This window comes from Granulicella sp. S156, assembly GCF_009766105.1.
Taxonomy (GTDB): domain Bacteria; phylum Acidobacteriota; class Terriglobia; order Terriglobales; family Acidobacteriaceae; genus Granulicella.
In genome coordinates this window covers 99545-157215 of sequence record NZ_LMUH01000022.1, presented here as the reverse complement: position 1 = coordinate 157215, position 57671 = coordinate 99545, and the positions used below count along the sequence as shown (strand labels likewise).

Here is a 57671-nt window from a genome sequence, read left to right as displayed (position 1 = left end):
GTGGGCTGAAAAGGTGTAGCTTATTGCCGGAGTGGCTACGCTGTACCACCCTATAGAAGAGTCATGAACGCCGGAGACGGTAAACCCAAAGTTGACGCCGTGCAGGAGTTCGGTCAGGCCTGGAACCCTCGGCACCTGATCGAGTGAGGGCGCTGCCGGCAAAACTGCAGGATCTGGCTTTTGTGCCTCCTGAGCCTGGGAGCCGAGGCTTGCCCCCAAAAACAACAGATGGAGGACTGCAAGACGACAAGGGGCGCAACGCAAGCTCTCATTCTCCGATGTTCCTTTGATTTTAGCGCGGCGAAGGTTCATACCTTTTCCTGCGCGGCGGTGCTGTGACCAATAATATTGGTCACAGACACCTATTCTCCCGTTACTAAATTAGAGGCTCATGTACCTTGATCTTAAGATTTCAGGCTTACTGCCGAGGACAGGCAACCTGCGGCACTACCTGCACTAAAGTTGTGTCGACAGCTTTTGCAACTCTCGGAGCATCTTATTGATTGGATGTCCTGCAGGGCTAGAATCCTCCGGCATCGAACCGGAGCCTCTGATAGCGCCTATGACCGTTACCGTAACCCGCAGCGATCCACGGTATCCCGCTCTCCGTCGTGGTCACAATTTGCGGTGGCCTTCGCATGATGCTGATGCAGCCCAGCGTATTCTTCTCTGCGAAGATGCTGAGGATGCAGCAGTTGCCCTGCAACAAGTAGTCACAGCCGGATTGCGTCCCACTGTTCGCAGCGGTGGCCACTGCTATGAAGATTTTGTCGTGAATAATCCCGGGGGTGCGATTCTGGATGTTAGTGCGCTCTCTCGGGTAGATCGCGATGCCTCGAATGGTACCTTTCACCTCGGCTCGGGTGTGCAGTTGTGGAATGGCTATGAAGCGCTATACAAGCGTTATGGCGTGACGCTGCCTGGAGGAGTATGCGGTACCGTAGGTGCGGGAGGTCACATTAGCGGGGGAGGCTATGGACCTCTTTCACGGCTTCACGGCCTTAGCTGTGACTGGGTGACTGCTGTGAACATTCTTACGGTAGACCGCCACGGAAGGGTCGTACCGATCCGCGCCGACGCTGAAAATCACTCGGATCTATTTCGTGCGTGCCGTGGTGCAGGTGGCGCGAGTTTTGGGCTGATTACCGGCTTCGAATTTGCCACCCTGCCGATGGCTCCTCGGGAAGTTGCTCAGGCAAGCATTTCTTTTTCGTGGAATGACATGACCCTTGAGAAGTTGACGCGCATCCTAATGACCTTTGGTAAATATTGGGAGTCCCGTGGGCAGGAACGAGATACATGGGGTATGTATTCGGTACTCGAACTCTCGCATCGGTCGGCGGGGAAATTCAGCGTGTCTGTGCAATTCTGTAATCCGGACGGAACGTGCCGCGACCTCAGTGTGATGTGGGAGTACCTGGATCTATTCAGCCAGTGGAGCAGTGAGACCGGAGGGAGTACTGCCCGTCCGTCCATTAAGCAGAGCGATTGGTTGAATGCCTGCGCCATGTCTGCAGGCAATGCAGTCAATCGGAGAGGGAAGTACAAGTCGACTCGCATGCGACGAGGTTTCACCCCGACCGAGGCCGCGATCATTTATAAATACCTGACAAAAGATGTAGGGGGTACGAGCCTGCACGAGGCGAGCTTCGATGCGCACTCCTACGGAGGTGCTGTGAATCGGAAAGAGATGGCGGAACAGACGGCGGTGCCGCAACGTGATTCCATTATCAAGTTGCAGCCGTTGACGTATTGGGAAAAACCAGAAGAAGATGCTGCTCAGACCAAATGGCTCGCCCAGTTTTACGAAGAGCTTTATTCTGGTCAGAACACAGACCCACAACACGCGGGAACACCGTACTGGAGCAAACATTACGAGGGGTGCTACATCAATTATCCTGATGTGGACATGCTGCAGTACAACTATTGGCCACAGCTCTACTACGGCGAGAGTAACTACGCATTTCTACAAACGGTGAAGCGTCGCTATGATCCCAACAATATTTTTCACCACGCGATGTCTGTTCGCTCATAAGGAAGAGCAATGTATCGTCGAGAATTTCTAAAGATGGTGGCTCTCGCCCCGGTGGGATTTCGCGTGGCACCTATGCCAGCTTCGATACCTAGCGAAAGGCATGCGTACCTTGGGACGTCGGATGCCATACATGTCTTCGCTATCGAACAGGAGAAGTGGATTCCCTTGCAGGAGGTTGCGTGCGAAGCTCCGAGTTGTCTTGCGCGTCACCCCTTCGCCCCGATACTGTATGCCACCAACGAGCTCCAGGAATTTCAGGGGCTTCCATGCGGATCTGTCACCGTATTCGCGATCGGGAAAGATGGTCGTCTCTCTTTGGTTCAAAGGATACGGCTATCGCTTTCTGCGACTCTTCCGCGATCGATTGCAGTTTCTCCTGACGGAGCCTATGCCATAGTTCCCGCCCATGGCGGTGGATCCTACAATCTGTTTGACATCGACCGTAAGGGCTTGCTGGGCTGCATTCGAGGAGTCGTGAAGGAGACTGGAAGCAGCGTCGATCTGGCGCAGCAGGAAAGTTCCCATCCGCAGCATGCGTGCTTTGACAACAGTGGTCATATCGTGGCGGCGGATCTTGGAACCGACCGTATACATGTCCTCTCAACATCTGATGGAACTCTGAATCTGCACAAGCGAAATCAGATGCCCTCCGGTGCGGGCCCTTCTACGATTGCCGTCCATCCGACTGGATCGTTTGTTGCCGTCTCGAATCGTCTGAACGAGTCGATCTGCGTGTATCCATATGATTCGCTGCGAGGCGCGGTGGGTGAACTGCGTGAAAGTTTGCAGGGTCGGGCAATGGCCTTTCAACAGCGCCGCTCGATGCTAATGGTTGAGAGAGAAAAGCGTCTGGGCCTTTATCTCTGGCACGGCAACACGGGCCAACTTCGACTACTTAGTTCCGTGAACATTCCAGGAGCAGTGACATCGATGGTCCCTGGACACAATTCCATCCTGCTAGGTTTTGGCAATGAATTGGCTTGCATGAGTTTGGACGACCTGAGCCTAAGGCATATACCCGTAGACCTCCCCTTTCGCTGTGTCCTCAGAACGTGAGTGTGGTTTTCCCGCCGAATCCAGCCATGGCCGGTTTACGGGTCTTCTTGTCGAGTGTGCCAGTGGAATTCAGTACTCAATTTCAACATTGAGCACTCTATTTCCACGCTGCAATATTTGCTTGAGCTACTTGTATTCCGCGAGATTGCGAGTACTCTTCAATTCAACGGAGGAGAGATCTTCCAGTAGGAGAGAGAAGAGACGGTCGCCACCACGAGAACCAGGAACGGAACTCGCGAAGCACTCAGGCAACTGAAAGCTCCGAGGCGGAACCGAATAATCTCTTGCAACGATTGAGACAGTGTAAGCACATGGTGACTGCGAGCTGAGAGGCTCACTCTCCCAGGTGGTTCCGCAGTAACGGTAAGTTGCGATCCGGAAGCCGAACCGGGTCTTCGATAAATCGGAAGTAGAGGGCGGGATCTCGAAAGAGATGTCGCCCTTTTGCTTTCTGCGAAATCCCCATTCCAACCAGGACGATACAACTCAAGTCTTGTACGCTGCCCTGCTGCAAATTGGTGACGAGTCGCGGAGTTACTCAATGAGTGAGTTGGCCGGAAGGTGTTCAGAATTACAGGGGATCACCAGCTATGAAGGACTATGGGCATCCATAGGGAGTGCCTTTTGAGGCGAGGCTTCACGGTACCATGGGGTTTCCGGCGGACTGTACGAGATTGCTGGAAATAGGAGGGCTGGTGTCTAAAAGCAATGCGTCCCTTGCAAGCGTTTGTTGGGTCACCTCAGCCACAGTTGCCGCCTTCCTGTGTTTTCTGCAACTAGGTGCAATGGCCAGCCTGGTGGCAGGCCGCGCGGGATTTGCTCTCATCGCTCCGATAGCGCTGATGGCAGCTTTGCTAAGCGCATATTGGCTGGCACGGAGAGAAGGGTTACCGGGCAGGATGGGCTGGTGGCCTGTCGGCCTTGTCCTGGTTTTGCTCGCTTTGGCCCTTCTGCTTTCGGCATTTTTTTATGACTTCTCCTGGGACGGAGAGTGGTATCACCAGTCAGGGATCATCAACATTGCCCGCGATTGGAACCCTCTCTCAGAGCCGATGCGAACCTTTGCCGCCGGACGGGAGCTGTGGTTACGGCACTACGCCAAGGGGCCCTGGTTTGCCGCGGCCACGATTTACGCTACAACGGGTCGAATCGAGTGGGGCAAATGTATTAACTGGCTAATGTTTGCTGCAGCATTCTTCGGGACGCTGGCAGCATGCCTGGACGGTGGCTTGCGTCGTGGCCGCGCATTTGCAATTGCAACCGTAGTGGCAATCAACCCCGTCGTCCTCTGCGAGCTCCCTACCTTTTTGGTGGATGGGCTAATGGCGTCTTCCCTGGTTTTGACAGTCGCCGCAACCATGACCGTCCTTCGTCGACCACGTCCGGTGGTGATTGCTGCCGGAGTGGCGGCATCCATTGTCTGTATCAACACGAAATTAACTGGACTGGTTTATTTATGCTTTCTGCTCGCAGCAGCAGGACTTTGGTGTCTTTTCAAAGCACGCCGATCGCTGGTACGACTCGCCTGCCTAACGGTCGGAACGCTTGTTCTCGGCACCTGCCTCTGGGGTTACAACCCCTATGTGACCAATACGCTGTACCGGCACCAGCCTTTCTATCCCATACTTGGATCGGCGAATTATCCGAGCCTGGTGCAGCAAGGTGAAGATGGAAATGAAAAATACGAAACGCCGAAGAATATGGTTGGGCGTATGCTTCCCGTACGGTTCGCATACTCTGTCTTCGGCCGGCCGGGGAATCAGCCCTATCGTGAAGGCAAGAACGCCTCTTTGATGTGGCCCTTTACGGCACACCTTCACGATCTCTACAGCTATACCTATCAAGACCCCCGCATCGCCGCTCTCGGTCCTTTCTTCAGCGGCTGCTTTCTGCTCTCCGTCGGCTTAGGCATTTGGCTGCTGTTCAAACTCGATTCATCCTCTCGCTGGATGATGATCCTGGTTTTGGCTACGATCGTTGCTTCGCTGCTCCTCAGTAAGGATTCCTGGTGGCCGAGGTATGGGCCGCAGTTATGGCTACTGCCGATCATTCCCATGTTGTTCACCTTCAGGGAGAGCTCTTCGCGCCTTCAGGTCAGGCTGACCTGGGCACTCTTTGTTTTGCTGTTCTTCAACGCAGCCATCGTCGCTACAGTCAGATTCAATTGGGAGGCACGAGCGAGCCTGACCTTGCGCCATCAACTGCGTGATTTGCGGAACTCCGGCCAAGAGTACGAGTTCAGCACCCTCTATTTCGACGACTCGGCAAAAGAGCGCCTCACGGAGGCTCATGTGCGTTTTCGCGATCTTGGCATGACAAAGCTTCCGAATGGCCACGAATTAGAGAGCGTAGTGGCGGGATATCCCGCTGCGATTCGCTATCGCGCTGTAGGTGAGAAGTAGTTCACGAAAGGGGCTGGAGCGTCGGCAATCCGGAAGAAGTCCCGCGTTGCATCGCAGTCTCAACGGGTACCGGGACGTTGATGCCGATTTGCCATCATTGGGAGATAAGTGACGTGCAGCGCGTTTCCGAGGACCTGGGCGCCCTCGGAAACGTTTGAACTTATTTTCCAGATCACCCGCGAGGAGAGTATCGGGGCGCTGGCTGCGACTGTTGTGTTGCTGCGAGCAAAGTCGTAGACGCCTCCTCGAAGTTCCGGATCAGGGACTCATCGTGCACGGAAGGTGCAGTGATGAACTCCCCATCATCCAAGCCTCTCAGGGCAGCATCCACACAAGCTTCCGTATCCATCAGCACACCCTCACCAAGGCTGGACATCGGGACTCCCATGACGTCCCAGATCTCCGAGACAGTCCCTGAAGGAGCGACGTACTGAAGGCGGATGGCGGTCTCCGCCAATTGCTGTTTCAGCCCTTGCGTGAAGTTGAGCACGTAAGCCTTGGTTCCTCCGTAAATAGGCACCCATGGGTAGCCGGTGAAACCGACCACGGAACCGACATTCACGATCGTGCCTGCATTCCGCTCCAGAAAGCGAGGCAGAACCGCACTTGTGAGCACTGTGAGCGCCGTTACATTGAGGGCGACAAGCTTGGCAATGGTTTCAGCGGAGGTCTGAGCCACAGGTTCCACACTTGAGGTGCCTGCGTTATTGACCAGAAGCGTAATGGCGGAGTCGGCGCTGATCTTCCGCGTCGCCTCGGCCAGACCGTCCGGATGCGCAAGGTCGGCCACCAGAACCTCGACACGGATTGGGAAGCGGTCCTGCAACTCGGTGGCAAGCGCGGCGAGGCGGTCTCCGCGGCGCGCAATGAGAAGAAGATCATAGCCACGTGCCGCAAGGCGGTCCGCGTACACCTTACCGATGCCGGAAGATGCGCCGGTGACAACTGCTGTCCCAAGGGGACTCGGGGTAACCTGACTCAATGAAAAGCTCCTTTAGAAGATAGGGTCACGGAGGATATCTAGGCTCCATCGGGAGCCACAATTTCCTACCGTACGGTAAAGGATGTGCAGGGAGGCACAGGGATGCAATAATTTTACTGTTCGTTAGGAAATGAAGCGAAGTGTCTTCCCGGGAGTCCAATAGCTGGATGAAAAGCGAGACATACGTGCAGCCAGAGAAACGACGCGGCCCCGGACGTCCCCGCGGTTTCGACCGAGAAGCCGCGCTGCATGAAGCGATGCTTCTGTTCTGGAAGCAGGGCTTCGACGGAACCTCGTACACCGATCTGACGAAAGCCACGGGTATGAGCAAGCCAACGCTCTATGCGAACTTCGGAGACAAAGTCGAGCTGTTTCGACGGGCCATGGTGGCCTATGCGGAGCAGGCGACAAAGGTGTATGAGGAAGCGTTGAACCAGCCCACGTCGCGTGAGTCTGTCGAGGCTTGCTTACGGCTCGCACGTGGGTTGAATGCGCAGGCCGATGAGCCGAAGGTCTGCTTTCTTGTGCAGGGCGCGCTGACGGGGAGTGCCGACACGCAGGAGCTTCGCGACGAACTGGCCGGATTGCAACGGCAGGCCACGAAGAAGTTGCAGAAACGTTTGGAACAGGGGAAGCGAAAGGGCGAGCTACCACCGAACGCGAACACCGCCGTCATGGCGGAGTACTTCACCTCCGTCGTGACGGGCCTTTCCGTACAGGCTGCGAATGGCGCAGCAGCGAGAGAGTTGAATCAGGTCATTGAGATGGCGATGGCATCCTGGCCTAAATAGGCTTTAGCCATTCAGTATTGGCGCGGCAGAAACGGGCTTGCCCGTCCACATGGTTTGTTAGGGGTAAATGATTTGAAACTCCGCTTCAGCACGGCAGAGGACCTGGGGTGCGTGAGCTTCGCGAAGCGAAGGGCTATTCGCGTGCTTGCTCGTAATTGGAGTGGTGAGGTCAGAGAGCAATACTCCTCGACGTGTTTCACGATGGACTCGTAAAATTTCTTCATCTGCCTGCAGAAAGTAATGCACTAAAGGGCGATAACGATGTGCATCAATCCACGACAAGTTCGAGTTGACTGGTGGATGAAGTTTCCCGCGAGCCAAGTAAAGCAGAAGATGGGTTGCACCCGCGGGCGTACTGGCGCGGCGAACAACCCATGACCCGCTTGAAAGCTTTGCTAAAGGCGCTCTCAGATTCGTAACCCAACGAAAGAGCAATCTCAGCGACAGCGTCGGTAGTATGTTGCAGCCTGTCGCCGGCGAGCAACATACGCCAGCGCGTCAGGTATTCCATTGGGGATGAGCCGACTGTCTTTTTGAACCGGAGGGTGAAGATCGTTCGGGACATGCCGGCGCGTTCCGCCAGTGTTTGCAACGTCCAGCGATGGGCTGGATTCTCATGCATTGCGTTCATCGCCAAGCTAAGCTGCTTGTCCGTTAAGGCGAACATCCATCCGACACCGCCTCCGCCCCCTTCCAGATGTAGTCGTAGCGCCTGAACGAGCATCATGTAGGCGAGCTGTTGCGTGACCAGAACTCCACCTGGTCGTTGCTCGCGCAACTCCTGCCTCATGCGCTCAAGAGACCAACGCAGTGCTGCCTTATCCGATTCCGTCTGGAGATGCACGATGGGTGGCAACGCGCCCAACAGAATGCGGGCGTGACCGCCTGTGAGCGTGAAGTGGCCGCCGACGATGAGGCAACTGCCGCCACCATTGAGGGAGACGATGCCGCCGTTTCGCCCGCTCGCGTAAAACGCGGAGGCGTTGATCGGGGCAAGTGTCAGGTCGCTTGCAAGGCGTAAAGGCCGGCCGGTCGGCAACAGGAAACAATCCCCTGTCTGAAGATGCACAGCGTCAGGAACACCTTCCACCGAGAGCCAACATGCACCCGAAACGACCGCGTAGCATTTGATGCCCTCCTTTTGAGGGAACTGGATTGCCCATTCTCCCCCCACGTCGAAACCACCGGACACGTAAGTGCGTGGCTTCAGTAACGACAGAACATCCGACAGCGGGTCCATAAAATCTCCGTACGATCGAGCTAGTAATGCGAACGCCCTAACATAGATCGTATGCCAAAGACCGCATATTGTGAGGAAAGTGGTTCGCAGAACAGCCCAAGGGGACTGCGAAATCTACGGGAGGAAATATGCGGATTTTCGTCACTGGCGCTACTGGCTTTGTCGGTTCAGCGGTTGTAGAAGAGTTGATTGGAGCAGGCCATCAGGTGCTTGGTCTTGCTCGAAACGACGCGGCAGTCGATGCGCTGAAGCGAATGGGAGCCGAAGTCCACCGAGGAGACTTGTCAGACCCGAAAGGCCTTTCCCTAGCCGCCTTAGAGTGCGACGGCGTGATCCACACAGCCTACAATCACGACTGGTCGCAGGTTGCGGCTGCCGCTGAAATGGACAGGCGTGCTGTAGAGGTGTTCGGCGAAGCCCTCTCGGGAACAGGCATGCCCTTGGTCATCACCTCCGCAATTGGTTTGCTTTCACCGGGACGCCCAACCAACGAAGACGACGCGGGAGACCCCCATTCTCTTGGAGCGGTCCGTATGCCATCGGAGGAAAAGGCTCTTGCGTTGGCGACGGAGAACGTCCGATCAAGCATCATCCGGCTTCCTCCTGTTGTTCATGATCGAACGAAGCAGGGTCTCGTCACCAGAATGATCGCCCTGGCGCGCCAGACGGGGGGGGCGGCATACGTGCAGGACGGACTCAACCGCTGGCCGGCAGTGCATCGTCGGGATGCTGCGCAGCTCTTCAGGCTGGCGCTTGAAAAAGGAGCACCGGGAAGTCGGTACCACGCGATCGCCGAGGATGGTATCGCATTGCGGGCGATCGCTGAGGCAATCGGGCGGCTGGTAAACGTTCCTGCTGTCTCGAAGACTCCAGAGGAAGCGGCATCCCACTTCGGTTTTCTTGCTTACTTCGTGAGCGCCGATTTCCAGGCATCCAGCACGAAAACAAAAGAAGCATTGGGATGGAACCCGACGGGGCAAGGTTTGATCGCCGATTTGGAACTCGCCCGATAGGTGAGTTTTTCATGCGTGGATATGCGTGGAAAGTCACGCCCCAAACTACAAGGACATTCCCGATGAGTTATAGAAAAAGCTTCTTCATTCACCGAATTCTGTTGTCTATCCTCTCCTTGGTTTTCATCCTCGGGTCGGTGGAATCAACACTTGCCGAGCGCGTTGACAGCGGCGTGCCGGGGATGCTCTTCGAGCACAATGTGCCCGTCACGATGACGGATGGCGTTGCGTTGCGCGTCAACATCTATCGCCCAGAGAAACCCGGGCACTATCCGGTGCTGATGTCTATGGGGCCTTACGGCAAGGACAGCCGGATGGATTCGGTTCCAGCGTACAAGGCTTCATGGGCAAGGCTGATCGCAAAGTACCCGGATCTCTGCAAGAAGTCATCCTGTCGTTACCTGCGCTTTGAGGTGGCCGACCCCGAGCGCTGGGTTCCGCAAGGTTATGTCGTGATCGATGCCGACTCTCGTGGCGCTGGCAGTTCTCCAGGTATGCTCGACCCCTTTTCGCCTCGGGAGATCGACGATTACGCAACGCTGATTACCTGGGCAGCTCATCAGACCTGGAGTTCCGGTAAGGTCGGCTTGATAGGAACCTCTTACCAGGCCATCAATCAGTGGATGGTCGCAGCGCGGCAGCCCGAAGGGCTCGCCGCTATCCTGCCATGGGATGGGGCCTTCGATTACTACCGTGAAATCGCCTTCTACGGTGGAATACTCAATCCCGCATGGAAATTCTGGTGGGACCACCAGGTAGTCCCCGATCAGAATGGAAACGGTGAATCGCCTCTCAAAGATATGGTCAATGGTCAACGGACAACCGGTGAAGCCTTGTCCGCGGAACTGTTGAAACAGAATCGCATCGCGCCGCTCGATGCCTGGGTGAGCCACCCTTATGATGAAGCCTTCTATCACGAGCGAACACCCGATGGCAGCCACATCACCGTCCCGCTGTTATGTGTTGCCAACTGGGAGGACTGGAGCACTGTTGGCTATAGGGCCGCAGCCAGCAAGTCAAAGTGGCTGCGGATCGAAACTGGCGATCATCTGACGCCCTTCTACTCAGAAGAGTCTTTCGAGCTCCAAAAACATTTCTTCGATCATTTCCTGAAAGGCGCAAAGGATGGGTGGGACAAAGAGCCTCTGGTTTCAGTGCAGGTCAGGCGTCCGGATGGCACTTTTTGGAAAACAGATGCCGCATGGCCGTTGCCGGAGACGCAATGGACACGCTACTACCTCGATGCTGACGATGGCGAAATGGGCTCGGGAAAAAACGGGTCAGCCGCAACCGAGAAGTCGTATGCGGCAATGGGCGACGGCCTGACCTTCAAGACAAAACCATTCAACGAAGACGTCGAGTTCACTGGGCCGGTGGCGCTCAAACTGTGGGTTCGATCTTCCACAGCCGACATGGACATCTTCGCAGCCTTGCACTTGATCGATCCTGAAGGGCAAGAGATAACCTTCACCGGCAATACCGATCCGCATGTCCCCATAGACCAGGGATTCCTGAGGGTCTCTCGCCGCGCTGTCGATCCGGCGAAGTCTACGAGCTACGACTCTTACCACCCTCAGACAGAGACAGAGCCGATGGCGCCTGGCCAGATTTACGAAGTGGATGTCAATTTCGCCTGGCCTACCAGCGTTGTCGTACCGAAAGGCTACCAGTTGGCCTTAAGTATCCAGGGCAAGGATTGGCAATATCCGTCCAACGCCAAGATCGTGCCAGGCAAAGACTATGAACTTCCGTTTTCAACCAACCCAGGTCTCTTTTACGCGGCGCATCCGAATCGTGACCCGGTTCTCTATGGAGGCACAAACACTGTTGCAACCGGCGGGGGGCAGGCTTCTTACCTGTTGCTGCCGTTGAGTCCGCGCAGGCATTGATGCATAGTCCGGCTGCGTGGTGACTCCGCAAATTCAAATTGAAGAAGAGGACAACACACATGTTCGCAGTTATGGGAATCTCCGGTAATGTAGGCGGCGCGGTCGCAAACACTCTCCTCCAGCATGGAAAGAAGGTTCGTGGCATCGTCCGTGACAATTCGAAGACGCAGTCTTGGAAAGATAAGGGCGTTGAGGTTGTGACTGCCAACTACGATGACCACCTTGCCGCCGCCTTTACGGGAGTCGAAGGTGTTTTTTGCATGATTCCGCCCGATGTGGTTCCCGCCCCCGGATTTCCAGACAGCGTCGCCCGGATTGCTGCGATCAAGAAAGCCGTTCTCGCCGCCAAGCCTCCCCGAGCCGTTTTCCTTTCCTCTATTGGAGGCGAGAAGACCTCAGGCCTGGGTGCTGTTACGACCGCTCATCTTCTCGAGGAGGAGCTTGGCAGCACTGGGGTTTCGAGCGCGTTCCTTCGCGCCGGATCATTTATGGAAAACATCTTGCACAGCATTCCGACCGCCCGCACTACTGGCAAGTACTTCGCGTTCTACCAACCCCTGGAAGATCCTATTCCGCTGGTTGCCACAGAAGACATTGGCCGAATCGGCGCTGAGACCCTGCTTCAGACCTGGCAGGGGAACCGATTTATTGAGATCTCAGGGCCGACTTACTATTCTCCGAATGATGTGGCGGCTGCTCTGGAAAAGGCTCTCGATCGACCGGTCACCGGCGTTGCGGTTCCGCGAGAGACGTGGGTCGATGCCTTGGCTCAGCGCGGTATGCCAGCGGACCGTTCTGGCGCCTACATCGAGATGACCGACAGCTTTAACTCCAGGTGGATCGACTTTGGAGTGCCCGGCACCGAACACGTCAAAGGGACGATTGATCTGATCACGGCCGTGAGGTCGCTGACCAAGAGAGCCAGCTAAGCGCGACCAAGCTTCGCAGTACCGAGCCGAAGCGAGAGCAAGAGCATACTTCGGTTGCCTGACCACGCCATCTCGACAAACTAACTTGCGCTTTACTGATCAAAACGGCCACAGAACTGTAAACACCAAACGCAGCAACGCAATCCAGCTTCTCGGCTTCAAAATATCCAAGCCAGCGGAAAGCCGCGCGACCCTTACCAACTCTTGTGGCGGAAAGTCAGCAGGAAGCTTCGCCATCATCTTCGCTGCCTGATCACGACTCGCTGGTGCTTTATCTCGATTGGCTCGCTTTAACAGGGATGGCAGCTGTCGGATGGTGGGATCAGGGCAGTAAGCTGGCGTCCCGGGCTGATAGTGCCAGGATTCGGAGAGCGGGCCTGCATCCATGGCATCGAAGCCCATCTGATCCAGTAGAGAGATCACGAGTTGCTTAGCCCTGACATCATCTCCTGATACCGGAAGAGCAATGCGGTTCTTCGATCCTTTCGGGAGACCTTTGTGAAGAAGACTATCCGCTACGATGTTGTTGAATGCCTTGATGACAGGGCGCCCCAATATGTGCGAGGTCCACTCGCTCTCGACCATACCTTTATCCATCTCGGTAATGTGACCGTCGCGAAGAGGATAGTAATTTCCGGTGTCGATGATCGGCGATGCCACAGGCAGATTGGCGAGCAGGTCATTTGGGAGCGACGGAACGTTCTTCATCGGAATGGCGATGACGAGCAGATCGACTCCTTTCGCGACCCCCGAGATGTTGACGGGAGTAGCGCCAGTTTCCTGAGCGACTTTGGAAAGCGTCTCCGGGCCGCGCGAGTTTGCAATCAATACGGTGTGCTGTAGTTTGTGGAAGTATCCGGCGAGTGCTGATCCGATATTGCCCGCTCCTATGATCCCGATCTTCATGTTTTCTCCTGTGTGGCTTTGATCATGGGACGAATGTCCCGCACGTATGCGACAACGTACGTTTTCCTAGATGAGGAAACGATCGTTGTAGATTCAGCGAATGTTGTATATCCTTGATCAAGGGCGGAGAAGCATCAATGAGGACGGGGGCAAAGCGCACATCCAAAGCGGCCATGGTCGCCGAGAAGGATCGCGCGATCGTGCTTGCTGCCCATGACCATTTCCTGCGCGACGGATTTGCCGGGGCATCCATGGATGCGATTGCAAAATCTGCAGGAGTCTCCGTCAAGACAATCTACAGTCACTTCGCTAACAAGGACGAACTTTTCAGCAACGTGATGATCGCGGCTTGTACCGACCATCTTCTTTCAAATGAACTCCCCCCCGATCCGGTGATTGCGGAGCGATTCGCCTGGTTCCGTGAGGCAACGCAACGCGGTCTCATGGAAGCCGGCCGAGAATATCTTCGGCATTTGCTCTCAGAGGAACAGCTGGCGCTCTATCGCGTCGTGACGCGGGACGCCGACCGATTCCCGGACTTGGGCCGGCAGTATCATAAAAATGTCGCGCGGGGCAGGACAGGCATTTTGGTCGCCTATCTCAGGAGCATTGCTCGAAGAAGATCCTGGACAAAAAGAGATGCAACACAAGATGCTGCTCTCTATGAGGCGTTGCTACGCGCTGGCATTTACGAGGAGGTTCTACACGGCCTCGTAAATGCAAACTCAGAGACAATCAAGACGCATGCACGTTTGGCTTCCAAAACTATGTGGAAGTTGCTCACAGCCAACGGCGAATAAGTAACCGAGTACAAAGCTGGGAGCTACCTAAACTGTTTCGATGCCCGTAAGGGCGAAGAGGCATCCGTAGCCGCCGACAGGATCACGCTTGAGATGTACACGCAGGCGACGCTGCGACAGGAGGAACGTCCGAGACGTGCGGATTAGAAACGAAAAACGCACTTTGCGGCAGTAATCCGCATGCTGATTTCAGTAAGTTGGCTGGGCTATTGCGCGTTGTTCATCTCGTTCACGACTCGGTTCACCAAAATGTTTTGGCTTCCACAGTCGGTTTGCCCTGCATCCCGTTGACTACCTGCGCGCTAAGGACGACTTCAAAGTTCTTCTTACCCCAGTCGGCGCCGGCGCTGTCCGCCAACTGTTTCAGCGCTGCCTCATCGGTCAGGAACTCACCGGCGGCCCTAGTCCCGCTGCCCGTAATTCCCGCCGCGACCAGAACTATCTGGCCGGTGCCTTCGTCTGTGAAGCGGGCGGCTATCGCATAATCTTTGAGAACATCACTTGCCCGTGCCTGTGCGTTGACTTGCCACGCGTGTGATTCGGGGTGCTGAGTGTCTGCGATCCAATAAACCGGATTCGAGTCCACGGGCCTTTGAAAGTGAAACCTGAGTGAGGACGTTCTGTTCAGCGTCCAGTCATTGTTAAGCGCTCCAATCAGAACAACCGGCCCTTCACGAAGCTGAGAGGAAACGGTCGTCCGAGAATTCTGAACCCTGAAAGCCTGTCCGTGAGCGTCGGCCAGAGACGAGAATCTGCTGAGTACCTGAACATCAGAAAAAGGAACAAAGTCGTTCCTGTTCGCGAACGGCTGAAGAAACGCGTCATCATCGGCCCCGCTCTGGAGCTCAATCAGTTGGGTACCCGCAAGAGTAGCCATCTTGGTTCCACCCACGCAGAGCAAGATAGGCTTGCTGCTGGTGAGCAACGGAGACCAGACTTCTTCGAGTGCTGATCGTTGTTTGTTGAACTGCCTCCCATATCGAGCGCCCAAGGCCACTATGACGACGATCAGACCAGAAACTATCAAACCTGCCGGCCAATAGATTTTTTCTGTCCGCTTGGACTGGCTCACAGGCTCTGCGATAGAGGGAACATCCGCAGGGAGCATCTGGATAGATGGAACATCCGAAGGAGGCGTTTGGATCGAGGGAACGTTCGCGAGAGGCGTTTGAAGGATGTGCGCATCCGATGGAGGTTCCGAGAATACGGGAACATAGGATCCCGGATTCAATTCGATCCTTAGTTCGTTCGCATGCGCTGATGACTGATAGTACTGGACGAGCCGCTTCCTGACCTCTACGGCGCAAAGACGCACGACAGGATCGAGATTGGTGTCGTAATCCGGCGGACGATGAAATACCTCTATCCCGATCGTTCGCTCTTTCAAGCTATCTTCGTTTTCCCGAAGAGTCTGCTCCACGATGTACTGGAGCATGCCCGGATAGCGTTTACTAGCAGTGAATCTGCTGTCGCTAACAAGCCTTTCGAGTTGCGAACGCACGAGCTGCCTTTCGCTCTCGGTCTTCGGGTGCCAGGCACCTATCACTGACCCAGCCGACGGCATAGTCTCATTTTCTCCCAGCCGAAGATTCGGAGATCTGAACGTAGCACACGCTTGATACGGCTCGCTACTTTATTCAAAGAACTGCCCTCCTATCAATAGTTTGCGACATGTAACAAACCCATTCAGAGGTATCGAACGCTGGAGCTACCGTAGCGGTATTGACAACTCCATTGTTCAACCTGCTGAATGCAAAGTTGATCCGGAAATAGTTTCTCACATGAAATAAAGCATGAGGTTGGGACCACAGTAGCTCCAACATCATCAACGAGAAGCTCGACGCTCATTCTCAATGAGCGTCATGCCAAGGATCAGGAACTGCGAGTGGTCTCAGGCAGCAAGAATCTGCGAGGCGCTCTCAGTTATTGGAGGCAACATGTTGCAGTTGAAAGCATCACGCTCTATATGGACAGTTCTGTTCTTCGCCCTCTTCCTCGTTCTGCCGCGACTTTCCTACGGGCAAGGGCAAACCGCGATTGTAGGCACGGTCACTGACTCTACGGGAGCTATTGTTCCTGGGGCAAGCGTCGTGATCACCAATAGCGCCACCGGCATCGGCCGAACACTGGAAACGAATGGTAGTGGCGATTTCAACGCACCCGGTCTGAGTATCGGGACATACACCATAAAGTGCAAAAAGCAGGGCTTTAAGGAATTTACGACGACCGGGATTCCTTTGAACGTCAACGACACCGTCCGCATAGATATCAAGATGGAATCTGGTTCGGTTGAGCAGAGCATTACTGTTACCGCTAACGCGCTACAGGTTCAGTCCGATTCGAACGCAATAAGCTACCTGATTTCGGGCGACCAGGTTTCGCAGCTTGATATTAACGGGCGCAATGTGGTCGGGTTGACTGCTCTCGGGCCCGGTGTCACCTCGAATGCGTCAGACTTTGTCATCCCTACGCAGACCTCGAGCCTTTCCCCTAGTTTCAATGGAATGGGGCCAGCCAACAACCGCTGGATGATCGATGGCGGTGAAGCTTACGATCGCGGCGACGCCGGCGACCTGAACGTAGCACCCTCACCCGACGCGATTGCCGAGTTTAGGGTGCTGTCCAGCAACTACACCGCAGACTATGGCTTCGGCTCCGGCGGCACCATCTCCATGGTGCTCAAGTCTGGTGCTCGTCCGTTCCATGGCGCACTGTGGGAGTATCTGCGAAACGACGCGCTCGACGCGAACAACTATTTTTCTAACCTATCGGGCACACCGAAGCCCGAACTACGTTTCAACACCTTTGGTGGAAACCTGAGCGGGCCACTCTTTATCCCTGGCCATTACAACGCCGATCGATCTAAGACATTCTTCTTCGTCAACGAAGAGGACCGCCGAATTGTATTAGGCGGAGTGTCCAACAGCACCGTTCCCACGGCTGCGGAACGGAACGGCGATTTTAGCGCGCTAACAAGGCCAATTTATGTTCCCAACGTCGGAGATCCGGCCAAGTTGGCTCAGTTTACCGCGCTCGGACTTGTTCCAGGACAGCCATTTCCGGGTAACAAGATCCCCGGCTCTCTTCTCGACCCGAATGTTCAATTATTTTTAGGGACAGGGGCTCTGCCACTCCCCAATTCGGGAAATCAATATATCACCAGCGCGAACCAAACAGTCTTTCTACGCGAGGATGTCGTGCGCATCGATGAAAAAGTGAACGATAAGATTGCGCTCATGGGGCACTTCATCCACGATGCCGATTCGCAGTTCTTTCCAGGCATTTTCGGCGGTGTTCCCACGGTCGGATTTCCGTTGAGATCGCCTGTCTATAACTCAGTTATTCAGATGACGTACATCTTCAGTCCTAACCTGATCAATGTGGTGGGATCCGACTTCGACGCCGACGCGCTTTATTACGGCATTAGCGGTACTTACAAGATCCCGTCCGGATGGACGGTCAATAAATTCTTTCCTGGCAACGATCCGACCAACAGGCTGCCTACGTTGTCCATCGGCCAGCCATTTAACAACTCCTACCAGCCGGGATTTCTTCCCTATAACAATGACGGTCTCGGCTACACCGAGCGCGACGACCTCTCGTGGACGAAGGGAGCGCATAACTTCAAATTCGGAGCCTCATTTCTGCACTACACAAAGAACCAGGTCGTTGGCGGCGACACCGAAGGGAACTACTACTTCGGAGGGAGCTATACAGCCGGATATGCAGCAAACGGCTCGACGAGTGTACCGGGGAACGGCTTCGCCGATATGGTCCTGGGCACGGCGGATAGCTATTCCGAAGCGGAGTTGCAAGACAGGAGACATTATCGGGAAAACTTTGCAGGGGTCTATGCGATGGACGACTGGCGTTTCAAGCGGCGTCTGACCTTGAACCTTGGCCTCCGCTACGAGGCGTTGCCCCGTCCCTATGAAAAATATGATCGTGTCTCCAACTTCATTCCCTCCAGCTACAACTTTTCGAACGCGCCCGTCTTCAATAGCGACGGCAGCATCAGTGCGAGCAGCCCAGGAGTTTCGACAGTACCCGGAGTTGCCTTGTCGAATGTTCCGTTCTATTTGAATGGCATTGAACTCGCTGGCCGCAACGGATTCCCAAGCGCGTTGGGGAAGAACTATTGGGGCACATTCGAGCCCCGGATTGGCTTTGCCTATGATCTGTTTGGAAACGGCAAGACAATCCTCCGCAGCGGGGCCGGCATATTCTTCGATCAGGTCGCGCAAGGGAGTATTTACAATGCCGCGCAGTCGAATCCACCGTTCTCCAACAGTCCGAGCGTAAACAACGTCTATTTCTCGAACCCGGAGACCAACACAATCAACGGGCAGACGACCAGCGCGTTCCCCATCTTACCCGCTGGGCTTACAAGCCTTGCCTACAACTATCCCACTCCGGAGACGGCACAATACAGTTTTGGCATAGAGCAGCAACTCATGGGCAACTCGGTGTTTACGATTGGATATGTGGGCAATGCGAGTTGGCACCAATATATGGAGCGCAGCATTGACACCGTGCCCCTAAACGATCCTCACCGGTTAGCGATAGCGGCGGGAACCTACAACGCAAATTTCGATCGTATCTATCCGGGATACAGCGGCATTACACAGCAGGAAACGAGTGCCAATGCCAATTACAATTCGTTGCAGACGACCCTGCGTACGGAAAACATGCACGGCCTGAGCCTGCAACTGGCCTATACCTGGTCCAAGGCCATGAATGTGCAAACCGTAGAGCAACAACTGACTTCAGGGTCCATTTCCAATCCCTTTGACCCAAGATTCGACTACGGGCCCAGCGATCTGGATCAAACGAATGTGTTCAACGCGACCTACATCTATAAGGTGCCTTTCGGAAATAACTTGTCCAACGGGTTTGCCCGTCAAGCGCTGGGGGGCTGGCAGATTTCTGGAGTGACCGCCATGAAGAGCGGAATGCCATTCACCCCGACATTAGGCTTCGACAATGTCGGTTTGGGCGGAGGCACAACCGAGCGCCCCAATCTAGTGGCGCCGGTCAAATACCTCCACTCCCGACTGGCGTGGATCAGCACGAATTCTTTTGCAACTCCTGCCGCACTTTCTTTCGGAGATTCGAGACGTAATAGTATTCGCTTGCCGGGGCGCGATGAATGGAGCCTTGCGCTCTTTAAAACGTTTGCCCTCAATCGCAAGGGAACGGAACTGCAGTTCCGCGCAGATTCCTACAATACGTTCAATCACACACAATTCCAAAACGTAGATGGCGGGTTTAACGACGCCACCTTTGGCCAAGTTACTTCCACCTGGGATCCTCGCGTCTTGCAGCTCAGCCTCCGTCTGTCCTTCTAACGCACCCCTTGAAACCCCCATGAAAGTGATATGACGAGCAACCTTTCACGTCGCACCATCATCAAGCAGGCCGCGCTCAGTAGTGGCGGCCTGCTCCTTTCCTCCGCTTTCAAAGACAGGGGATCAACTGTCCTCGCTTCAGATACGTCGTCGGAACGAACAGACCGCGACCGCCTTCTTCAGTACTTCGCGGCGAATGCGCGTAAGCTTCTGCGCAACCCTATGGGGGTGCTGCACCAGCCAAGCATCTCTCCAAGCCTCCCTGGCGCCGAGTATGTGACGTCGCTCTGGGACTGGGATACGCTCTGGACAGCGCGTGGGCTCTTTCGTGTAGCAGAGCTTACGAACGACGCCATGCTGAAGCACGACGTCGCGGAGCACGCGCGCGGCTGCATTGCCAACTTCTTTGATCACCAGTCCGCGGAGGGACGCATACCTATGCTGATCTCCGTGGACGATCCAGATCCCCTCGGGTGTCTCCGAGGCAAGACGCCGCACATTGAAAATCAGGCCAAGCCCGTGATGGCGCAGTTAGGTCTTCTCATTACGGAGCAGACCGGCGACGCGAAGTGGTTCGAACCCTACCTATCAAAGCTCATTGCGTTCTATCGGTCCTGGAGCGTGAATAATCTCAGTAAAACGGGACTGTATGTCTGGGGAGACGACGTTGCGATCGGAAATGACAACGATCCTACGACATTTGGCAGACCATTTTTCTCCTCCGCGAACCTTCTGCTGAACTGCCTCTATTATCAGGACCTAAAGGCTGCTGCGGAGATCGCTCGGCAGTTGGGACGCAGCGAAGAGCAGCGTCAGTTCCAGCACGATGTGACGCAGCTTGGCGCTGCCATCCAGAAAGAGTGCTGGGATGCACGCGACAAGTTTTTCTACACCGCTGATGTCCAATGTGTAGACCGGCGTGCCGAGTTGATTCCAAAGGTGAAGCGCGGCATGGCGATGTCGTGGGACTCGGTGCCATTGCGGATTCAGACCTTCACTGGGTTTCTTCCCATGTGGTGTGAATTGGCAACTCAGGATCAGGCCGTCTCACTCGTCGAACACCTGCGCAATCAAAACACCCTTGGAGCGAAGTATGGTGTTCGCACGCTCTCTCGTGCGGAGCGAATGTACTCGGTGGAGCGAAGCGGTAATCCAAGCAATTGGCTCGGTCCTATTTGGATCATCTCCAACTACCTTGCCTGGAAGGGGCTCGTGAACTACAAGTGCACGGTCGATGCGGCGAAGCTTGCGAGCAGTACCGTTGCACTTCTAGCGAAGGACCTGGAGACGTCGGGTTCGCTCAATGAGTATTACCACCCAGACACAGGAGCAGCCTTGAGCCACAAGGGCTTTATGGACTGGAATCTTCTGGTCCTCGAAATGATCTGAAAGGACTGAGCCGAGAGGCTCACGTCCGGTCCTGTGAGGAGACCTGGGTGAAACTCCCAGTGCCGACTCGACCCAGATCTTCAATGCTGCATGCGTGTCGACATCGGCTTCGGCACCGTGATCTTCACTGCCTCTGCCCCTAGGCTGACTCCATTCCTTCCGACTGCGAAGATCGTATAGGTCACGGACTCGCCGCGCTCCGGCGCCGGCTCGGCAAACTTTGCTGTCGTCAATCCCATCGCTACCGTCCTTCTCGCCGGCTCGAGCGTGCTCGTCCGCTCGACGCGATACACATTCGCGCCAGGCATTGTGTCCCAGGTCAGTATTACCTTTCCACCCTGTATCTCGGCCTTTACCCCTGATGGAGCCGCGAGCCTCGTCGCTTCGTGTGCGGGTAGTAGCCCGTATACGCAGAACTGCCCAGTCCCTACGTTCTCCGCACCAAAGCTCGCTAGATAAACCCTCCCATTTGCGATCGTTGGCGGCGCCATCTTCGAATACTCTCCGCAATCATCCCGCGCTGGCACTTCAAGGGAGTTCCATAGCTCATGCTGAATGTCATCGGCGTCGTAGGCGTGCAGAATCCCCGGCCGCGACTCGTGCCAGGAGTCACCCGTCGCATGGATCGCCGCCCAGAGAATCCCATCCTTGCCGCCGTTCGCCGAGAGCGACAGCATTGCTCCGGGATGCCCCTCATTCGGAACTTCACGCATCATTGCAGGTGTCTCCGCCAGCCGCTCTCCTGTGAACTTGTAGACCTTCGCCTTGTCCCTTTGCCCCCATACATACAGCATCGCGCCTTGCTTGGCGCTCACCCAGTACACCAGGCTGTGCAGATGGGAAGCGGTCGCCTGAAAATGCTGCACCGCATGTTCATCTCCAAGGTGGCCGAAGTTTCGCGTATCCAGCGTGTACAGCACGCCTTCCTTGCCGCCGCCCAGCACCAGGTGCGTCCCTGGGATTAGCGTCGCTCCCGAGGAGTTCAGATCGTTGTCTTTCTTATCCAGAGTTAGATGATTCGTTGGTGTGAACCAGTCCAGCAGCTTGAGACGCGGAGTGAGCTTCAGAAAACTCTCGCTAAAGTTCTTCACCCCATCCCAGCTTCCATTGCCGGTCACCACATATACGTTACCCTCAGCGTCCGCCGCCGGCCCCTGGCCCGACTGCCAGATGCTCGCCTCCATCCCTGTCGGCGACGTATTGAAGACGCTCACCTGCTCCAAGGTGTGTGCGTCGTATGCCATCAGATAGCCGTGGTAGGGATCCTTGTCGCAGTGCGACGCATACCCCACATAGACCATGCCGTTTGCCAGCATCAGCGCCGGACGCTGATTCTGCATCAAGGCGTCGAAACCCGGAGCCTTGATCACCGCCGGACTCGCCGGGAGGTCCGCACCCGTAGCCAAATCCAACTCGTGCAGACGTTGAGTAAATCCCGTGCCCGCCTGGGTCAGAGCCACCACGTACAGTACGCCTCGCGTCTTGTCGATTACTGGCGTCCCGATGATTCCCATCTTCCCGTTGATATCAAGACAGCCGAAGTTCGCACTATGCAGGTTCGCCGGTGTCCCGAAGTTTACGTGCCAAATTGGTGCTGTAGCCTCCGTATCATTTGCGTCGAACGCATATACGCTGTTGTTCACTGTCGTCACATATACGATGTCGTGTGTTCCGCCACCCACTGTAACGTTGGTCACGACCAGCGGTTGCGTATAAAGTTGATCGTCCACCACTCGTTTGAACAGCATGCCGAACTGCGACTTGTTCACATTTTCGGGTGTCAACACGGTCTCGTGCAGGTTTGTGCCCGTGCGTGCATTGTCGTTGTGTTGAGTCAGTACATCCACCTGCGCATCCGCGCGTCCATTTGCCATTGCGAAAACGCATAAGCTAGCGAGAAGACCTGACACACCTTGCAACAAGGACCCACCAATGATTCGCATCCGTCTATCTCGATTCGACCTATTGAAATATGTGCGCTGAGCAGGGCATGCGAGGGACATAAAAATTATTGACTCGCGGCCAGACGCAGCAGCTCCCGAAGGCTCAATTCTAACGTCACACAGAATCGGCAGGTAGTTAGACGAGATCCTCCGTCGTACAGAGGGGAGACAGTAACTGCGGCGAGAAGGCTGAATAAATCGTACCCTCCGCCACGTGGAGTTGATTCCGTCTAGGACGGTTCGGGCGCGATGCTCTCGAGCGGGTACCATGTTCCAATGGCTGTGCTGATTCCGGTGCAGGCACGATCTATGCGTCTCGCGGTTCACGACCTGGGCAACAATCACATGGGAAGTCTGGCGGTAAGTCTGCTCCTGGAGAAGGAAGATGCTGCGTCTGGGAAGGCTGTCGAGAAACCTGGAAACGACTAGAGTGATTCCAGGTTTCCGCAGGAGATGTCCCGATGAGGTGGGGGAGAGAATTGATAATGAAGCAGATTTCCTTTGGATTTCACAGGCCGTTCATGGTCGCCGGCAGGGCTGTCCAGATTCTTTTAGCGACAATGCTGATCGCTCCGATCGACGCCCAGAACGTAGTAGCGGATACTGCGCCGCTCCCTCATCAGCCCTCGGTGACGATTCAGGTGGACTTAGCCAAAGCAGTCGGCGCCTACAAACCAATCTACAGTTGGTTCGGGTATGACGAAATCAACTACACCACCGCGCCGCATGGAAGAGAGCTTCTGGGTGAGTTACACGACCTTAGTCCTGTGCCGGTCTACATACGCGCGCACCACCTGTTGACTTCAGGCGATGGAAGGGCGGAGTTGAAGTTCAGTTCGACCAACGTCTACTCCGAAGACGCCGATGGCAAGCCGATCTACGACTTCAAGATCCTGGACAGCATCTTCGACGCTTATCAGGCGGCAGGGGTGAGGCCCATGGTTGAACTTGGTTTCATGCCCAAAGATCTGGCAGCAGATCTTCCTAATCGGCACGAGCCGTACCAAGTACACTATCCGCAATCTACGGTGTCCGGTAAGAGCAATAACCCACCGAAGGACTACGGCAAGTGGGGAGAGCTTGCACGCGTCGTCACGGCGCACCTGGTCGAACGCTATGGCAGGGAGAAGGTGTTGACCTGGTACTTTGAAGTTTGGAATGAACCCGACATTGACTACTGGCACACTACACCTCAGGAGTATTGGAAGCTCTATGACTATGCTGTCGCAGGGGTGAGGGCAGCGTTGCCTGGCGCTAAAGTGGGAGGACCGGCCTCGACCAGCCCGGGAGGGCCGAAGGCAAATTTGTTTCTCAAAGGCTTTCTCGAGCATGTGAACTCGGGCAGGAGTGCCGCGAACGGAAGACCCATCCCGATGGATTTCATATCGTTCCACGCCAAAGGGTCGCCAAAGATCGCAGACGGTAAGGTGACCATGGGCATCCATAGCGAGCTCAATGATGTCGACAAGGGCTTCTCACTGATCGCTTCGTATCCACGGTTTAGGAGTCTTCCTATCATCCTTAGTGAAGCGGATCCCGAGGGCTGTGCTGCCTGTTCCTCGAAAGTTAATCCAGCGAATAACTATCGCAACGGCACTCTATATCCCGCATACACAGCTGCCGCTTTCAAGGCGTTGTTTGAATTGCAGGACGAGCATGCAGTCAACCTGCTCGCCATGCTGAGCTGGTCGTTTGAGTTTGAAGACAAAGACTACTTCGAAGGATTTCGCTCGCTCGCCACGAACGGTATCGACAAGCCGGTATTGAATGTCTTTCGGATGTTCGCACTCATGTCCGGCAACCGCGTTAGTGTAAACAGCTCCGGTAAGGTTCCGCTGGACACCTTGGTCAGCACCGGTGTTCGTCAGGCGCCGGACGTCGATGCGCTGGCCACCCGCGGTGATCACGAGGCCGCCGTGCTGGTGTGGAACTATCACGATGTCAATGCCCCAGCTGAGGCGTCTCCCACTGCTGTGACTGTCACTGGATTTCCGGCCGCCGTGCACAGAGTGCTGCTGGAACATTACCGGCTGGATGACACGCATAGTAATGCCTACACACCTTGGCTCGCGATGGGCTCGCCACAGCATCCAACGGCTAAGCAATACTCCGACCTGAAGGCTGCCGGCCAACTGCAGCTTCTTACGTCACCCGAGTGGATTGATGTGACGAATGGACAAGTGACGGTCGAGACGGAAATGCCCAGACAGGGCATTTCTTTGATGCACTTAACATGGCAACCTGAATCGAAACGCTAAATCTAGTTGCGAGCGCCCAATATCGTGCGCGTGTGATCCTGATGGTGGGTCAGCTTGTATCCAGTCAATTTCGTGCGGCGGCTTCTCGTTGCTTTACTGTGCAACAACGAATACGACGCTTTGTAATCCAAGAGTGGGAAACGCGAGGTCAAAACTTATGTATGACAACTCTCTACCAGTTCAGCGCACGATCTCACGGCGTAGTTTCTTCAGGAACGTTTCAGCGGCGTCTGTCACGTTAGCGCTCCAGCCAAACCTTCAAAGTCTGTTGGCCGAGGAGCAGAATAGTATCTACCGAAACCCGATCATGGGCGGAGATCATCCTGATGCAAGTCCCATAAGGGTGGGTAATGATTTCTATCTCACTCACTCAAGCTTCGACTATGCTCCCGGCCTGCTCATCTGGCATTCACGGGATTTGGTGAACTGGCGCCCTGTGGCCGCCGCTTTGCATCGGTATTACGGCAGCATTTGGGCTCCTTATCTCTGTGAGTACAGCGGGCATTTCTACATCTACTTCCCGGCCAACAACCGGATAAACGTAGTGCATGCGGCACACCCCACCGGCCCGTGGAGCGAGCCGATCGATCTTGGGATCGCTGCGATCGATCCTGCACATATTGCAGAGAACGGCCGCCGTTTTCTGTACACAAACGGAGGCCAAATGGTGGAACTTACGCCGGATGGCCTTGGCGTCAAGTCAACGCCTCGTACCGTCTTTGAACCGTGGCCAATTCCGACAAGCACGCGTATCGAATGTACCTGTCTCGAAGGCCCTAAGCTTCTCGAGCATAATGGCTACTTCTACCTGAACGTCGCCGAAGGCGGTACAGGTGGTCCTGCCACTAGCCACTCGGTCATCAGCGCCCGCAGCCGGCACGCGGATGGACCATGGGAGTTCTCGCCCTATAATCCGATAGTTCACACACAATCCAGGGACGATCGATGGTTAAGCTTAGGCCACGGCCGCCTTGTCGACACGCCAGATGGCAAGTGGTACATGACAGTTCATTCTTATGAGAATGGATATCGCACTCTTGGGCGGCAACTGCTCCTGCTCCCCATCGAATGGACCGCAGATGGCTGGTTTCGCGTTGTTCCGGAGATCGCAGCAGATTCCGACATCCCGATGCCGATGTCCGGCACGATCCAGCAGGCATTCGCGGATCCGTCCGATCAATTTGACACTCCGGAGCTTGGACTTCAGTGGGGTTTCTGGCATGAATACGATCCGGCACGCTTCGAAACAGGAAAGCATTTCCTTCGACTGGCCGCTCGCGGTAAGGGGCTTAACGATTCGTCTGTTCTCACGGCTCCGGTTGGTGGACATGCCTACACAATCGAGGTTGAGGTTGAAGTGGAATCGGGGTGCGAAGCGGGCCTGCTTCTTTTCTACAATCCCGAGCACGCGACCGGCATCACGCTGACATCGACGGGAGTCAACGTACGAGTTGCCAATGGTCTTATCTTTAGCCATCAAGGCTTAGGATCTTCAAGGGCTACTCTCCGCCTTGTGAATGATCGGCAAGAGATCGACTTTTACTTCCGTCTCGATCAACAGCCGTGGAAACGCACTGAATACTCGGCGGAAATTTCAGGTATGCACCACAACGTGTTGGGTGGGTTTCTGGATGTGCGGCCCGCGCTTTCAGCATGGGGAACCAACAACGCAACCTTTAGGAATTTTCGGTATTGGCCGGAAGCCAAACTACCCACCTAATGCCGTTGAGATTTCGCTCGATTCTCTTCAGCTCTCCATTTTTGACGAAGGAAGATGCCTGGAAGCGCATTGCCGGGGAGTGACCAAGATCCCCACTATGGCCATATCGGGGTAATCTCAGGCGATCCGAAGATGTTTGGCCGAGTTTGTCTGGGCACGAACGGACGTGGAATACCTACGGAGATCCCCTCTAAGCGCTGCCGTGGCGGTTGTTTTCTGACATCGCTCTCGTAAGTCCCTTTGATGTCCGCATGTTGAAGCCCGTCCGCTACTCCAAGTGGGGATGACGGCGGAGATAGGGAAGTTTCGAAGCGGGCCTGTTGATTCCACAGACCGAAAGCTCTCCGTCAGCATAGGTTTAGGGTGGAATCTTTGGTACAATTGAATCACGGAACGGTGACAGTTTCGTGGTTCACGTTTGCTTGCCAGAGGACAGATTGGTGCGTTTTGTCTTACGGTCCATTAGCGTCGGAATTCGGTTAGATTCCGTGGAAATGATGGAAGCAGGAGAAACAGTGGACAGTAAGAAAAGCCAGTAAACTCTGTGACTTGCGGGAAATGGTCGCAAATGCAGAGGGGACGTAGCTCAGTTGGTTAGAGCGCTGCCTTCTAACAGTCACTAAGAAAATAAAGACTTTACCTTCTTGGTGTCTGTGTTGGTGTCTACTCTGATAGGCTATTGGCCTTACGAGGAGGAGATTCCAATGCCTGCTCTGAAGCCCCGCAACCCCCATCGCAACGCTCCCGAATACGCGGATCGCGTTAACCTCATCAAGAAAATCAAAATCGGCAAAGAGTGGCGTTTTGCCCCTGTAGTTCCCGAAGCCAACGGACGGCTCAAGGACAAGGTGCGCGTCAACGGCCAAGTCGAAGTACACCTCGAAGGCTCCTACTTCATCGAGTGGTGGGTATCGGGACGCCGATTCCGCGAGACGACGACACGCGAAGATGCCATCGAGTGCGCCCGCCACAAAACGGTCGAGCTTCGTGCCATCCGTGCGGGATTGATTGCCTCACCCGAACCCCAACCAGAGGCCGAAGCGAAGACGCTTATCGGAGACGCCATCGACGACTATCTGAAGTACGTCAAGATGCAGCGGAAGAGTCGGACCTTCCTTACCTATCGCTACACCCTCGACGTTCTCCTGCGGGCTTCCTACAAGAGAAAGTACGTGGAGGATGCCACGCGGCAAGATGCTATCGACTTTATGACGTACTGCTATGAGCAGGGGTTGGGAGCGCGCACCGTCTACGACAAAGTGGTGACGGTACTCCAACTCTTCAAACGTCATGGACGCGAGAAGCTGCTGGAAAAGGGCGACTGGCCCAGCTACGTCGATACCATCCGCCCCATCTATGAGCCGGAGGAGCTAACAGCGATGTTCAAGGTTGCGACCGAAGACGAAGCAGACATGCTCAAGTTCATTCTTGGCTCCGGGTTCCGCGACCAGGAGATTCGGTACGTCGAATACCTTGATCTCGACTCCAACCACGATCTTGTGCGCGTCACGGCAAAGAAGGAATGGGACTTTACTCCGAAAAACTGGGAGGAGCGGGTTGTGCCCTTGCCTCATGTGTTGGTCGAACGGTTGAAGAAGAGGAAGGAGCGCAAGAAGGCCCGGCCTCACGATCTCATCTTCGGCAACACCAGAGGCAATCCCGATAGCGAGATGGATATGGTTGTGAAGCGCGTCGCCCAACGTGCCGGTTTGAACTGTGGGCGTTGCGTGACCGAGCATGGCAACAAGTGCGCGGAAGGACCATATTGCATGAACTTCTTCCTGCACAAGTTCCGGCACACCTTCGCTACCAATCACCTGCGCGACGGAGTAGACATCCGCACCGTGCAGGCATGGCTTGGACACCGCGACATCAAATCCACGATGGTTTATCTCAAGGGCATCCGGTCGAAGGATGCCGCGCACAAGGTCAACAGCGGCGAGCTGGCGACATTGGTCGCGTGAAGCCGGCCAGATATGGCCGCGCCATCAATCAGTAAAGTAAGCAACCGCCTTAACTTCTCATTCTCATTGCCAATTGCATGTCTATCACCACGTCTGCGAGCTTGTCGATCATAACGCCGTCGCTCGCAGATGGAGACAATCTGATTGTCCATACGCCGAATGGAGATATGTTGTAAAGATTAGAGCCCCCAATCAACTCAGGAGCTCGCAAACTTTGGCGATAACTGATTCGACCCGCCATCGAGGAAGGCGTTTTTCTTTGATCAAGGTCTCGGCGTTCTACGGCGCCAGTCTTTGGCTTTAGATGTTCACAAAAACTGACATCAGGAGCTTTGATGCTACCCATCCAGACACCTTCCGAACGCTCGCCTGACAGAAGACCGCCCTCCGGTACGACATAAAGAGTGACGCCACGTAGCCGCAGATAATATTGGTCTGGGAATAGTTCTCGGGGGATCTCAAATGTCCACGAAGCCCACGGAGTTGGTTTCCGACCCGCCCTGAACCTGTCTTCTCCTAGCAGTTTTTTCAACGAAATGGTGTGCGCATACCCTTGATCAACCTGGCCAAATTTGACAAGAAAGGCAATTGCGTTACGAACCCACAAGAGGCTTAGATCATAGACGCCGGGAGAGACCTTCTCTCCTCTTATAGCTGCGGTCACCTCGTTTGGTAGGGGCTCGTCATATCCGTACAATTTGCTTAGCCCGTCAACTCCAACTTTAAGTCTTGCCAGCGCGTCGCGAAAATCGCGATGGAACAGTAGTTCAAGGCGCTTCATCCGCTCTCGATAGTTAAGTGCACCACCAGGTTGAGTGTAGGAGGCTATACTCGCCTCCGATAATCTTCGCGCAACCTCCGTTCTTCTTTGACGAAACCCAATGTTGACTTCTTCCCAATTCATTTTGCTAGCGCTGGCCCTAGATTTTGCCCCGACCGCAACCCCCCCCCTCAATGTCGCAGCCTGAATATTGATGAGATTGGCTTGTGCCAGATAAAGGTTGTGATAACTTGACGTTGTTGCGGCACTCTGTTCGAGGTTCGATGCCAGATCGGTCTTCCCGTTCCAAGTATAGGAACTTGGATTGGTATTCTGCCACTGATTATCATAGTCAGCAAGCTTAGATAGCCACGCTTGCAATTGCGTCGTCCCGGACTGTTCTTCGATCGTCGAATTGTCGAAATAGTTAGCAACGAGTTGACCTAGCTCTTGGTATTGTTCCAACACATCGTCTCGGGAAAGACTATCGGCATCCGCGAGCGCGGCTGCCTCGATCGCGGTGTGCGTATAGTATCCCGCAGCAGTTTCGTCGTCGTGGATTGCGTCCAATTCAAGATACTGCTGAATTGAAAGCCCAACACTGAAAGCATTTCCTTGAAGGTCATTCCATTCCTTTCGAGACGCAAGTGCTCGTTCGAGTAGATCGGCGCTGGAGTTTATTAATGATTCGGCCTGTTGCAGACGAAAGGTGAGATCTTCATCGACTGGAGCAAATCGGAAGCTCTCTTCAATCGAAGTCGCGGGGTGCAACGCTCCACCGAGCACGGTTGAATCAGCCCCGTAGAGAGATTTCGCGCGGCTTTGAACATCAGCCCAACCCTTGCCGTGAGACGCCAACGGCTTTTTAGAGGCTCTAGCCGCATCCGACCGCTGCTGTGCAGCAGCAGCTTTGGATCTCAGGTCATTCATGCGCTGAGAACTATGAGCAGCGCCTTCGCTCGCTTTGGTCTTTAGCGCGTTTGGGGGTTCGTTCGTTTTGGTGTCACGGACGGGAGCGGCTCCTGCTTGGAATGCTGAAAGCGAAGACGGTGCGGCAGTAATCGCGGTAGCTACTGCCGCAGCCTTCAGAAGTACGTTTCGTCTCGTTGAATTCTCTGGCATGTGAATCTCCTGAAAGTTAATTCTTTTGGAACGATTTCATCTAGGTGCGCGCTCACTTCCAATCGAGTTTCCGTATGGATTGTTTGAAGCGGGACGCTCATCAAGCGAAGGTGATGCAGTTTCTGTAGAGTCTAGTAGTCCCAAAACCACTCCGGCTGACGCTTCGGTGTATTTCACTGCAGTCTTGATTCCCACGAGCGTCCCTGCCGCGATGATCGGACCTAACTCTTTGTAAATGGCGTCCTTCGCGGCTTCGTATGCCATGTCTTTAAGCTTGTCGAATGCTTGTTTCGCTCCCTCAATTGTGAGTTCCGCCGTCGCTTCGTCTTGACTCCGTTGAAAATCAGCATTAATCTGACCGACTGACCGGTCATTCCCACTTGCCGCCCGCAGACTTGGCCCAGGTGATCCCTGTGAGAGATAAGTGCTTGGGTCTATCTTGGCCGGAAACCCTTCAATCGAAGACTGGTTTCCAGGTGCAGGTGACACTGTCGGATCTTTGAATTGGTCGTCACCAACTGGGTTATCACCTTTGGGGCTTTGGTCGGTCGGAGATGGACTTCCTGCCGTAGCATTATCACCTGGTGACCCTGCCTGTTGTCCTTGGTTGGCACTCGGGATCAAACCGTCGGGCTGAGCTGGCGCAAAAATATTCATCGAAAAGTCAGTGGCGATCCCTTGATTCCCCGTCATCCCAAGGGCGCTGCTGGCTACATCAACCCCAGGACTGAAGTCTCCTGTGCCGGTTCCCGTATTCGTATTTTGGTCTGTACCATTTCCGGTGTCGCTATTGTTTCCGGGGTCGCCTCCATTACCTGGATCACTACCATTTCCGGGGTCAGCTCCATTGCCGGGATCGCTCCCGTTTCCGGGGTTGGCTCCGTTCCCTGAGTTATCGCCGTTGCCGCCCGCATTGCCGCCATTTCCGGCGTTACCAGCATTCCCGCCATCGCCGCCACCTTCACCACCACCGTCGTCCATTGCGAACATAAATCCCCTTATCTGGATTACATATTCTGTGGTGCTCCTCGTGCCACGGCTCCCAGTAACGCTCAACGACTGCCGTTCCCTGAAGCTCAAGGGACGAGTTGTGAAGTATGTGCCAGTTTGAAAGTTGCAACGGCCATCAGTGCGAGACTTCCAACAACCAAAATTCCAGCGCCAATCAAGTAAATGGGCGTGCGCAAGAACAGGCCACAGAGGCTTGTGAGACTACCTACGAGGGACAATATGATTGTGCATCTCATTAGGGTAAGCACCGTCTTGATCGCTTTATCCGTGAAATGCGACTGATGCTCCAGCGCGCGTTTCGATCTGAATGTCGAAAGAAGTACGGGAGCTAAGGTAAGCAAAATTGCTACCCCAAACAGCCCAACGTTGACCGCCAGAAGTGTACATAAGACTGTGACATAGTCCGGGTTTCCCATTTTGTTCCTCCACTATTCGATCATTGGTAAATGCTTTGAGCCAATTCACCATAGCGCAAGATTCTGCTGTGATGACAGCGGGGGCCATGTCATGCGGTTGTTTGCTTTTTAGCTTGAGGCACAAGATTCAGAAGGTAAGAGGCCGATGCTTGAACGACTGACCGAGCGCGTTGGCAAGAACAGACAGCGGACGCGCTACGCGGGGCGGCAGACGTAACCAACGCTGCAGCAGTTGTTGCACGGCAAGACTCTAGGTCGGCAATGTCGAAATTCATAGTCTTCGAGCTCGGCTTGACGAAAAGACACAACCGTAGGACCACAACAGAATTTGACTCAGGGGCGAGCGCAATTATTACTCTTGCAGGTCCTGTCGTCAATAGAAACCTGCGGGCCGCTCTGTACGATTTACCACCGAATGACACCCGTCAGGTTCGGTTGTGGAAGTGCCGCGTCCGGTCACCTTTCTTGATGTGTTTGCTTGTCTGTACTGTAGATTGCCTTCGTTTGCATCTCCCCATACATCCAGGTTTCAGGCTTGTCGCTCACTGTCACGGCCACGTGGGCGCCATTTCCATCCGCGCCGATGGAGGTTCCGGGCATTGAGACTCCTGTCGAGGCTCCACAGCACTATCGTGAATTTCCAGGCGGGCGCCGTGCTGCTTTGATAGAAGCCACGATACCCTCACCCTTTTATTACGATCTGAATGCAATCATCTTTGCTGGCCACAGATACGGATGGTCCCTCGCACCAGCGGCAGAATTGTGCCAGGGCCTGCATACAGGAGGACTCCTTACCGCATGACCGAGGAAGACGATCTTTGAAGTCAGCGAGGACCGTCGCCTTCGCCGCCTCGGCATCGATCCCACGGCGACCAGTCGTAGATTCATCTTGAGCTGAAGCGAAGGTTTGTAGCGCGGGAGCCTGGAATAGTCCGCGCCGTCCGGTGGCGAGAAACTGCACCGCCCCCCCCGTTTATAAGCCAGGACCTGTTCCAGTGTTAGACTTCCGTGTGTTCTGGGTTACTGAGAATGAGAAAGAGAGTGTCCCGTGCTCCATGCGATTACAGCCGTCAAACAGAACGTACAGAAGGCGATCGACAACGCCATCACCGCCTTCACAGATGACAATCCTCTCGTCCAGCGGGAGATTAACGACGTCCTCAACCCCGCCAACGAGGCACAGCGCAATCAGTACCGTCTTCAGATCCTGGCAGCCTTGCAGCAGGCCAAAGCGGAGGCCGCAGAAGAGCCCCCGCCGGAGTCGGGCGATTTTTACGTTTCCCGCTCTCCCAACGTAGGACTCGCGCAATCCGCTATGAATGCCGCGATCGAGCAAAACGCTATCACTGTGAATGCCATAGCGGCGGCTCCGTTTGAAGCGTTCGGGCCCCTTGATCCGGGATGGATCGAATGCATCATAGATGGCTTTAAGACGCTGCTGTCAGGAAAAGCGTCATTCATCCAGTACCAGAACCTGAGCGACTTTCTCGTGGCAGTACCGGATAAATGCACGATTGCGCTTGTCGCCGACTGGGGCGCGCATAATTCGACCGCGAAGCTTGTCGCCGCACAGATCCGAGCAACGAGCCCCGACATCTGCGTTCATCTGGGAGACATTTACTACGCCGGCCAGGAGAATGAGGCTGAGGAGTTCCTCGCGGGCTGGCCGATGGCAGACCCTGCCACCGGTAAGATTTCAAGCCACTCAAGCTTTGCACTGAATGGCAACCATGAGATGTTCAGCGGCGGCAAAGCTTACTTCGGCACCGTTTTGGGCGCCTTCGGGCAGAAGGCGAGCTTCTTCGGCCTGCGCAATACGAAGTGGCAACTGTTGGCGTTCGATTCTGCCTATATCGAACAGCGGCTACTCGGACCCGCCGACGCCACAAGGATAGATGCACGCCTGCTCAGCCAATATAACTGGCTACTCGACAAGGTGAAGGGGAATACGGCACAGCAAACGATACTCATGTCTCATCATCAACCGTTTTCGGCGTTCTCCCAGGAGAACTCCGATGGTAAGCCTCTTAAGCAGGATGCTGAAAACTTCTTCACCGCGGCAGGCGTCGCTAGCGTCTGGGCCTGGTTCTTTGGCCATGAGCACCGATGCACGATCTACGATGATTCCTTATCCGGATACCGTGCACGACTGATCGGAAACGGCTGTATCCCGCACTCCCCGCCCAACCCAGCGAACCTGCCCGATGCCGGTTGCCAGGGTTTCAAGCTCATGAACGCGGGCACGAATGCGAATGGCGATGCGCTTTCCGGTTTCGTGCTCCTGAAGCTTGATGGGCCGTCGATATCTCTCCAATATGTCAACGAAGACGGCACCATTTTCTTCACGGAACAGTGGACACAGGTCTGATTCGCCCTATGCAGCAACGCGCGCCGACCAGTCTCCGCAAATTTCTCGGTTTACGAGGACAGGCCAATGCGCTCATTGAGGAGACCTTGGCCTGTGTTCCTAGTGGTTGTCAACAAGCGGGAAGCATTCGGCTGCGGCTACCCCGGTTACGAAGCGGAAGCGCGCGAAATACGGGGTTTGGACAACTTCGGTTGGCCCGGACTTCAACTGACCACCGCCGTCGAACTAAGCTGCGCTCGATGCCTCGGGCGAATGCCCAGCCTCTCGCAGTGGATTCTTCTTGGGTGGGAGCGACGGGTCTCCATACTTTAGGCGCAACCAGTTTGCGACCTCGTGGGGATCGAAGCGGACCGCGCCGCCAACCCGAAAGCTCGGGAGCTGACCTCGTGCCGCCATGCGGTAGATGTGTTTGTCGTCCACTCCCAGGAGTTCGGTCAGGTCGGAGACTTTCATTGCTCCGTGCCGGGATTCGAGTTCTTGTATCAAATTGAGACTCACGCTGCATCCTCCGGTTCAGCCCTCGCGGATTGCCTGTCCGTTGAGCTTTAGCCACAGCACGCCCGTGAGTCCAATACTTTATTGCGATGGACGGCCATGCTTAAACGAGATGGGGTCTCGCTGCGTCTCACTATTGCGCTTTCGCCGGGTTGCCTGGGAAACGCACAACTTTTGTTGACCAATTTGGTTCTAATTGAAGTGAAAGAAGTTACGGGATGAAAATCCCGTTACGGCAGCACCACCGCTCAATCGAGTTTCGGGGGGCATGTCCAATGAGTGTTTACGATTACCTTGAGTTCAAACACCTCAAGAGCATTGTCGCAATCGCGGAAGAGGGCACAATCACCGCCGCTGCGACGCGCATCGCGTTAGCTCAGTCCGCGCTTAGCCGGCAGATCAACGAGCTAGAAGACGCCCTTCACATCCAAATATTTGAGCGGGACCGTGGCGGAATGACCATCACTCCCGCCGGCGAATCGCTGCTCCGATTCGCCCGCGAATTGCTCCAAACCCGGATAGATGTCGTCAAAGCGGTTCAGGCGATTCACCAGGCGACGATGCGGCCGTTTCGACTCGGCTTCACCCCATTCATTGAACACCAGGTGATTTCGACGGTGTGCGACGCCTACCGGGACTTGTTTCCGAAGGGCAGCATTCATCCCGAGAACGGCGACACGGAGGGCGTAATCAAACGCTTGCGAGCGGCTGAATTGGACGCTGCGCTCGTGACCCTTCCGGTGCTACCAGATGGTTACTGCATTCAGCCTGTGATGCACGAGCCGTTGGTGGTCTGCATTCGCAAGGACGATCCTTTCGCCGCGCAAAGCGAACTGCCCGCCGAATCCTTGAATGGAAGACTAGCCATTTTCAGCGACCCAAGGCACCATCCGAGGGCACACGAACGACTCTTGGAAATGCTGGAGGGGCAAGGAATAAAGCCCAAGATTTCCAATCCCACATTCAATTCGGAGCATGTGCAATGGATGGTCAGGGAACGTCTTTGCATTGCACTAATACGTCAAAGTGAACCCTTACATGAGGACCTGACGACCCGGCCAATTGAGGGCGTCAATTGGACCATTGATTCAGCGATTGCCTATCGGGAAGAACACGATCAAGAGGCTCTTCCTTTGTTGCTCCGCGACCTTGAGAAGCGGTTCTCCGTTGCGGAGCCAAGGCCGCACAAGAAGCCACCACAACGAGCGACGGAGAGGCAAGAACAGCAGCGGTTGTCTTTCGGCGGACAAAATAACAAATCCTCGTAAGACTTCTCATGTTGCGACTCATCTTCATTGCCATCTCGTTTAAGCATCGCCATCCATCGCAATAAAGTATTGGACGAGAACGAAGATCCCGCCTAATGTCTCGGCATATCCCGACTGAACACAGTCGCAGGAGGTGCCGATGTCCCGCAACATCCGAATCGTAATTCCGCTGAAGACGGTCCAGGTAATTCGCAGATGGATTCATCCATTCGCATTGCTTGCCGCCGTGTGCCTTTTCCTCCCCATCGCCGCGTATGCGCAATCCGGTTCGCCGTTCGATAGCGGACTCACTTCACTTCAAACCCTCTTCACCGGCACGGTCGCAAAGGTCGCCAGTCTGATTGCGATTGTGATTGGCGGCTACGGCTTCGCACACGGAGAACCCGGCGCGAAAAAGACGCTTGCCGGAGTCGCCGCGGGCACGGGAATCGCGGTGATGGCGACGAACGTACTGAGCTGGCTGTGGGGAACCTAAACACAGCCGCTTTCAACCTCTCAATCGTTCGCGCCAACTTCTCAAGTGTGAGGGGCTTTCATGCAGACACACACCACAAGCCGCCGGAGCAACCGGGTCTTCAAGAGCCTGCATAAGCCCCTCACGTATTTGGGCGTCGAGCGCACGCTGTTCTACTTCGTCTGCGTCGGCGCGGTGGGCACGTTCAACATTTTCAATTCGATTCTTGCCGGTATTGCCGTCTTTATTGGGGGCTATGCCTTCGGTCATTGGGTGACGGCGAGCGACCCGGCATTTCTTCGCATCCTCGCTAAATCCGAGAAGTACAAGCTCCGCTACGACGCGGCCAAACAGGGCGTGCCCCGCGTGGAGGTAGTCTGATGCTCCGCCTCGATAGAGTCCTCAAGCCGTGGAGGGAGAGCGCGTCTCTCAACGACCACATCAACCTCTATGGGTTTTGGAACGAGACGACGTTCCTTACGAAGTCTGGCGATCTTGGGATGGTATTGCACGTCCCCGGCGTGGACTACGAGAGCCTTGACCACGCGGACCAGGAGTATGCGGTCAAACGGCTCGAGGCCGCCTTGAAGGCTTTTGGTCCCGGCTTCCATGTCTATCAGTACCTCTTCAAACAGAACCGACCGGAGATCCCGTTTGCAAACTATGACGATCCGGTCGTAGAGGCCGCAATCGAGCAGCGGCGGCAGTTCTTTGAAGCCAAGCGCGACCATCTCTACCAGGTCGAAATCTTCTACTGCATCGTCCTCGAAGGGGCGAGATCGAAGACGGGCGTAGGCGTGGCACTCGCCCGCCTTTTCAAAGACCCCGCTGGCGCGGTTGGCGAGCTGCGGGCGCAGTTCACCAACAACAGCATGAAGACTCTGCTGCGGACGCAGATTGAAGCCGACTTGGCGAGATTGGAGCAGCGCGTCCAGGCGTTCGCCCGACAGCTTGTGGACTTCATGCAGATCGAAGTTCTTAGCCAACAAGGGCAGCTTCGGTTCTTTCGCCGGCTGTTGAACTTCGACGAACGGCGCATCGCGGGCAAGCCGCAGTCCACGCAGTTTCTCGACTATCAAGTAGTGAACTCGAATATCGAAGCCGAGCGCGATCATCTTCGCGTCGGCGACCATGTTGTCCGTGTGCTGACTATGAAAGAGGCCATCACCGAGACGCGGCCTTTGGTCTTGGACTCACTGTTGAAGATCGCGGGCAACTTCTATGTCGTGACCGAGTGGACGCCGCTTGCAGCGGACAAGGCGCGGAAGGAAGTCACCAAGCGCCGCCGCCACTTCAATATGTCGAAGACCGGCTTTGTGTCGCAGATGGGTAGCGATGCGACGAAGACAAACCCGCGCGATGTATTGGTAGACGAGTCGAAACAGGCCGACATCGAGAATCTGGGCGACTGTCTGCGTGCTCTAGGCGACGGCCAATCGCTGGGCGATTTCTCGCTCACGATTGTTTTGTGTGGGAAGGCAAAGGCCGAGCTTGACCAGCTCGTGGGGGAGTTCACCAGCGTCTTTACCAACGCCGACGGCAATCTCTTTGTAGAGACCTACAACCAGCTCAACGCTTACTTCGCCGCAGTGCCCGGTAACTACGCGCTCAATCTCCGCAGGCTGTATCTGCTGAATACGAACTACGCCGACCTCTCGTTTCTGTTTACGATCCTGCCGGGCGAGAAGACAAACGCGCATCTCGGCACGGAGTACCTTGCTGCGCTCGAAACGGACAACAGCACGCCGTACTTCTTGAACCTCCATAACGGCGAGGTCGCCCACACGCTCATCCTCGGGATGACAGGTTCAGGGAAGAGCTATTTTTGCAACTTCATCCTACAAAACGCTCAGAAGTACGCGCCTCTGACATTCATCTTCGACATTGGCGGCAGCTTCCAATCGCTCACCACGATCTTCGGTGGAAGCTATTTGAACGTGGGCCAGGAGGCACGCGACTTCACCATCAACCCGTTCTCGCTGCCCTACGGCAAGGAGAACCTGCAATTTCTCTTCAGCTTCTTCCGAGTCCTTATCGAGGGCACGGAACAGCGTTACCGGCTCGACTTCAAGGAAGAACGCAAGCTGTGGGACGGGATCGAGAGGATGTACATGCTGGAGCCGGACCAGCGAACCGTCTCCAACTTCGGCAACATCATCGGCGAGTTGAAGGAGCGGCTGCACCGCTGGACTCGCGGCGGGCAGTACGGCTTTCTCTTCGACAACGCCGAGGACACGCTTTCGTTCAGCCAATTCCAGACATTCAACTTCGCCGGCTGGGGCGATGCGCCGGAGGTGTTGGAACCACTGCTCTTCTATGTCCTGCATCGCGCCTCGAATGAGATCGCCGACCCGAAGAAGCTGGCGACCTTCAAGATGTTCCTGTTGGACGAGGCTTGGCTCTTCATCAAGAACGAGACGATCAGGAACTACGTTGTCCAGGCGCAGAAGACGTGGCGCAAGCATAACGCCGCGATGATCCTCGCTACCCAGTCCATCAAGGAACTTGAAGAGTCGGGCATGTTGCAGATCGTCTCCGAGAGCTGCCCGACAAAGATATTCCTTGCGAACCCGGAGATGGACAGGGGCGTTTACCGCGAGGCATTCCACTTGAACGACACGGAACTCGACCTGATCGGCGGCCTTGTCCCACCGGGGCAGATGCTCATTCGTAAGGCGCAGTCGAGTAAAAAGGTTCAGTTGAACGTCGATTCGGTTTCGCACTGGATGGCGACCAACAACGCACGCGACAACCTCAAGAAGCGCGATTACTTCGCCCGCTTCGGTATTGCTGACGGCCTGCGCCGTCTCGCCGAGGACTTTCCCTTCCGGCCCCGCACGATGGCCGTCACCGTCACCGACAACCGCAAAGGAGCAACCGCATGAACCGCACCCTCGTCTTTATAGCCGGGATCGCCCTGGCCCTCCCCTCCGCTGTGGCCGTCGCGCAGGACGCGACGGCACGCACTGTCCAGTACCACTCGCAGGACATCGTTCCCATTCGTGCCAAGCTGAAGTACACCACGCTCATCCAGGTTCCGGCGACCGAAAAGATCATGGAGGCGGCGACCGGAGACAAAGATTTCTGGGTCGTGGATGTGGTCGGCAACTTCTGCTTTGTCCATCCGGCCAAAGCCGGCATTGCCACGAATCTTAACCTGATTACCGACAAGGGCAACATCTACTCGTTCACGCTGCAGGATGTCTCCGGCACATCGACGGCGCCGGATCTCAAGGTGCTCATCCAGCCAGCCGACCAGTCCGCCATCGTCGCATCGTCCGGTCCTCCTCAATATGTGCCTACGGCCCAACTGGAGCAAACGGAGCAGAGACTCGCTGCGCTTCAATCCCATGTAGGCCAGGCGGTCGATGAGTACAAGAGCGCGTACCCCATGCAGTTGAAGTTCGATTACAACTACAAAGCCAACGAAGCTCCCTTCGATATTCAGTCGATCTATCACGACGACAAGTTCACCTACATCAAGACCAATGCGCCCGAGAAGTTTTCGGTGTACGAGATGAAGGACGGCAAGCCGAACCTCATCAGCTACGACCTTCGTGATGGCACTTACATCATTCCGAAGGTGATGGACTCGGGCTACGTCGAGTTGGGCAAGAAAAAGATGGAATTCACGCGGAAGGGGTAGTGCCATGCCAGAGCCGGAATTGACCATGAAAGCGACCGACCCGAAGGGCGTGCTCCAGAAGAACATGAAGATGTTTGTGTTTCTTGGGGCCTGCGCCCTGGTGATTCTTGCCGCCATCTTCAGCTCTGCTGGCAAGAAATCCTCAACCCAGGCGGCGTCCAAGAACCAGCCTCCGCAACCGATGTTGCAGGACAACACGGATAACAATGTCGCAGACCTGAAGACTCAGCTTGAGGCCGAGAAGGAAAAGGAGCAGCAGGCCACGCTTGCGGCTACGGCCGCAGGCGACCCCGCCCTGAAGAACGCCACGCCTGCCCAGCAGGCGGCGGCAGCGGGATATACGCCAAGCGGCCTTCCTGTAGGCTGCGTTCCCGGTCACCCATGCGGCCCAAACGGCTACCCCCAGCAGCCGGGCGGCGCAAACGCGCTTTCCCCGGCGCAGCAGGAGGAGCAGCAGATCGCCGCGAAGGACCGGGAGCGCGCCTACAACGCTCGATTCTCCTCGAATCTGGCGTACAGCCGTCCGCTGGACCCGCCGCAGGGCCAAATTACTCCGGCTGGCTCTCAGGCCAGGAATCCCAACTCGCTTCCTGTCGGCGACTCCACCATGATTGCTTCCCGCGCAGCGGGTGAGCAACCGCAAGCGCAGGCGGCGCAGGCTCCGAAGCGAGCGCCAGAAGTCAACATAGATTCGGCATCCGGCCAGCCGTATGTTCTCTATGAGGGGACAACCCTCGACACTGTGTTGATGAACCGGCTTGACGGCGATGCCGTCGGCGCCGTCAAGGTACTCGTCTCGAATCCCGTTTACTCGCATGACCACCAGCACGTCATCATTCCCGATGGAACGATCGTGCTGGGCGAGGCCAAGAAAATCGGTGCGTCCGGCTTTGGGCAGCAGCGCCGGATGGCAGTTGCCTTCCACCGGATGATTATGCCGGATGGTTACTCCGTCGATCTTGACCAGTTCCACGGCCTCGACCAGATCGGCGAAGAGGGCTTGAAAGACAAGGTGAACAATCACTACCTCGAAATTTTCGGGGCTTCAGTTGCTTTGGGTGTGATCGCCGGAGCGGGAGAGATTACCCAGGGTGGCGGCGTGATTTCCACGAGCGGTTCTCAGGCATTTACTACGGGAGCCGCAGGCAGCGTGTCGCAGTCGGCAACCTCCATCCTTGATCGTTTCATCCAAATACCACCGACCATCACCATCCGCGAGGGACATCGAGTGAAGGTCTACTTCACGCAGGATATGTTGTTGCCTGCGTATACCAATCACACCATCCCGCAAACCTTCTGAGGAGTTTCTATGCGCCGTTTCCTCACACTTTCTATCTTGTTCTGTGTCGCCCTTGCCGGCTGCGAGAGTAAGCAGGCAAAGATCGACAAGCTAGAGGCCCAATACAAGCCACTCAACACGCAATACAACAAGGACTGCATCGCTCCAGCCTTCGGAGCAAAAGGTGCCGAGTCTTATTTAAAAGGTGAGGCACCGAAGGTTCCAACACCGCAGGAGGAGGCCGCTCACAATCAAAAGTGTGCCCAAGAGCTTCAACAAGTAACAGCTCTTGAGCAGCAGATCGAAGCACTCCAGAAGTAACGGCTCAGATCAAGAGCAAATCATCAATCCACCCACACTCAGCCACAGGAGGCAGAGCCATGAAGCATTCTTTTCTTAAAATCGCGTTGACCGTCTCGATTGCGGCTCCGGTTGCAGCACACGCCCAGTTCGGCTCCGGTGTCGTTTTTGACCCAACCCAATCTGCCCACGCTGTCCAGCAGATCGAACAAGGGCAAAATATCTTTACCAATTCCGTAAAGCTGGCCGACAACGCCATTGCGACTTACAACCTTGCCCACCAGATGGCTATGTCTCCGCAAAGCCTCTATCAGCCGTTCATGTCCTTTTCATCGGTCTGGATGATGGTCAATCAGGCCGCCAATACCTACGGCAACTCCCAGCCGTGGACCAACTCGGCCAATACTGGCGTGAACGCGTCGTATGCCTACCAACAGGCATCGGTTCCGCGAACGGGCCAATTGAACGGTTACGGGAATCTCAGCCTCTCCGGCCGACAGCAGATCGCAGCCCAGGGAGCGACCTCTGACATCAACGACTCGGTGACAGCGAGCAATCTACAGACGCTCGGAACCATCCGCGCTAACTCCCAACAACGGCAGGCCGATATCAACGCGCTCGCTGCGGCATCCAACTCCACCGACCCCACCCAACAAACGGAACTGGCGACCCTGCAGCGGATCAATCGTGCGCTCATTTTGCAGCTGATGGCTCAGCAGGAGGCCAACCAGATTAGCCAGGCGAATACCTTGCAGCAGATCGTCTCGCAGAAGCAGCAGCAGGACGCACTCAAGGCGACGTTCCAGCAGGCCAATCAGTTCCAGTCCGGCTATAACGCCGTCGCGCCGTCGTATGCCGGAGCCGCCGCAGCTATGCGGTACTAACCACACCCGAGAGCGAGGCAAAATATGGATCTCCTGAATTGGATTACCCAAGCGTGCAGTTCACTGACAAGCACCGTCTCTCCATCTGTGGACGCAATGGGAGTGCATATCTGTGTCGCTCTCGCCACCATCATGCTCGTGTGGTTCGGTGTGCAAGAGGCGCTTGCCTCCGCGCAAGGTGGCCCAGGATTCAGCATGGGCAAGTTTCTGAGTTTCTTTATGCTCATTACCTTCGCCTACACGATGGTCAAGTTCTACGATTCCAGCATCCCCGGCATCGGGTACTCGCTCAAAGGTTTCATTAATGGCGGCGCTCAATATCTAGTGAATCAAATCGGGACCGACAGCGCGACCAACATCTTGAACACATTACAGCAGGCTCAAACGAACGAAGGGCCGGGAATGATGTCCACGGTGGCGAATCCATATAACGCCATCATCTACGCGCTGATACAGGTACTCATTGCCGGTCTCTCCGCGCTTATTAGCGTCATCATCGCTTACGGTGCAGTCGCCAGTACCATCGTCGGGATGCTCGGGCCGATCTTCATTCCGTTCCTTGTCTTCGACAAGTTGGACTTCTTATTTTGGGGCTGGCTTCGCGCCTTTCTTGGCTTCTCTTTCTACAAGGTTGTGGCTGCTGCGACTTTGAGCATCCTGTCGCAATTGCTGGCGCATTACTACGCCATCATGTCGGGATTCGTCGATCCGGGGCAGATGGTCAAGCAGCTCCCCATGCTGATTCTCTTGGTCCTCGTCAACGGCTTCATCCTGCTCAAGATTCCGGCCATGACGGCAACCATCTTCTCGGGACACACGGGCGGACATGACGCGGGCACAGGTGTCATTACAGGTCTTGCGACGACGGCAGCAACAGCCGCCCTAATGGGCTGAGGAGCAGAGCGATGACGACAGCAACGGAAAAGGCACCACCCGAGATAACCCGCGCGGCGGAACGCTACCTCGAACAGTACGGCGACCCGTTAGTGATGAACACATATCTCAAGGTCACAATCCTGTGCCTTGTGGCCGTCTGCCTCGCACTCGCCGCGCTCGTCTACAAGAGCCAGAAGGCACTTATCAATGCGCACCCGTTAATTGTCCGTATCAACGATGTTGGCCGGGCCGAAGCGATCGACTACCGCAACTTCCAATACCGTCCCCAGGAGGCGGAGAACAAGTATTACCTCTCTCGCTGGGCGGAGCTGTACTTCAGCCGCAATCGCTTCACCATCGAGCGCGATCAGACCAATGCTCTCTACTTCCTCAACAGCGACGTGCAACGTGCCGTGATCGAGCAGGAGAGGAAGGACAACATTATCCTCACCTATCGGAACGACAGCACCCTTCCGTATGTGGATGTGGAGATCAAAAACGTGGTGCTTGACGATCTTCGATTGTCCCCATATTCGGCGCGGATCGAGTTTGAAAAGGTGTACACGAACCCAGCGGATCATACCGAACTCAAGCGGGAACGATGGACGGCCAGTGTGACCTACGTTTTCCGCGAGAACGTGAAGAACAATGAGCTGGCCGTGAACCCTCTTGGATTGACCATCGTGCGCTTCCGGGCCGACCAAGCGTTCGACTAAGGATGTATCGACGATCCAGAGGCTTTCCATGTCCCTTCATGCTGTCAACCCGGCTGCTTTCTACTCCCTGTCCCCGTGCATGATTGAGCGGGCTGTCGTGAGCGCCCAGACCTGCAACGGCGGTGGCGAATCGTGCGCCTCTTGCGAAGGACATGCCAACTCGAATCGAGCTGCGTTTGTGGCGAACTTCCGCAGCCTGAGTGGGGATGAGAACTTTGCTCCCTCATGTGTCTGCCGGTATGTATCCCGTCTTATGCTCGGTCACTGCTTCGGGGCCTATCCGGCGCCCTGCGGCAGCTCGCTCTTCTGCTTCGGCTTCGCCGCCCTACGGGTTACGGTTTCCGTACCGGACCCTCCGTAAATGCAGAGCTTCGGCACTTGGGAGCCGGGCCCTCTCGCTTGGCTCCGCCCGGTGTGACCCGAGCAAGATCGGGAAATTCAACAAACGGAGACACGACCATGTATGAGAACAAAGTAACCCTCATCGGCTTCCTCGGCAACGACGCAGAAGTTCGCACCACCAACAACCGCAGCTTCACAGTTCTCTCGCTGGCAACCAAGTCCTCCTACAAGAAGGACGGCAAGTATATCTCGCACACCGAATGGCACCGTTGCGTGGTCTTCGGCAAGCTCTCTGAGTTCGCTGGCACGCTTAAGAAGGGCGCACATATCCAGGTCGAGGGCGAGTTGCGCAGCCGGGAGTATGACAGCAAGAAGACCGACTCAAAGCAGCGCATCTGGGAGGTGCGGGTCGATTCGATCCTGAAGCTCGACCGCGCCGAGAAGGCCGCCCCCGAGGAGCAGGAACAGGACGAGTTCAACCAGGAGGACGAGGCCGCATAAGCCTCTTTCTCTTTTCCCACGGAAGCCCGGCTAACCCGCTGGGCTTCCATCGCTGTGAGGCCCCGCTATGAGTTTCGAGTTGATCCTTCCATTCCTTCGCCCCATTGAGCCGCTGTTGCTCGACGACAGTATCAGCGAGATCATGGGCAATCCCGATTCGTCATGGTGGTACGAACGGGACGGGATCATGCGTCGGGAAGAGACTGTTTGCTTCGACGCCGGCAGGCTCCGTACCGGCCTCGAAGTCATTGCCAACCAGCTCGGCAAACATCTGGACGAAGACAACCCCGTACTGCACGCGCAGCTCCCTGACGGGAGCCGCCTCGCAGCGGTCATTCCTCCGGTCGTGCGGCCTTCGCCCGCACTTGTGATTCGGAAGTTTCCCAGCCACCATTACACCGTGGATGACCTTATCGCTCGCGGCACGCTGACGCAGCCGCTCGCTGACCTATTGGCCGCACAGATCGCGGCTGGAAAGACAGTGCTTATCAGTGGCGGAACATCGACTGGAAAGACAACTGTCCTCCGCGTTCTGGCGAACGCCATCCCCGAAGATCAGCGCATCGTCGTTATCGAAGACACCTCCGAATTGCATATCAAGAAGCCGAACATGCTGGCCGTCGAGTGCCAGACCGATACGTTCAAGGCCAACGTCACTTTCGACGATCTTCTCAAGTCCGCTCTCCGCTGGAGACCGGACAAGATCATCCTTGGCGAGGTGCGCGGAATCGAGGCGCGGACGCTGCTCGATTCGCTTAACACCGGCCATGCCGGTTCGCTGGCTACGATCCATGCCAATTCCGCCGAAAAGGCCCTGCATCGCTTCGCCAATCTCGTCATGCGCAACCATGCCCAATCGACCTTCGTTGACACGGAAGCTGAGATTGCCGAGGCCGTCGATTTCATCGTGCATGTCGAGCGGCTTCCGGGCCGCCGCGTCATCCGCGAAGTGCTCGCTCTTCGCGGCTACGACCGTGATGCCAAACGCTTCCAGATCGAGTCCGTTTTCGCCAGTGAATCAACACCCCAATCCCTCACCTAAAGGAGTACCAAGATGCCTCTACTTGAAATCAGCCAAAGCCGTCATATCAGCGCCTCAATTCGTCTCGATGAGACAACTGCGGCTCAGGTCGATCAGTACGCCGCTTTTATTCACGCATCGGCAGACGATGTTGTAGACAAAGCCCTCAACTACGTCTTTACCAAAGACCGCGATTTCCAGGACTTCCTCAAGACTTCGCAAGCCACCCAAGTTGCCTGCACCCTCCGTATCCGTAAAGCCCCGACCAATGGCACTGTAGCGCGCCCATCAAAGAAACCCAATGGGCGGGCAGATGCCGGGGTGGAGTCCACGGAAACTGTGCGGGCATTGAAGGCATGAACCTCCATGTAAATTCGTGGCGGGGTGGAAACGGTGCTACGCACCGGAAGCATGTTGACACTCCACCCCTCCGAGGGTCGTGCAGCGGTGCCACACGGATTCGTGAAGCAGCGCCAACGGGCACAAACACTTACCGGTACGGCGTATTCACCTGAAGACAGACGTATTCACGCGAATACGTGATTTGGAGGGCGAGATGTCATTACTCAGCGATGACGATATTGCGGAAGCTGCACAACGACGCGAGGTGTTCCGAGAGCGCAGCGTCTCCACTCGATTGACCCGCAAAGAGACTCGGAACCTGGATGCACTTGCAAAGAGTCGCGGCGTGCAGCGGGGTGAGCTGATACGCCAGCTTATCCGCGATGAACTTGGACGGGACGCGGGCACCTCTGCGGCCAGCACGGAGCTTACCGAGATCATGGGCATTCGTCTCATGCTGACCAACCTCTTCCGGCCACTCGCGACCGGCCAAAAGCTCACGCCCGAAGCCTTCGACAACATGGTTGCCGAGGTCAAAAAGCGCAAACGCAGCGTCGCCGAAGACGCGCTGCAAGACCTGGAGCGTGCATGATGAATACGCCAAGATGGGGCCGCAAAGAGACCATCATTTTCCCGCCGCATTCGCCCATCTACACCTACGGCGCGGTATTCTTCGCGCTGATACTGACCGGCATGTTCGTTTACCTCCGCTTCAGCAGAGGTCAGACTCCCCTGCAGCAGTTCTACACGCCCATTTACTTCCGTACAGCCGTGGGCGGTGTGTTCAACGGAAGCCACAAATATCAGTTGCTTTATGCCGCTGGCGTGAGCGCCGGAGCCGAACTTGCGTCCGAGTCTGACGTGAAGGATGGTGCGACTCTCGCCTCAGGCGGCCAGCATATTCCGCTGGCACTTTCTGCGGCGGCTGAAGCGCGGGGATTGGATATTCTCTATCGCGGCCCAGAGCAGAAATACATTGATAGCCGTCTCCACACATATCTCCAGAATGCCGTCTACGGGGGCGACCGGCTCCGTGACATCTACCAGCTTCCGCTCCTCTTCGGCTTCCTCTCGCTGCTCGCGCAGCTCCCATTCTCCATCCGCAAAGATATTCGCCGCCGCAAGGAATTGAAGTACGGGCGTCGGCTCAAAGGCCCTGTCCTGCTCACCCCCAGGCAGTTCAACAAGACGGTAAGCGGCGACGGCATCGGCTTCGTCACCACCGAGGCCAAAGAGATGATGCGGATACCGCTGCAGGCCGAATCGCAACACATCGAACTGATGGGCGATACCGGGGCCGGCAAGACGACACTCATCATGCAGGTGCTCCGCCAGATACAGAGCAGGGGTGATGCGGCCATCGTCTACGACCCGGCTTGCGAGTTCATCCAGAGGTTCTACGACAAGAAGCGAGAGGACATCGTGCTTAACCCATTGGACGAGCGGTGCCCTTATTGGGGACCGTCCGAAGAACTGCGCCGGAAGGCGGAAGCGAAGGCAATCGCGGCTTCGCTTTACCAGCCGACCAGCGATAAAAAGGGCGAGTTCTTTACGGAAACTCCGCAGAAGATATTTGCCCATCTCTTGACTTACGGGCCGAATCCGCAGCAGCTCGTGGAATGGCTGTCGAAGCCCGCAGAGATCGACCAGCGGGTACAGGGCACCGAGATGGAGGCCATGATTGCCAAGGGAGCGCAGCAGCAGCGCAACGGAGTTCTGGCCTCGCTGGGGTTGGTTGCGGACAGCCTTCGTATGCTGCCAACGAAGGAGCAGGCAAAAAACAGGGCATGGAGCGCGACCGAATGGTCCGCCAGTCGAAAGGGATGGATCTTTATTACGTCCAGCCCGACCGAGCGCGAGGCGCTGAGGCCGCTGCATAGCCTTTGGATCGACCTGCTCGTCATGCGGCTGCTGACCGCGCCGCAGGACAAACAGACTCCGGTATGGTTCGTTTTGGACGAGCTTGCCAGCCTGCAACGGCTGCCTCAACTCCATACCGCCATCACCGAAAACAGGAAGTCCAAGAACCCGCTCGTTCTGGGATTTCAGGGCAAAGCCCAGTTGGAAGTCATCTACGGACACCTCGCGGAAGTCATGCTCTCGCAGCCGGCCACCAAGATATTCCTCAAGACTACGGAGCCGAAGGCAGCCGAATGGGTATCGAATGCCATCGGCAAGGTTGAAATCGAGCGCATGAAGGAGACGCACTTCGACGGCTCGCGCTCAGGCAGGAACTTCGCCGTAGACCGGCAGATCGAACCGTTGGTAATGGACTCTGAAATCTCCGGCCTTGAGAACCGCCACGCGTTTCTCAAGCTGGGCAACAACGTCGCCCGCTTTCACTTCGAGTACATGGACGTGCCGCAGACCACACCGGCATTTCTACCGCGCAAGGTAGAGGGTGACGAACTGCGATTCGATCCACTGACGCTCATTCCGAAGGCATCGCCGGAAGTCAAACCGGCCCTCGACTTAGAGGCCGCAGTGCCTCCATCGCCGGAGGCAAAAACAACGGCTCCGCCGGTAGAGCCGCAGGCTGTCGCTGCAAAGAGTGACGAAGACCAAAAGGAACCGCACGAGCCAATGCAGCCGGAAGTCGCGGCGAGCGACCCTGAACCCGATGGCCCGGAAGCCAGCCATGAAGAGGATATTCCGGTGGCCGAGCCGCAGCCAATGCGTCTCTGAGATCGCCTCATGTTGACCATCTCCAAACCGCTCAGTTCCAGCCAGGCGCAGACCTATCACGCCAAGGAGTTCATGTCTGCCGAGCAGAACTATTGGAAGCAAGGCGACACAATCCTCGGTGAATGGCAGGGTCGGATGGCCGAGCGGTATGGACTTGCCGGGGCCATCGACGAGCAGCACTTCGCCCGTCTCAGCGAAGGCCAAAATCCGCTCACGGGAGAACAATTGGTGCGGCACCGCAGCGGCCAGGAGTACACGACCGCTGACGGAACCACCGTGAAGCCCGTCGAGCACCGCGCCGGTTGGGACGCCACATTTTCAGCGCCAAAGTCGGTATCGTTGACTGCTTTGGTAGGCGGCGATGACCGGGTCCGAGAGGCCCACCGGCAGGCGGTGTCAACCGCTCTCACGGAGTTGGAGCGGTACACTCAGGCGCGGATCGGCGGCAACCGCGCCGCCGAAACCACCGGGGAATTTGTCGCCGCTAAGTTCGAGCATGACACCGCCCGTCCAGTGGATGGCTATGCCGCGCCTCAACTCCACACTCACGCCGTCATCTTTAATATGACCGAACGAGCGGACGGCTCCACTCGCGCCATCCAGCCCCAGAGCTACTTCGACAGCCAGCAGTTTGCGACTGCGGTCTACCAATCCGAGCTGATGTATCGGCTATCTCAGTTGGGATATGAGATCACGCCGGGAAGAAGCGGAGCGCCCGAGATCAAGGGCTACACGCAGGAGTACCTCGACGCCTCCAGTCCGCGCAGCCAACAGATTCGCGAGTACCTCGAAAAGAGCGGATTTGCCGGGCCGGAGGCGGCTCAGATCGCCGCCCACTCCACTCGCGACAAGAAAGAGATTCACACTCCCTCCGAGGTACTGGCAGCCCACCGGCAGCTTGCGGCCGAGTTCGGCAACCAGGCGGATAAAGTCGTGTCTGAAGCGCAGGCGCGGGCGTCTGCTCAGGAGCAAACGCGCGTTCCGAATATCCCGGAACGGATTCAGGAAGCCGTCACGTTCGCCAAGAGCCGCAACTTCGAGCGCGAGGCTGTCACCGATGAACGAGACATCATGCGCGATGCATTGCGGCGCGGCATGGGAGACCTTACTTACAGCCAGGTACGCGACAATTTCGAGCAACGGCAGGCTATTGGAGAGTTTCAACGCGCACCCGGCCACAAGCACGACACCGGGCGGCAATTCACGACCCGCGAGGCCATTGCCGAGGAGCTTGCGACCATCAAGCACATGAGGCAGGGCCAGTCCACAGTCGAACCGATCATGCGGCAGGAGAACGCCGCCGACCACGCTGGCACCCGCGAGTTCCTGAATCCAGCACAACAAAGAGCCATAGAAGAGGTGCTCACCTCCCAGGACCGGATACATGGCCTGCAGGGCTTGGCAGGCAGTGGCAAAACCACGACCCTTGAGGCCATCCGCGAGGGCGCGGAGCGGAACGGATACGCTGTTGAGGGCTTCGCTCCCACAAGTCGAGCCGCCGGCCAGCTCCGCGACGCCGGAATTCAGGCCGACACCTTGCAAGGTTTCCTGTCTCGCGGAGGCGTGGAGCGCAGTGCGGGAGACCCGAACGCCCGACACCTTTATATGCTCGACGAGTCCAGTCTCGCCAGCACCCGGCAGATGCAATCGTTTCTCGAAAAGATTGGGCCGCAAGACCGGGTTTTGCTCGTTGGCGATACCCGGCAGCACCAGGGCGTTGATGCCGGAAAACCGTTCGAGCAGATGCAGGAGGCCGGAATGCGGACATCGCAGCTTGACCAAATCGTCCGTCAGAAAGACCCGGAGTTGCTACGCGCCGTCGAACATCTTTCTCGCAACGAGACGGCCACCGGCATTCAACTTCTTCAGCAGCAGGGCCGCATTACCGAAATTCCCGACTCGCAGCAACGCATCGAGGCTATCGCCAAGGATTATGTCGCACGCCCGGAAAACACACTGGTTGTCTCGCCCGACAACGCCAGTCGCCGTGACATCAATGATGCCATTCGCGCCGAGTTGCAGGGCAGCGGCGCGCTATCCAAAGACAATCACGCGATGACCGTTCTTACCCAGCGTTCGGAACTGACCAGCGCCGACCGCAACTGGGCCGCCCTCTACCAGCCCGCCGACGTTCTTTACTACACCCGAGGGAGCAAAGAGCTTGGCATTGAGCGCGGCACCTACGCTACTGTCGTCTCCACAGACCCCAAAGCGAACCAACTCACAGTCGAACGGGAAGACGGCCAGCACGTCACCTACGACCCCAAGCGGCTGCATGGCATCGCCGCCTACCGGGAAATCGCCAGAGACTTTGCCGAAGGCGACCGACTCCAGTTCACCGTCAGCAAGCCCGACATGGAAATCAGGAACCGCGATTTGGGCACCGTGGAACGCATCGACGGCACCAACATGACTGTCCGCATGGATGGCGACAAGGCCCGGACGCTGACATTCGGCACCTCCGAGATGCGCCACTTCGACCACGGCTACGTCGTTACGTCGCACAGCTCGCAGGGGCTCACCACGGATCGCGTTCTCGTCAACATGGACACCAAAGCGCACCCCGAACTCATCAACACTCGCTTCGCATATGTGTCCGTTTCTCGCGCGTCCGAAGACGCGCGAATCTACACGAACGACGCAACGACGCTCGCCGAACGTCTCAGTACCGCCATCAGCAAAGCCTCCGCTGTCGAGGTCGCAAGACCGAACAGCGAAACACAAACTCACCAACCCCAATCGAAGGAGCAGACCATGACAAACACCAAAGAACTAACCCCCGAAGAGCAAAGAAGGCAGTTCCAACAGGAAACTCACGATCCTACTAACGACAAGGCGCCGTCTCGCTCTGACATCGACCAGCAGCATTATGCACCGCTTCACAATGCGTTGCCGAGCGATGCCTCTGGTTACGAGTGGAAGCGGGAGACCGGCGACATCCAGAGCTACCAGCACAACCAGACTGGCGGCTGGCTACATATTGACCAGCAAAGTCAGTTCTACGACCGCCATGCCCAGCCCATTGCGAAGGAGCACGCTTTAGAACACGCTGGGCATCTCACGCTTGCTGTCAGCGAAATCTCACAAGCTCAGTCCCTCACGAAAGGCTCCGTCGGCACCGACCAGGGATTGAGCTTGTGATTCACCGGCGCGCCCAACCACTTGAATGCCAGTTAGTAGAGAACAGCCGACTCACGGATTCTCGGACACAGGTGTGTCAAGTTTTGTCGCAAAAAAACTTGACAATATGGCGTAGGTGGGACAGAGTAAAAGAGATGCCGAAGGCCGCCAAAACCCGCAGCACCGCCAGCTCCATCCGCCTGCAGATTGAACGCGGTGGCGAGAAGTTGTGGCGTCACAATGACTTCCGAGATCAGCCTTTTCCCGCCGTTGCCCAGACGCTCTCACGTCTGACCCGCAACGGCACACTGGAGCGGCTGAGCAAAGGTGTCTACTATCGCCCCCGCTCGACTGCCTTCGGGCCGAGCCGCCCCAGCCCCACGGCAATCAAGAAACTGGCGGAGGGAACCAAGACGATCTTCCCATCCGGCACCGCCGCCGCCAATCTACTAGGTTTCAGCACGCAAACACCGCGGCGAAGCGAGTTGGCAACAAGTTCGCTCAGTCTCCCCAGGAAACTCATCGGCGCCGAGACCCGCGTTCATGCACGGAGGCCGGAAGCATGGAAGAGCCTGTCTGAGACAGAAGCAGCTCTCCTCGACTTTTTACGCAAGGGCGGTAGCACAAGCGAACTGTCTGCCGAACGCACCATTCAGAAGACCTTGGCACTACTGGCAAAGGATCGTCACCTTGAACGACTGCTCAAGGTGGCTGATTCGGAGCCGCCACGGGTTCGCGCTCTACTGGGCGCACTGGCGGAAGAGCTTGAACGAGATCCCGCCGCACGAGCGCGTCTCCGCGCCTCCTTGAATCCGCTCTCCCGGTTCGACTTTGGACAATTCACAGCCCTGACGCATGCGCGCGAGTGGCAGGCCAAAGAAAGGCCCAAAACGTGAGACTGTTTGAACATCCTGACTTCGATCAGGTGATCCTTCAGGCCGCAGAGCACTTTCAGCTCCGCCCAGGGATCATCGAAAAGGACTACTACGTCACCGAAGTGCTGCGTATCATCGCCGCTACGGCCGGCGACAAAGTTATTTTCAAAGGCGGAACCAGCCTGTCGAAAGGTTGGAACTTGATTCAGCGGTTTTCAGAGGACATTGACATCTTCCTCGACCCGCTCGCCTTCGAGCCGCCTCTCACCAAACGCGGCATCGACCGCGAACTAAAGAGCCTGCGCGATGCCGTGGCCGCGCATCCGGCTCTTCAGTTTGTTCCTGAGGAGAGCCAAACCATAGGAGGCTTCGGGCGCAATGACCGGTTCTCCTATCACCAGCTCCACGGCGGTCCCGGCGAAGTCGCCAGCCGCGTGCTCCTCGAAGCAGGAGCAGCCAGTGGACGAGAACCCACCGTGAGCGTAGAGCTTCGCTCTTATCTCGGTCAGTTTCTACGTGAAAAAGCAATCACGCTCGGGGCGGAAGACGAAAGCTCGTTCCCGATGCGCTTGCTCCATTTCAGGCGAACCTTCGTAGAGAAGATGTTTGCCATTCATAGTAAAGTTGAAATTCTCAAACGGGATGGACGTGCTCTCGGCACCTACGCTCGGCACTACTACGACCTGTTTCAACTTGCGTCCCGGCCCGAGATTTTAGAAATGCTGCAATCTGCCGAGTATGAGGAGATCAAGCAGGACTACGACCGCATCAGCCGCACACACTTTCCTGGCAGCTACTTCTACCCGGATCAAATGAGCTTTGCCAACAGCGACGCCCTCTTTGCGACCGGGGACCTTTCTGCGGCGATTGGCCGCGAATACAAGGGCCAGTGCGAGATTCTCTGTTTTGATTCCCACCCGTCATGGGAGATCGTGCAAGCTCGTTTTATGGAGCTTCGTAACCTGCTATAGAACAGGAATGGACTACAGCATTCGCCGTTGCTCCCGATTGGAAGCCGCACAAATGCAATAAGTTATCCTATGAGGTACACCCGATGCAGTATGCCACAAGATCGTTACCGACCACCAACAAGCTATTGGTCGAGATTGCAAGCCATCACCTATGAATTTGATTAAGTCCAAAAGGCGCGTGGCGGACCACGGAGAGGTGTTCACGCCTCAGTGGCTGGTCGAAAACATGCTTGATCTGGTGAAGGGCGAGACCGAGCGCATTGATTCCCGTTTCCTGGAGCCTGCGTGCGGTAGTGGGAATTTTCTGGTCCCCGTCTTGCGGCGCAAGCTGGCCGCCGTTGAGGCCAAGTTCGGCAAGTCCGACTTTGAGAGGCGACATTACGCCCTACTGGCTGTCATGTGCTGCTACGGAATTGAGCTTCTGGAAGACAATATCGCCGAGTGTCGCGCCAATATGCTGGAGGCCCTTGCCGACTACCTGAATGTCGATGAGACGGATGATCTCTACCCAGCTGCTTATTACGTGTTGTCGCAGAATCTCGTGCATGGTGACGCGCTGACGATGCGCATGGCAGACGGCCAACACATCATCTTTGCCGAGTGGGGCTACCTCGGTAAAGGAAAGTTCCAACGGCGAGACTTCCGCCTGGATGCCCTTACACAGATGTCTTCTTTCAGCCAGGAAGGCGCACTCTTCGCCCATCTCGGCAAGCATGAGGTGTTCACGCCTATTCAGGCGTATCCTCCGATGACGGCGCGTGAGCTTGCCTGTCCCCCTGTAGACGTATTCCTGAAGGAGCCCGCATGATCGAACAGGCTAGCTTTACGCTACGCGGGCGCAACCCAGACGTGCTGACCTGCATAGCCAATCTTTCCAACGACGAGGTGTTCACGCCGCCGGAGTTTGCGAACCGGATGCTCGACACGCTTGCCGAAGCCTGGGCGGCAAACAACGGGGGAGCGAACCTCTGGGCGGACAGTTCGGTCCGGTTTCTTGATCCGTTCACCAAATCAGGTGTGTTCCTGCGAGAGATCACAAGCCGACTGACCAAGGGCCTGGCGGCTCAGATTCCAGACTTGCAAAAGCGCGCCAATCACATCCTCACCCAGCAAGTGTTCGGGATTGCCATCACCGAACTCACCAGCCTGCTTGCACGGCGCAGCCTCTATTGCTCGAAGCAGGCAAACGGTCCGCACTCGATTGCTAAGGGTTTCACTAACGACGCGGGCAACATCTGGTTCGAGCGGATGGAACACTCATGGGCGAATGGCAAATGCAAATTCTGCGGGGCAAGCCAGCAGACGCTGGACCGCGGAGACGATCTCGAATCCCACGCCTATGCGTTCATCCACACCGACAACATCAGGACTCGATTGGCCGAAATCTTTGGAGGCGATATGCAGTTTGACGTGATTCTTGGCAACCCGCCATATCAGTTGGACGATGGCGGCTTCGGCACCAGCGCCGCGCCCATCTATCAGTTGTTCGTCCAACAGGCGAAAGCGCTCGAACCGCGCTATCTGTCAATGGTCATTCCCTCGCGCTGGTTCGCTGGTGGCAAAGGGCTGGATGAATTCAGAGACTCAATGCTCACCGACGAACGGCTGCGCTCGATTAACGACTATCTCAGCGCGGCGGATGTGTTTCCTGGGGTAGGCCTCAAGGGCGGAGTTTGCTACTTTCTTTGGGATCGGGACAATCCAGGGACCTGTCAGGTGACGACGCAATACAAGGATGAGGAGCCCTCAATAACAAGCCGCCAGCTCCTGGAAGAGGGTGTGGACGTATTCATTCGTTTCAACGAAGGGCTGGCGATCCTCAAGAAAGTGGTTGCCGTGGAAAGCAAGGGCGCGAAATCACTGTCACTGCCTGAAAGCAAGCGTTTTGAACGGCTCGTTAGCTCAAGAAAGCCATTTGGGTTAGATACGTCGTTCAAAGGAAAGATGGCCAAGGGTAAAGATGACATTCTGGTTTATCAGAACGGTGGAACGGGCTACATTCACAAGAACTCCATCGCAACAGGCCTTCCCCTCATAGATAAATGGAAAGTGTATGCGGGATATGCTGCACCAGGGACTGGTAATAAGGACACCTATCCGCACAGGATCATTAGCACACCATTCCTTGGGGAGCCAGGCACTATCTCGTCGGAAACCTACCTCTGCATTGGTCCTTTCGACACGAAGACTGAGGCTGAGAGCGTCTTGTCCTACCTCTCTTGCAGGTTGACGCGCCTGCTCATCCTCCTTCACAAGCCGTCCCAGCATGTTACGCGCAAGGTCTACACATTTGTTCCGACACAAAAATGGACGAAGCGGTGGACGGACAAACTGCTGTATGCGAAGTACGGCTTGACCGCGAGTGAGATCGCGTTCATTGAGAAACTTGTGCGCCCAATGAACCTCGATGGAGGTTCAGACAGCGGTGACGATGAGTAAGCCCACCATCGCGGAAATCTTGACGCCGAAGCCAGTGGCTCGGCCGCGAATCTACGCGTATTCGATTGACGACAAGGCGCACAAGGGGCTTCTCAAGATCGGGCAGACAACGCGCAATGTGAAGCAGCGCGTGGCGGAACAACTGAAGACCGCGGTGATCAAGAATTACAAGATCGAGTTGGACGAGCCAGCCGAACGTGATGACGGGACCATTTTTAGTGATCACGAGGTGCGCGACGCGCTCCGCAGGAAGAAGTTTGAGAACGCGCACCTGGAGTGGATGCGTTGCACGCTGCAAGACCTGAAGACTGTTCTGACCGAGCTGCGGACGGGGCAACACTTCACCGGCACACATCACGAAACCTTCAGAATGCGCCGTGAACAGGCTGAGGCTGTAGACAAAACCTACGATTATTTTCACTCGATCTGGTCTGAGAACAAGCAGGCCGTCCCCCGCTTTCTGTGGAACGCGAAGATGCGCTTCGGCAAGACGTTCACCGCCTACCAGCTAGCGAAGAAGCTGGGCACCAAGCGCGTGCTGGTGCTGACTTTCAAGCCTGCGGTGGAAGACGCATGGCAGACCGATCTCGAATCCCATGTTGATTTTGACGGATGGCACTATCTCTCCCGCAGCTCTGGCAGCGACCCTACAGAGATCGCCGACGACAAACCCGTGGTCTATTTCGGCTCGTTTCAGGACTTGCTTGGACGTGACGAGGCGGGAAATATCAAACCGAGGAACGAGTGGCTGCACGCGGTGAACTGGGACCTGGTCGTGTTTGATGAATACCATTTCGGTGCTTGGCGGGAGACCGCGAAGGAACTGTTTGAGGGTGAAGAAAAAGCCGTCGCCAAGAAAGAAGCAAACCTTGAATACGCTGCGGCGCTAGACGATGTGAATGAAGACTTTGAGGTGCTTTCGGAGCAGGAAACCGAGTTTCTACCGATCACGACCAGAGCCTATCTCTACCTCTCGGGGACACCATTCAAAGCTCTCGCTACAGGCGAGTTCATTGAGGAACAAATCTTCAACTGGACCTACACGGACGAACAGCGGGCTAAGCAACATTTCGCTGTCAAGAATCCCAGCAAATGGAATCCTTATGGCGGGTTGC

At 56.0% G+C, this 57671-nt stretch carries 45 protein-coding genes (1 of these 45 cut by a window edge); 36 read left to right on the top strand and 9 right to left on the bottom strand.

What is annotated here, in order from left to right; all coding sequences use genetic code 11:
• Window positions 1-312: the beginning of a hypothetical protein gene (locus GSQ91_RS16395; protein ID WP_158822840.1), read on the bottom strand. 729 nt of this gene lie to the left of the window's left edge; 312 of the gene's 1041 nt are visible here — the first part of the coding sequence; the start codon lies at window positions 310-312; its stop codon lies beyond the left edge, outside the window.
• Between the two features lie 250 nt (window positions 313-562).
• Between GSQ91_RS16395 and GSQ91_RS16390 the strand changes: the two genes are divergently transcribed.
• From GSQ91_RS16390 to GSQ91_RS16380, 3 genes are all read left to right on the top strand, one after another.
• Window positions 563-2035, top strand: a complete 1473-nt coding sequence (locus GSQ91_RS16390; protein WP_158822839.1) for an FAD-binding oxidoreductase — start codon at window positions 563-565, stop codon at window positions 2033-2035.
• A 9-nt stretch (window positions 2036-2044) separates the two neighbouring features.
• Complete coding sequence (locus GSQ91_RS16385; protein ID WP_158822838.1) at window positions 2045-3091, top strand: beta-propeller fold lactonase family protein; 1047 nt, start codon at window positions 2045-2047, stop codon at window positions 3089-3091.
• A 695-nt stretch (window positions 3092-3786) separates the two neighbouring features.
• Window positions 3787-5493 (top strand): hypothetical protein, encoded by a 1707-nt coding sequence (locus GSQ91_RS16380; RefSeq protein ID WP_158822837.1) that lies wholly within the window; start codon window positions 3787-3789, stop codon window positions 5491-5493.
• Between the two features lie 172 nt (window positions 5494-5665).
• On the opposite strand, the gene GSQ91_RS16375 is transcribed toward GSQ91_RS16380, so the two are convergent.
• Entirely contained in the window at window positions 5666-6475 is an 810-nt protein-coding gene (locus tag GSQ91_RS16375; protein WP_158822836.1) for an SDR family oxidoreductase, read from the bottom strand.
• Between the two features lie 167 nt (window positions 6476-6642).
• Here GSQ91_RS16375 and GSQ91_RS16370 point away from each other — a divergent pair, with 167 nt between their 5' ends.
• Complete coding sequence (locus tag GSQ91_RS16370) at window positions 6643-7266, top strand: TetR/AcrR family transcriptional regulator (protein WP_158822835.1); 624 nt, start codon at window positions 6643-6645, stop codon at window positions 7264-7266.
• 268 nt (window positions 7267-7534) lie between these two features.
• On the opposite strand, the gene GSQ91_RS16365 is transcribed toward GSQ91_RS16370, so the two are convergent.
• Entirely contained in the window at window positions 7535-8506 is a 972-nt protein-coding gene (locus GSQ91_RS16365; protein WP_158822834.1) for an AraC family transcriptional regulator, read from the bottom strand.
• A 128-nt stretch (window positions 8507-8634) separates the two neighbouring features.
• On the opposite strand from GSQ91_RS16365, the gene GSQ91_RS16360 reads away from it, so the two are divergent.
• From GSQ91_RS16360 to GSQ91_RS16350, 3 genes are all read left to right on the top strand, one after another.
• Complete coding sequence (locus GSQ91_RS16360) at window positions 8635-9519, top strand: SDR family oxidoreductase (RefSeq protein ID WP_158822833.1); 885 nt, start codon at window positions 8635-8637, stop codon at window positions 9517-9519.
• A 62-nt stretch (window positions 9520-9581) separates the two neighbouring features.
• Window positions 9582-11408, top strand: coding sequence for a CocE/NonD family hydrolase (locus GSQ91_RS16355; RefSeq protein ID WP_158822832.1), 1827 nt, complete (start codon window positions 9582-9584; stop codon window positions 11406-11408).
• A gap of 59 nt (window positions 11409-11467) precedes the next feature.
• Window positions 11468-12337 carry an NmrA family NAD(P)-binding protein gene (locus tag GSQ91_RS16350; protein ID WP_158822831.1) on the top strand — a complete coding sequence of 290 codons (870 nt, stop codon included), beginning with the start codon at window positions 11468-11470 and terminating at the stop codon, window positions 12335-12337.
• 99 nt (window positions 12338-12436) lie between these two features.
• On the opposite strand, the gene GSQ91_RS16345 is transcribed toward GSQ91_RS16350, so the two are convergent.
• Window positions 12437-13291 (bottom strand): NADPH-dependent F420 reductase, encoded by an 855-nt coding sequence (locus GSQ91_RS16345; RefSeq protein ID WP_256370390.1) that lies wholly within the window; start codon window positions 13289-13291, stop codon window positions 12437-12439.
• Window positions 13292-13380: 89 nt separating this feature from the next.
• Here GSQ91_RS16345 and GSQ91_RS16340 point away from each other — a divergent pair, with 89 nt between their 5' ends.
• Window positions 13381-14043 carry a TetR/AcrR family transcriptional regulator gene (locus tag GSQ91_RS16340; RefSeq protein ID WP_158822829.1) on the top strand — a complete coding sequence of 221 codons (663 nt, stop codon included), beginning with the start codon at window positions 13381-13383 and terminating at the stop codon, window positions 14041-14043.
• 241 nt (window positions 14044-14284) lie between these two features.
• On the opposite strand, the gene GSQ91_RS16335 is transcribed toward GSQ91_RS16340, so the two are convergent.
• Window positions 14285-15430 carry a hypothetical protein gene (locus tag GSQ91_RS16335; RefSeq protein WP_158822828.1) on the bottom strand — a complete coding sequence of 382 codons (1146 nt, stop codon included), beginning with the start codon at window positions 15428-15430 and terminating at the stop codon, window positions 14285-14287.
• A gap of 550 nt (window positions 15431-15980) precedes the next feature.
• Here GSQ91_RS16335 and GSQ91_RS16330 point away from each other — a divergent pair.
• Both GSQ91_RS16330 and GSQ91_RS16325 read left to right on the top strand, forming a co-directional pair.
• Window positions 15981-19391, top strand: a complete 3411-nt coding sequence (locus GSQ91_RS16330; protein ID WP_158822827.1) for a TonB-dependent receptor — start codon at window positions 15981-15983, stop codon at window positions 19389-19391.
• A gap of 30 nt (window positions 19392-19421) precedes the next feature.
• Complete coding sequence (locus GSQ91_RS16325) at window positions 19422-20780, top strand: trehalase family glycosidase (RefSeq protein WP_158822826.1); 1359 nt, start codon at window positions 19422-19424, stop codon at window positions 20778-20780.
• An 80-nt stretch (window positions 20781-20860) separates the two neighbouring features.
• Here the strand turns inward: GSQ91_RS16325 and GSQ91_RS16320 are convergent, their stop codons facing one another.
• Window positions 20861-22654, bottom strand: coding sequence for a hypothetical protein (locus GSQ91_RS16320; RefSeq protein ID WP_158822825.1), 1794 nt, complete (start codon window positions 22652-22654; stop codon window positions 20861-20863).
• 554 nt (window positions 22655-23208) lie between these two features.
• On the opposite strand from GSQ91_RS16320, the gene GSQ91_RS16315 reads away from it, so the two are divergent.
• The 3 genes from GSQ91_RS16315 (at window position 23209) to GSQ91_RS26135 (ending at window position 28665) form a co-directional block, all read left to right on the top strand.
• Entirely contained in the window at window positions 23209-24981 is a 1773-nt protein-coding gene (locus GSQ91_RS16315; RefSeq protein WP_254064638.1) for a beta-xylosidase, read from the top strand.
• A 157-nt stretch (window positions 24982-25138) separates the two neighbouring features.
• Entirely contained in the window at window positions 25139-26701 is a 1563-nt protein-coding gene (locus tag GSQ91_RS16310; RefSeq protein ID WP_158822824.1) for a family 43 glycosylhydrolase, read from the top strand.
• Window positions 26702-27405: 704 nt separating this feature from the next.
• Window positions 27406-28665 carry a tyrosine-type recombinase/integrase gene (locus tag GSQ91_RS26135; RefSeq protein ID WP_158822823.1) on the top strand — a complete coding sequence of 420 codons (1260 nt, stop codon included), beginning with the start codon at window positions 27406-27408 and terminating at the stop codon, window positions 28663-28665.
• A gap of 49 nt (window positions 28666-28714) precedes the next feature.
• Here GSQ91_RS26135 and GSQ91_RS16300 read toward each other — a convergent pair whose 3' ends face one another.
• Window positions 28715-30547: a hypothetical protein gene (locus GSQ91_RS16300; RefSeq protein ID WP_158822822.1), complete on the bottom strand. Its 1833-nt coding sequence runs from the start codon at window positions 30545-30547 to the stop codon at window positions 28715-28717.
• Between the two features lie 36 nt (window positions 30548-30583).
• On the bottom strand, window positions 30584-31537 hold the full coding sequence (locus GSQ91_RS16295) for a hypothetical protein (protein WP_158822821.1): 954 nt from the start codon (window positions 31535-31537) through the stop codon (window positions 30584-30586).
• A gap of 1485 nt (window positions 31538-33022) precedes the next feature.
• Between GSQ91_RS16295 and GSQ91_RS16290 the strand changes: the two genes are divergently transcribed.
• On the top strand, window positions 33023-34342 hold the full coding sequence (locus GSQ91_RS16290; protein WP_158822820.1) for a metallophosphoesterase: 1320 nt from the start codon (window positions 33023-33025) through the stop codon (window positions 34340-34342).
• Window positions 34343-34567: 225 nt separating this feature from the next.
• Here GSQ91_RS16290 and GSQ91_RS16285 read toward each other — a convergent pair whose 3' ends face one another.
• On the bottom strand, window positions 34568-34795 hold the full coding sequence (locus tag GSQ91_RS16285) for a helix-turn-helix domain-containing protein (RefSeq protein WP_158822819.1): 228 nt from the start codon (window positions 34793-34795) through the stop codon (window positions 34568-34570).
• A 317-nt stretch (window positions 34796-35112) separates the two neighbouring features.
• Between GSQ91_RS16285 and GSQ91_RS16280 the strand changes: the two genes are divergently transcribed.
• From GSQ91_RS16280 to GSQ91_RS25735, 22 genes are all read left to right on the top strand, one after another.
• Window positions 35113-36105 (top strand): LysR family transcriptional regulator, encoded by a 993-nt coding sequence (locus GSQ91_RS16280; protein WP_158822818.1) that lies wholly within the window; start codon window positions 35113-35115, stop codon window positions 36103-36105.
• A 139-nt stretch (window positions 36106-36244) separates the two neighbouring features.
• Window positions 36245-36580, top strand: a complete 336-nt coding sequence (locus GSQ91_RS16275; protein WP_158822817.1) for a TrbC/VirB2 family protein — start codon at window positions 36245-36247, stop codon at window positions 36578-36580.
• A gap of 60 nt (window positions 36581-36640) precedes the next feature.
• Window positions 36641-36940, top strand: coding sequence for a VirB3 family type IV secretion system protein (locus tag GSQ91_RS16270; RefSeq protein ID WP_158822816.1), 300 nt, complete (start codon window positions 36641-36643; stop codon window positions 36938-36940).
• On the top strand, window positions 36940-39444 hold the full coding sequence (locus GSQ91_RS16265; protein ID WP_158822815.1) for a VirB4 family type IV secretion system protein: 2505 nt from the start codon (window positions 36940-36942) through the stop codon (window positions 39442-39444). The genes GSQ91_RS16270 and GSQ91_RS16265 overlap by 1 nt, the downstream gene beginning before the upstream one ends.
• Window positions 39441-40205 (top strand): TrbG/VirB9 family P-type conjugative transfer protein, encoded by a 765-nt coding sequence (locus GSQ91_RS16260; RefSeq protein ID WP_158822814.1) that lies wholly within the window; start codon window positions 39441-39443, stop codon window positions 40203-40205. The genes GSQ91_RS16265 and GSQ91_RS16260 overlap by 4 nt, the downstream gene beginning before the upstream one ends.
• A 25-nt stretch (window positions 40206-40230) precedes the next feature.
• Window positions 40231-41505: a TrbI/VirB10 family protein gene (locus tag GSQ91_RS16255; RefSeq protein ID WP_158822813.1), complete on the top strand. Its 1275-nt coding sequence runs from the start codon at window positions 40231-40233 to the stop codon at window positions 41503-41505.
• Between the two features lie 9 nt (window positions 41506-41514).
• On the top strand, window positions 41515-41805 hold the full coding sequence (locus GSQ91_RS16250; protein WP_158822812.1) for a hypothetical protein: 291 nt from the start codon (window positions 41515-41517) through the stop codon (window positions 41803-41805).
• A 59-nt stretch (window positions 41806-41864) separates the two neighbouring features.
• Window positions 41865-42668, top strand: coding sequence for a hypothetical protein (locus GSQ91_RS16245; RefSeq protein WP_158822811.1), 804 nt, complete (start codon window positions 41865-41867; stop codon window positions 42666-42668).
• A 24-nt stretch (window positions 42669-42692) separates the two neighbouring features.
• Window positions 42693-43562, top strand: a complete 870-nt coding sequence (locus tag GSQ91_RS16240; protein ID WP_158822810.1) for a type IV secretion system protein — start codon at window positions 42693-42695, stop codon at window positions 43560-43562.
• A gap of 11 nt (window positions 43563-43573) precedes the next feature.
• A complete protein-coding gene (locus GSQ91_RS16235; RefSeq protein WP_158822809.1) occupies window positions 43574-44260 on the top strand; it encodes a VirB8/TrbF family protein in 687 nt (228 codons plus the stop codon).
• A gap of 28 nt (window positions 44261-44288) precedes the next feature.
• Entirely contained in the window at window positions 44289-44621 is a 333-nt protein-coding gene (locus tag GSQ91_RS16230; RefSeq protein ID WP_158822808.1) for a hypothetical protein, read from the top strand.
• 98 nt (window positions 44622-44719) lie between these two features.
• Window positions 44720-45103 (top strand): single-stranded DNA-binding protein, encoded by a 384-nt coding sequence (locus GSQ91_RS16225; RefSeq protein WP_158822807.1) that lies wholly within the window; start codon window positions 44720-44722, stop codon window positions 45101-45103.
• A gap of 67 nt (window positions 45104-45170) precedes the next feature.
• On the top strand, window positions 45171-46145 hold the full coding sequence (locus GSQ91_RS16220; protein ID WP_158822806.1) for a CpaF family protein: 975 nt from the start codon (window positions 45171-45173) through the stop codon (window positions 46143-46145).
• Window positions 46146-46157: 12 nt separating this feature from the next.
• Entirely contained in the window at window positions 46158-46484 is a 327-nt protein-coding gene (locus GSQ91_RS16215; protein ID WP_254064636.1) for a hypothetical protein, read from the top strand.
• A 196-nt stretch (window positions 46485-46680) separates the two neighbouring features.
• Window positions 46681-47058 carry a ribbon-helix-helix protein, CopG family gene (locus tag GSQ91_RS16210; RefSeq protein WP_158822805.1) on the top strand — a complete coding sequence of 126 codons (378 nt, stop codon included), beginning with the start codon at window positions 46681-46683 and terminating at the stop codon, window positions 47056-47058.
• Window positions 47055-49151, top strand: a complete 2097-nt coding sequence (locus tag GSQ91_RS16205) for a type IV secretion system DNA-binding domain-containing protein (RefSeq protein ID WP_371417119.1) — start codon at window positions 47055-47057, stop codon at window positions 49149-49151. The genes GSQ91_RS16210 and GSQ91_RS16205 overlap by 4 nt, the downstream gene beginning before the upstream one ends.
• 9 nt (window positions 49152-49160) lie before the next feature.
• Complete coding sequence (gene mobF / locus GSQ91_RS16200) at window positions 49161-52292, top strand: MobF family relaxase (protein WP_158822804.1); 3132 nt, start codon at window positions 49161-49163, stop codon at window positions 52290-52292.
• 134 nt (window positions 52293-52426) lie between these two features.
• A complete protein-coding gene (locus GSQ91_RS16195) occupies window positions 52427-53167 on the top strand; it encodes a DUF6088 family protein (protein WP_158822803.1) in 741 nt (246 codons plus the stop codon).
• The gene (locus tag GSQ91_RS16190; RefSeq protein WP_158822802.1) at window positions 53164-54117 is read left to right on the top strand and encodes a nucleotidyl transferase AbiEii/AbiGii toxin family protein; all 954 of its coding nucleotides are present in this window, start codon (window positions 53164-53166) and stop codon (window positions 54115-54117) included. The genes GSQ91_RS16195 and GSQ91_RS16190 overlap by 4 nt, the downstream gene beginning before the upstream one ends.
• A gap of 151 nt (window positions 54118-54268) precedes the next feature.
• Window positions 54269-54925, top strand: a complete 657-nt coding sequence (locus GSQ91_RS16185) for an N-6 DNA methylase (protein WP_158822801.1) — start codon at window positions 54269-54271, stop codon at window positions 54923-54925.
• Between the two features lie 107 nt (window positions 54926-55032).
• Window positions 55033-56556: an Eco57I restriction-modification methylase domain-containing protein gene (locus tag GSQ91_RS16180; protein WP_216845287.1), complete on the top strand. Its 1524-nt coding sequence runs from the start codon at window positions 55033-55035 to the stop codon at window positions 56554-56556.
• Window positions 56549-57671, top strand: a 1123-nt coding sequence (locus tag GSQ91_RS25735) for a GIY-YIG nuclease family protein (protein WP_216845285.1), incomplete at its 3' end; no start/stop codon positions are given. The genes GSQ91_RS16180 and GSQ91_RS25735, both read left to right, overlap by 8 nt.

Excerpts from the sequence above, each read along its gene's own strand:
- GSQ91_RS16390 (WP_158822839.1), top strand. The coding sequence starts at position 563 with ATGACCGTTACCGTAACCCGCAGCGATCCACGGTATCCCGCTCTCCGT.
- GSQ91_RS16385 (WP_158822838.1), top strand. The coding sequence starts at position 2,045 with ATGTATCGTCGAGAATTTCTAAAGATGGTGGCTCTCGCCCCGGTGGGA.
- GSQ91_RS16370 (WP_158822835.1), top strand. The coding sequence starts at position 6,643 with ATGAAAAGCGAGACATACGTGCAGCCAGAGAAACGACGCGGCCCCGGA.
- GSQ91_RS16365 (WP_158822834.1), bottom strand. The coding sequence starts at position 8,506 with ATGGACCCGCTGTCGGATGTTCTGTCGTTACTGAAGCCACGCACTTAC.
- GSQ91_RS16360 (WP_158822833.1), top strand. The coding sequence starts at position 8,635 with ATGCGGATTTTCGTCACTGGCGCTACTGGCTTTGTCGGTTCAGCGGTT.
- GSQ91_RS16355 (WP_158822832.1), top strand. The coding sequence starts at position 9,582 with ATGAGTTATAGAAAAAGCTTCTTCATTCACCGAATTCTGTTGTCTATC.
- GSQ91_RS16350 (WP_158822831.1), top strand. The coding sequence starts at position 11,468 with ATGTTCGCAGTTATGGGAATCTCCGGTAATGTAGGCGGCGCGGTCGCA.
- GSQ91_RS16340 (WP_158822829.1), top strand. The coding sequence starts at position 13,381 with ATGAGGACGGGGGCAAAGCGCACATCCAAAGCGGCCATGGTCGCCGAG.
- GSQ91_RS16330 (WP_158822827.1), top strand. The coding sequence starts at position 15,981 with ATGTTGCAGTTGAAAGCATCACGCTCTATATGGACAGTTCTGTTCTTC.
- GSQ91_RS16325 (WP_158822826.1), top strand. The coding sequence starts at position 19,422 with ATGACGAGCAACCTTTCACGTCGCACCATCATCAAGCAGGCCGCGCTC.
- GSQ91_RS16320 (WP_158822825.1), bottom strand. The coding sequence starts at position 22,654 with ATGGCAAATGGACGCGCGGATGCGCAGGTGGATGTACTGACTCAACAC.
- GSQ91_RS16315 (WP_254064638.1), top strand. The coding sequence starts at position 23,209 with ATGAAGCAGATTTCCTTTGGATTTCACAGGCCGTTCATGGTCGCCGGC.
- GSQ91_RS16310 (WP_158822824.1), top strand. The coding sequence starts at position 25,139 with ATGTATGACAACTCTCTACCAGTTCAGCGCACGATCTCACGGCGTAGT.
- GSQ91_RS26135 (WP_158822823.1), top strand. The coding sequence starts at position 27,406 with ATGCCTGCTCTGAAGCCCCGCAACCCCCATCGCAACGCTCCCGAATAC.
- GSQ91_RS16300 (WP_158822822.1), bottom strand. The coding sequence starts at position 30,547 with ATGCCAGAGAATTCAACGAGACGAAACGTACTTCTGAAGGCTGCGGCA.
- GSQ91_RS16295 (WP_158822821.1), bottom strand. The coding sequence starts at position 31,537 with ATGTTCGCAATGGACGACGGTGGTGGTGAAGGTGGCGGCGATGGCGGG.
- GSQ91_RS16285 (WP_158822819.1), bottom strand. The coding sequence starts at position 34,795 with ATGAAAGTCTCCGACCTGACCGAACTCCTGGGAGTGGACGACAAACAC.
- GSQ91_RS16280 (WP_158822818.1), top strand. The coding sequence starts at position 35,113 with ATGAGTGTTTACGATTACCTTGAGTTCAAACACCTCAAGAGCATTGTC.
- GSQ91_RS16275 (WP_158822817.1), top strand. The coding sequence starts at position 36,245 with ATGTCCCGCAACATCCGAATCGTAATTCCGCTGAAGACGGTCCAGGTA.
- GSQ91_RS16270 (WP_158822816.1), top strand. The coding sequence starts at position 36,641 with ATGCAGACACACACCACAAGCCGCCGGAGCAACCGGGTCTTCAAGAGC.
- GSQ91_RS16265 (WP_158822815.1), top strand. The coding sequence starts at position 36,940 with ATGCTCCGCCTCGATAGAGTCCTCAAGCCGTGGAGGGAGAGCGCGTCT.
- GSQ91_RS16260 (WP_158822814.1), top strand. The coding sequence starts at position 39,441 with ATGAACCGCACCCTCGTCTTTATAGCCGGGATCGCCCTGGCCCTCCCC.
- GSQ91_RS16255 (WP_158822813.1), top strand. The coding sequence starts at position 40,231 with ATGAAAGCGACCGACCCGAAGGGCGTGCTCCAGAAGAACATGAAGATG.
- GSQ91_RS16250 (WP_158822812.1), top strand. The coding sequence starts at position 41,515 with ATGCGCCGTTTCCTCACACTTTCTATCTTGTTCTGTGTCGCCCTTGCC.
- GSQ91_RS16245 (WP_158822811.1), top strand. The coding sequence starts at position 41,865 with ATGAAGCATTCTTTTCTTAAAATCGCGTTGACCGTCTCGATTGCGGCT.
- GSQ91_RS16240 (WP_158822810.1), top strand. The coding sequence starts at position 42,693 with ATGGATCTCCTGAATTGGATTACCCAAGCGTGCAGTTCACTGACAAGC.
- GSQ91_RS16235 (WP_158822809.1), top strand. The coding sequence starts at position 43,574 with ATGACGACAGCAACGGAAAAGGCACCACCCGAGATAACCCGCGCGGCG.
- GSQ91_RS16230 (WP_158822808.1), top strand. The coding sequence starts at position 44,289 with ATGTCCCTTCATGCTGTCAACCCGGCTGCTTTCTACTCCCTGTCCCCG.
- GSQ91_RS16225 (WP_158822807.1), top strand. The coding sequence starts at position 44,720 with ATGTATGAGAACAAAGTAACCCTCATCGGCTTCCTCGGCAACGACGCA.
- GSQ91_RS16220 (WP_158822806.1), top strand. The coding sequence starts at position 45,171 with ATGAGTTTCGAGTTGATCCTTCCATTCCTTCGCCCCATTGAGCCGCTG.
- GSQ91_RS16215 (WP_254064636.1), top strand. The coding sequence starts at position 46,158 with ATGCCTCTACTTGAAATCAGCCAAAGCCGTCATATCAGCGCCTCAATT.
- GSQ91_RS16210 (WP_158822805.1), top strand. The coding sequence starts at position 46,681 with ATGTCATTACTCAGCGATGACGATATTGCGGAAGCTGCACAACGACGC.
- GSQ91_RS16205 (WP_371417119.1), top strand. The coding sequence starts at position 47,055 with ATGATGAATACGCCAAGATGGGGCCGCAAAGAGACCATCATTTTCCCG.
- mobF (WP_158822804.1), top strand. The coding sequence starts at position 49,161 with ATGTTGACCATCTCCAAACCGCTCAGTTCCAGCCAGGCGCAGACCTAT.
- GSQ91_RS16195 (WP_158822803.1), top strand. The coding sequence starts at position 52,427 with ATGCCGAAGGCCGCCAAAACCCGCAGCACCGCCAGCTCCATCCGCCTG.
- GSQ91_RS16185 (WP_158822801.1), top strand. The coding sequence starts at position 54,269 with ATGAATTTGATTAAGTCCAAAAGGCGCGTGGCGGACCACGGAGAGGTG.
- GSQ91_RS16180 (WP_216845287.1), top strand. The coding sequence starts at position 55,033 with ATGCTCGACACGCTTGCCGAAGCCTGGGCGGCAAACAACGGGGGAGCG.